This is a genomic window from Arthrobacter sp. A5 (assembly GCF_051131705.1).
Classification (GTDB): domain Bacteria; phylum Actinomycetota; class Actinomycetes; order Actinomycetales; family Micrococcaceae; genus Arthrobacter_M.
This window is the reverse complement of sequence record NZ_CP180316.1, coordinates 2453045-2510715: the sequence shown is the minus strand read 5'-3', so window position 1 is coordinate 2510715 and position 57671 is coordinate 2453045. Positions and strand designations below refer to the sequence as shown.

Below are 57671 nucleotides of genomic sequence, written 5' to 3'. Positions count from 1 at the left end.
AATATCCGGCACGGCCGCAACGACAGCTGCAAAAATCGTGAGGGGAGCGCACATGGAGTCGGGGGAGAATCGGGGGACCGACCGCCGGGCGCTGCGGTTTGCCATCATTTTCCCGCTGGTGCTCGCCATCAGTTTTGGTCTGGCCGGATACACGCTGCGCGGGGAAATCCCGCTCGGGGCGGTCCTGCCGTTCGGCGGTTCTCCGCTGCCCGCCGTCGGATATCTGGCGTTCAGCGCCGGGTGCATCGCACTGGCGGGAATTGCCTTCGGCAGCCAGGCGGCCAGGACGTCCCTGCCGCGTACCGCGCGAAGGGCCCTGCTCGGGACCGCGTTCACCGCGGAACTGTTTTTGACGTCCCTGTTCGGCTCGACCTTGGTGGCGCAGGCCGGCGCCGGCCGCCACCCAGGGCCGCAGCCGGATCCGATCGTGCTCGCGATGGGCAGTGGCGCGGCGTTGGCGCTGGGCGTGGTCATTGCGTTGGTGTACCAACCGGCTGAACAGTGGACGCAGCGCGACGAGGAGGCGCTGCGGGTGGAGCTGGATCCTGCCCTGGCCCGTAACCGGCTGATGTACTGGGTGCATCCGCGAAGCTCGGTGCTGATCATGATTCTGCTGGCTGGCGCCCTGCCGGGAGTGCTGATCGCGCTGGCATTGCCCTGGCTTGGGGCAGTGGTCTTGGCGCTGGCTCTGGCCGCCGTCGTTTTCCTGACGGCACTCGTGGATGCCGATCGTGACGGGGCCACGGTGCTGATAGCCGGGGTGGTTCCGGCCCTGCATTGCCGGGCCGCCGATGTGCAGGCCGCGGCAGCGTTGGATACGCGGGCCCGGGACTATGGCGGCTGGGGCCTGCGCCGGCGCGGCGGCACGGTGTCTTACCTGTCGGCCAGCGGTCCCGCCGTCGTCGTCCGTCTGGAAAGCGGTACCGCCGCCATTATCGGTGCCCCGGACACCGACCGGGCGGAAGCGCTTGCGGCGCTGCTCAACGGGAGTTTCCGCGGCTGGGAACCGGGAGCGGGCCCGGGAGCGCCGCCGTCAGGTAGTCCGGGAAACTTGTAGGCTGGAAGCCGGAACCAGATACAGCCTCGAAAAGGACATGCCATGAGCCCCTCCCGCATCCACATTGCCACCGACCATGCCGGCATGGAGCTGAGCGCGCACCTGATCGAGTATCTGGGTGCCGTCGGATACGAGATGGTGGATCACGGGCCAAAAATTTACGATGCCCAGGACGACTATCCCGCCTTCTGCATCAACGCTGCCCGTGCCGTGGTGACGGACATCGAAGCCGGCGTTGACGCGCTGGGCATTGTGCTGGGCGGCTCCGGTAACGGGGAGCAGATCGCGGCCAACAAGGTCAAGGGTGTCCGGGCCGCGCTGGCCTGGAACCTGGACACGGCGAAACTGGCCCGCGAGCACAATGACGCGAACGTCGTCGCGGTGGGTGGACGCCAGCACAGCGTCGACGAGGCCACGCGGATCATTGAGGCATTCCTGGCGGAGCCATTCAGCCGGGACGAACGCCACGTGCGCCGCATCGCCAAGATCACCGCGTACGAAACAACCGGCGAGGTTGTCCGGTAGGGCATGCCTGAAGGTCACTCCGTCCATCGGCTTGCACGCCAATTCCAGGACGTCTTCGCGGGGCACCGGCTGCGGCTCTCCAGTCCACAGGGGCGCTTCACCGCCGGAGCGGCACGGCTGGACGGTCACGTGCTGGAGCACGCGGCCGCGCACGGCAAGCAGTTGTTTTTGAGCTTCGGGAACGAGCTCGTGCTCCGCGTGCATCTGGGTCTGTATGGTGCGTGGGACTTCGGCGGGGATGAATCGTTCACGGGGGCGTCCAGCATTGGCGCGCCGCGGCGGATCGGGGAGCGGGAGATTCCTGCCGCGGACGCCGGCGCAGGCTCGGTGGGCACCTCCGCCGCCGCGGGACGTGCACGCAGCGTTGGTGCCGCCGCCGCTGCCGCTGCGGCCGTGGGCATGTCCGCCGCCGCGGGACGTGCACGCAGCGTTGGTGCCGCCGCCGCTGCCGCTGCGGCCGTGGGCATGTCCGCCGCCGCGGGACGTGCACGCAGCGTTGGTGCCGCCGCCGCTGTAGCCGTGGGTTCCGCAGCGTATGCGGGTCCGCCGGAGCCCAAAGGCGCCGTGCGCGTCCGGCTCGTCTCGGACCATGGCTGGGCGGACCTGCGCGGACCCACCGCCTGCGAGGTGCTGACGCTGGTGGAAGCCGCGGCCGCCGTCGCGGCGCTGGGGCCGGATCCGCTGCACAATCGTCCCGGCGACGAGCTGGAGTTTGTCCGACGCGCCGGTGCCAGCCGGGCGGCGGTGGGGTTGCTGCTGATGAACCAGCAGGTTCTTGCGGGTGTGGGAAACGTCTACCGTGCCGAGGTGCTCTTCCGGCGGCGCCTCGATCCATGGCTGCCCGGCACTGCGCTGCCGTCGGAGCGGCTTGCCGGCTTGTGGCGGGACATCCTGTCCGTGATGGGCGACGGCGTCCGGGACGGACGGATCATTACCACCGCTTCCGCCGACCGGACATCGCCGACCCTGCCGGTGGCGGTGGGCGACGCGCACTATGTGTACAAGCGCGAGGGGTTGCCCTGCCGGATCTGCCGAACACCGGTAGCAATGACGGAACTAGGGAACCGGAAATTGTACTGGTGCCCGGCCTGCCAGTGCTGACGCAGACGCGGCTCCCGCGGACTTGATTGGGCTAACGCGGACTCCGCTCCCGGTGGCTGGGTCATACGCATATGGTTCTGCGGCTCGCCCTCGTTTCCTGTTGAAGGCAAAAAATCCCCCGGCGCCGCCGGGGGAGGTTAAAACTGGTGTGGAGGGGGCGACGGGAATCGAACCCGCGTCATCAGTTTGGAAAACTGAGGCTTTACCATTAAGCTACGCCCCCAGGAGTGATGCCGAGGGGAAGTAAGGAAGGCGGTATCGCCGCACTGCCCGGCCGCTTTCCTGCCGACGGAGCGTTCCGCCGGGTACAACTACATCATACGGGGGGCGGGTACTGTCAAATGTGCACCGGTTCTGCGCTGCGCCCGCATTGGGGATTGTGCATGAGAGGGATTTTGGCCGTAGACTTGCCGGTGCACTACGGGGCGTAGCGTAGTGGCTAGCGCGCCTGCTTTGGGAGCAGGAGACCGCAGGTTCGAGTCCTGTCGCCCCGACTCAGCATTGTTCCGGAAACACAGGACGGAACTTGCTGCTGATCACCACTCACAAATCGACCATTCAGGAGTACATGCTGTGAAGAGCGCCGTCGAAAACCTCACACCCACTCGGGTCAAGCTCAATGTCGAGGTTCCGCTCGAGGAATTGAAGCCCAGCATTGATGAGGCTTACAAGACGATTGCTACTCAGGTTCAGGTGCCGGGATTCCGTAAGGGCAAAGTCCCCAACCGCCTGATCGACCAGCGCGTGGGCCGCGGCTACGTGTTGGAGACAGCTGTCAATGACGGCCTTAACGGCTGGTACCAGGCCGCCGTTGAAGAAGCCGGCATCCATCCGTTGAGCCGCCCCGAGGTTGAAATCACCGAAGTTCCGGATCCGAGTGCGACCGACGGGGAACTGAAGTTCCACGTCGAGGTCGATGTCCGTCCGGAGATTGAGCTGCCGGACTACAGCGGAATCGAAGTTGAGGTGAAGGCCTCCGAGACCGCAGATGAGGACCTCGAGAAGGCCCTGAACGAACTGCGTGGCCGGTTTGGGTCGCTTAAGCCGCTGGACCGCCCGGCTGCCACCGGGGACTTCCTCTCCATTGACATTGCCGCAAAGATTGACGGCGAAGACGTGGATTCGGCTTCCGGCCTGTCCTACGAGGTGGGCGCCGGAACTATGCTCGAGGGCCTCGATGACGCAGTCGCCGGACTCAGTGTTGACGAAGAGACCGTGTTCGACACCAAACTGGCCGGCGGAGATCATGCCGGCGAGGCGGCCCAGGTCACGGTGACGGTCCGCTCCGTCAAGGAGCGCGAGCTTCCCGAGGCCAACGATGACTTTGCGCAGCTGGCCAGCGAGTTCGACACCATGACCGAGCTGCGCGCCGACCTGGCCAAGCAGGTGGCCGAAGCCAAGACGGTTGATCAGGGCATCGAGGCCCGGGACAAGGTCCTGGACAAGCTCATCGAACTGATCGATGTTCCGGTGCCCGAATCCGTCATTTCCGACCAGATCGAGCAGCACTTTAACGGTGAAGGCGGCCACGGCGGCGAAGACCACGACACCGAGGAGCACCGCGCAGAGGTTAAGTCCAACACGGAGCGTGCGTTCCGCAACGAGATCATCCTGGATACCATCGCGGACAAGGAGGAAATCGGCGTCAGCCAGCCCGAGCTGATCGATTACATCGTTTCCTCGGCCAGCCAGTACGGCATGGAGCCGAACCAGTTCGCGCAGATGCTTGACTCCAGCGGTCAGGTCCCGATGATTGTCGCTGAGGTGCGCCGCCGTAAGGCGCTGGCGGCCGTCCTGGCCCAGGCCACGGTCACTGACACCAACGGCGACGCGGTGGACCTGAGCAGCTTTGTCAGCGCCGGCGACGCCGAGTCGGAGACGGTGGAAGACGCCGAGCTGGAAGCGGTCGACTCCACCGAGGCCGAAGATGTCACTGAGACTCCCGCCGTCGACGATCCGGGCGCGGCCCGCTTCTGACGGGCGCCCTGCCACCAGCGGCGTGATTCCGCCGCTTTGAAGAACGGCTGATCCGGGCCGTCGGCGTGGGAGCCGAATCAAAGCCGAAACTGCATGGCAGCAAAGACGGCCGCCGCTGGTTCCTATGGGGACCGGCGGCGCCGCGCTTTAAGCCGGTGTGCGGCGGCGTCGTGCGCCCTGCCGGCCACGATGCGCCGTCAGCGAACAGTACGGTTTCACGAAACAAAATGTCGGTCGAAACGGCTACTGTCCAAGAAGAGATGTTCAGCAGAGACGTTCAGCGATAACAGTGATGACAGTGCCTCGTTTCCGTAGTTGTGGAACCGGCACGCAATCACGAGCGAGAGGCAATTTCACCATGGCACAGCAAACCACAGCCCCGACGATGGCTACTGCGGACCCCGCCGGCCGCGACGACTACATCTTCAACCGTCTGCTCAAGGAGCGGATCATCTGGCTGGGCTCCGAGGTCCGCGATGACAACGCGAATGTGATCTGCTCCCAGCTGCTGCTGCTCTCGGCGGAGGATCCGGACAAGGACATCTTCCTGTACATCAACTCGCCCGGCGGCTCGGTGACCGCGGGCATGGCGATTTACGACACGATGAAATTCATTCCCAATGATGTGGTCACTGTGGCGACCGGTCTGGCCGCTTCGATGGGCCAGTTCCTCCTCTCCTCGGGCACCAAGGGCAAGCGTTATGCGACTCCGCATGCGCGGATCCTGATGCACCAGCCCTCCGGCGGCATCGGTGGCACCGCGTCGGACATCAAGATCCAGGCGGAGCTGATTCTGCACATGAAGAAGGTCATGTCGGAGCTGACCGCCGAGCAGACCGGTCAGACAGTGGACAAAATCCTCAAGGACAACGACCGCGACAAGTGGTTCACGGCGGAGGAAGCGCTGGAATACGGCTTCTTCGACAAGATCGCAGCTCATGCGGGAAGCGTCTCCGGTGGTGGCGGTACCGCACAGGAATAGCCCAACCGACCGTCCAACGCCGTCCCCACTTACTTCAGGAGCTTAGAGAATCATGACCTACAATTTCGGAGCGTCAGCGGGTGGCTTCGCCGCCAATATGCCCACGGACCGGTACGTGCTGCCGCAGTTTGAAGAGCGCACGCCCTACGGTTTCAAGCGCCAGGATCCGTACACCAAACTGTTTGAGGACCGCATCATCTTCCTCGGCGTGCAGGTCGATGATGCGTCGGCGGACGATGTGATGGCGCAGCTGCTGGTGCTGGAGTCAACCGATCCGGACCGCGACATCACGCTGTACATCAATTCGCCGGGCGGATCGTTCACAGCCATGACCGCCATTTATGACACCATGCAGTTTGTTCGTCCGGAGATCCAGACCGTGTGCCTGGGCCAGGCGGCAAGCGCCGCGGCGGTCCTGCTGGCTGCCGGTGCCCCCGGCAAGCGCCTGGCGCTGCCCAACGCCCGCGTTCTGATCCACCAGCCGGCGCTGTCCGGCGGCGACGGCGGCCAGGCCTCGGACATTGAAATCCAGGCCAACGAGGTTATGCGCATGCGGACCTGGCTCGAAGAGACGCTGGCCCATCACTCCGGCAGGACGCCGGCGCAGGTCAACAACGACATCGAGCGGGATAAGATCCTCACCGCGGCGGAAGCCAAGGAATACGGTCTGATCGACGAGGTGCTGGCACCGCGGAAGATCAAACCGCAGGCCATCACCAAATAGCGGCGGGACATCCCGCGCGCCGGGGCAGCGGACAAAAAGTGCGCAGCCCCGGCGTTTGGCTTCCGGCCATGACGGGCTTTGTGGCTTAGAGTGGAGGCATGGTGGGGAGCTTGATTGACCGCACCGGCTGCAGGTCCGGCGACGGGCCGGAAGCGTATTTGTGCCAGACACGAAAGGGAAACACAGATGGCTCGATTGGGCGAGAGCACTGATCTACTGAAGTGTTCTTTTTGTGGCAAGAGCCAGAAGCAGGTCCGGAAGCTCATCGCCGGCCCGGGCGTCTATATCTGCGATGAATGCATTGAACTCTGCAACGAAATCATCGAAGAGGAACTGGCCGAGGTGGCGGATCTGGGCACTTTTGAACTGCCCAAGCCACGTGAAATCTTTGACTTCCTGCAGGAATACGTAATTGGGCAGGAGCCCGCCAAGCGTTCGCTGGCAGTGGCGGTCTACAACCATTACAAGCGGATCCAAGCCGGTCGTAGTTCCAAGGGCAATGCCCTGGCCGAGGGGGGCGCCCACGAAGACGTCGAACTCTCCAAATCCAATATCCTGCTGATCGGACCGACTGGCTGCGGTAAAACCTATCTCGCGCAGACCTTGGCCCGCCGGCTCAACGTGCCGTTCGCCGTCGCCGATGCCACCGCGCTGACGGAAGCCGGCTACGTCGGCGAGGACGTCGAAAACATCCTGCTCAAGCTCATCCAGGCCGCCGACTACGATGTCAAAAAGGCTGAGCAGGGCATCATCTATATCGATGAGATCGACAAGATTTCACGCAAGAGCGAAAACCCGTCCATCACCCGGGATGTCTCCGGTGAAGGAGTTCAGCAGGCACTGCTGAAAATCCTCGAGGGAACCGTTGCCTCGGTCCCGCCGCAGGGCGGCCGCAAGCACCCGCACCAGGAATTCATCCAGATCGATACCACCAACGTGCTGTTCATCGTGGCTGGGGCCTTCGCGGGGCTGGAGGAAATCATCGGCTCGCGGGCTGGCAAGAAGGGGATCGGCTTCGGCGCCCCGCTGAGTGCGCTTAAGCGCGAGGAAGCCAGCTATGGCGATGTGATGCCGGAAGATTTGCTCAAGTTCGGGCTCATCCCCGAATTCATCGGCCGCCTTCCAGTGATCACCACGGTCTCGCACCTGGACCGGCCGGCCCTGATCCAGATCCTTTCCGAACCCAAGAATGCCCTGGTCAAGCAGTACCAGAAGATGTTTATGCTCGACGGCGTGGAGTTGGTCTTTGAAAACGACGCACTGGATTCCATTGCCGACCAGGCGTTGGAACGCGGAACCGGAGCCCGCGGGCTGCGGGCCATTATGGAAGAAGTGCTGCAGCCGGTGATGTTTGATCTGCCCGGCCGGGACGATATTGCCAGTGTGGTCATCACCGCCGAGGTGGTCAACAAGTCGGCCGAGCCCACGCTGATTCCGCACGATGTGGTGGCCAAGCGCCGCAATAAATCCGCCTGATCCGGTCTCGATTTTTTTGGCCCCGCGCTTCGCATCAGTACAGACGACTTTGGGACAGACGACTTTGGGCATTCCGCGCAGTCGCCTTCGGAAAATGACAGCCGGCCCGCCGCACGGGGAATCGCGGCACGCCGGAATACGTTGTCCTGAAAGGTTGTTCTTAACCGGGTGGGATACAAGCGTTTGCCTGCCCGCCACCATCCGACGAGGAGATAATTGTGACCGAAGCTGCCAGTGCTGCCAACCCCGGAACCGATACAGCTGATTTCTGGTTTGATCCCATGTGTCCGTTCGCTTGGGCCACCTCGCGCTGGATCGGCGAGGTGGAGAAGGTTCGGCGGATCAGCACGCGGTGGCACGTGATGAGCCTTGCCGTCCTCAACGATGGGCGCGACGGGCTTTCGGAGGACTACCGGAATTTCCTGAAGAATGCGTGGGGACCGGTCCGGGTCGTCATCGCCGCCCAAGAGCTCCACGGCGACCAGGTGGTCAAGCCGCTCTACGACGCCATGGGCACGCTGATCCATCACGAAGGCATTGAGGATCTGGATCAGGTCATTTCCAAGTCCCTTGCCGAGGTAGGGTTACCGGCCGACCTCGCCGGTTATGCCTCGAAGGACAGCTACGACGCGCAGCTGCGTGCCAGCCACGAAGCAGGGATCAACCTGGTCGGGCAGGACGTCGGAACGCCGGTTGTTTCCTTCAACGGGACGGCATTCTTCGGCCCCGTCATCACCCGCATACCGCGTGGCGAGGATGCCGGGCGTCTTTGGGATGCCACGGTCACCCTGGCCGGCTTTCCATACTTCTTTGAAATCAAGCGCACCCGGACGGAGAGCCCGCAGTTCGGTTAGGCCCGTTTAGCCCCATAAACCGCATCGACTGCGCAGTAGATGTCCTTCTCGAGCCTGAGAACGACATCTACTGCCTAGTCGATGCGTGGGTTAAGCCTGGGCGGGCTCTTCGGCCGGTGCGAGGACCACGGCGTCGACGGACAGTTCGGCGCCCTCAATCAGCGTGAGTTCGCGGACGTTGCCGGCGGCCTTCAAGTCGCCGATCCCTGCCTGCAGTCGGGCCAGCGCACCGGCCGGCGCGCCGATGGTCGCGCTGAGGACTTCTGTGCGCTGCTTAACCTTGGCCTCGGACTTGGCCTTGCGGATCCCACTGAGGGCCGCACCGACGGTGGCCAGCATAGTGATGTCACCGGCACTCTCGCCCGCAGCGCCGGTTGCGGGCCGGTAGGCTGCCGGCCACGGTGCACGGTGCACAGACCCTTTGCGCCACCAGGACCAGACCTCGTCGGTGGCAAACGGGATGAACGGGGCAAACAGCCGCAGTAGTGCGTCCAAGGTGGTGGCGAGGGCCGCGAGCACGGATGCCTGCTCCACGTCACCGGCAGCGCCGTAGGCACGGTCCTTGATGAGTTCCACATAATTGTCGGTGAAGGACCAGAAGAACGTTTCGGTCAGCTGCAGCGCCCGGGCGTAGTCGTAGGTCTCGAACGCCGCCGTTGCCTGGTCGACGACGTCGGCCAGCTGAGCGAGCAGCGCAGCATCCAACGGATTGGACACTGGATGGTCACCGGCCGCCCAAGTCCTGGTGAGTACCGAGGCCTCGGTGGCACCCAGATTCAGCACAAACTTCGAGGCGTTGAGCAGCTTGATCGCCAGCCGGCGGCCGATCTTCATCTGGCCGATCTCGTAGGCAGTGTCCGCGCCGAGCTTGGCCGAAGCCGCCCAATAACGCACCGCGTCCGAGCCGAAGTCCTTGAGAACATCGGTGGGAACCACCACGTTGCCCTTGGACTTGGACATCTTCTTGCGGTCCGGGTCCAGGATCCAGCCCGAAATGGCGGCGTGCTTCCACGCTGCAACCCCCTGCAGGGCATCGGCCCGGACCACGCTGGAGAACAACCAGGTCCGGATGATATCGTGGCCCTGCGGGCGAAGGTCGAAGGGAAAGACTTTCGCGAAGAGGTCCTCGTCCCGGCTCCAGCCGCCCACAATCTGCGGGGTCAGCGAGGACGTGGCCCAGGTGTCCAACACATCGGCATCCCCGGTGAATCCGCCGGGCTGATCGCGCTGTGCCTCCTCATAACCGGGGGCCGGTTCGGCAGCCGGATCGACGGGCAGCGCCTGGTCCGCGGGCAGGATCGGCTGCTCGTAGTCCGGATTGCCGGCGGTGTCGAGCGGGTACCAGACCGGAATCGGCACACCGAAGAAGCGCTGCCGCGACACCAGCCAGTCGCCGTTGAGCCCCTGCACCCAGTTCTCATAGCGCGAGCGCATGAACGCAGGGTGGAAGGCGACTTCTGTGCCCCGGCCGGTCAGACGTTCACGCCGGTCCGCATCCCGGCCACCATTGCGCAGATACCATTGGCGGCTGGTGACGACTTCCAGTGGTTTGTCGCCCTTTTCATAGAAGTTGACTGTATGCGTGATCGGCTTCGGTTCGCCGTCCAGATCGCCGCTGTCGCGCAGTTGGGCGACCACCGTCTCCTTGGCGCTGAAGGTGGTCTTGCCGGCCAGCGCCTCGTAATGAGCGACGCCGTCGCCCTTAACCCATGCCGGAGTGTCGGCCAGAATGCGCCCGTCACGGCCCACAATCGCCCGCGTGGGGAGCTGCAGCTCGCGCCACCAGGTGACGTCGGTCAGGTCGCCGAACGTGCAGACCATGACCAGGCCGGAGCCCTTGTCGGGCTTGGCCAGCGGATGCGCCTTGACCTCGACCTCGACGCCGTACAGCGGGGAGGTGACAGTGGTGCCGAAGAGTGGCTGGTAGCGCTCGTCATCCGGGTGCGCCACCAGGGCAACGCAGGCCGGAATCAGCTCCGGGCGGGTGGTCTCGATGAAGACCTTTTCGCCGTCGTGCCGGTGGAACGCGACGCGGTGGAAGGCGCCGGGACGCTCGCGGTCCTCCAGCTCGGCCTGCGCCACGGCGGTCCGGAACGTGACGTCCCAGAGCGTGGGGGCCTCGGCCATATACGCGTCGCCGGCGGCCAGGTTGGCCAGGAACGCGCGCTGGCTCACGGCGCGGGAGGCATCATCAATGGTGCGGTAGGTGAGTTCCCAATCGACCGACAGCCCCAAGGTGCTGAACAGGTCCTCGAAGACCTTCTCGTCCTCCACCGCCAGGACCTCGCAGAGTTCAATGAAGTTGCGCCGCGAGATCTGGATGAAGTCGCGCTCATTCTTCGCCGGCTGGGCCGGCGGCGTGAAACCGGCTTCGTAGGGCAGTTTCGGGTCGCAGCGGACTCCGTAATAGTTCTGTACACGCCGTTCGGTCGGTAGCCCGTTGTCATCCCAGCCCATCGGATAGAAGACGTTCTTGCCGCGCATCCGCTGGTAACGTGCCAGTACGTCGGTCTGGGTGTAGGAGAACATATGTCCTACATGCAGGGATCCGGAGGCCGTCGGCGGGGGAGTGTCGATCGAGTAGACCTGCTCCCGGCTGGTGTTCCGGTCAAACTTATAGGTTCCCTCCTCACGCCAGCGCTTGCTCAGGACTGCTTCAAGCCCCTCCAATGCGGGTTTCTCGGGAACATTGGACGAAGTCGTGGCGGGCGTGTCTGTGCCCGGGATGTGGTCTGCCATACCGTAGATTCTTTCATGTTTGTCTTCGGCCAGGGACCACGGACCACGGACTATCCGGGATTCAGGCGGGACGGCTGGTGACGGGCAGAGCTGCAATCAGAGCGTCCGATAGGTGAGGACAGGGGGCGTCTCTCAGAAGGGGGCGATGTCGAGGTCGTCGGTGCGGGTGGTGTAGATTTTGCCGCCGGGTGAGAGCCATTTCAGGGAGCCGTCGGGCTGGCGGGTGTCGGCCCATCCGGTCTTGTGTTTGATCAGGTGGTGGGGGCCGCATTTGGGTCCGGTGTTGGTGCCGCTGGAGACACCGTTTTTGGACCAGTCGAAGATGTGGTCGTTGTCGCAGTTCCGGGACAGGCGCAGGCAGCCGGGGAATTCGCAGGTGGGGTGGCGGAGCCGGTTTTCGCGGCGTATATCGGCCGGGGTCCGGTAGGCTGTTCGGCCCACGGAAAGCCTGGCTCCGGTGTGGGGATGGGTCAGGACGCGGTAGAAGCTCGGTTGTTCGGCGGTAATCCTGCGGGCGGTCTCGGCTGGGATGGGTCCGTAGCCCTCCATATATCCGGGTTCGTCGGATTTACCCATCGCGGTCCAGACCGGGACGGTGATGAATACCTCGGCCTTGATCCTACGGTAGTCAATCTTCTCCCGGCCCAGGTCCGGACCGGTCCCCGGTGGTGGGCTGGTCCCCGGTGGCGGGCTGTTGTGTGATGCCGTGGTGGGGGCGCCGGGGCGTAGGTAGCGGCCCGGGCGCGGGTGTCCGGCGGGGGGCTGGTCCTTGTGGAAATGGGGTGGGGATGCCGGGATCCGGGGACCTGTGGCCGGGATCGGGCCGGGATTCGGGGCCGGCCGCCGGATCAGGTAGCGCGGCAACGCGCCTCTGGACGGAGCGCTCCCGCACGGTTCGGGGAGCTGGACGGTTTCAGCGCCCAGCGTGCTGACCCCGGCGTTGATGAGCAGGTCGGTGAGGACATCGGCGCGCAGCTGGGCCGGGGTGCGTTCCTCGTCGGGGCCCTGCAGGGTGGCCGCGGCCGCGGTGATCCGGTTATGGGCGGAGAACGCGGCCTCGGCCGGGAGCAGGGCATGTAGCCACGCCATCCCGTCCGGTCCCGGGGACAGGTAAATCCGCCGTCCGGCTAGGGCCCTGCGGTGGCGCACGCTCAGGGATTCCGGGTCGAGCCTGCACCGCAGCCGGTGCGCCCGGCCGTTGAGCTGGTCCCGGGTCAGTTCCGGGGCTCGTTCGAGCAGCCGGGTCTCGAAGATGTCCCTGCCCGCGGCGTCAAGTCCCTGGCCCTGGTCGACCAGGACGGCGGCGCAAGGCTGGGAGAGGGCCCCGGTTTCCATCAGGGCCAGGGTTGCCGGGAAGGTGTCGACCAGGGCGCAGGAGGTATCGAGGAGTTTATGCGTTTGGCCCTCGGAGAGTTTGAGTGTGGTCGCCGCTTCCATGATGGCCACGGACTCCGCCAGGTTCAGGTGGGCCTGGGTGGGGCCGGTGTCACCGGTGCGGATCCCGTTCAGCGCCTGGTCCTTGAGCCGGGCCAACAATCTGGCCTCGAGGGCGTCGAGCCAGTTGCGGGTTCTCGCTGCCCCGGTCAGCACCGCCACTCCCTGGTCGAAATCGAGTTGATCAACCGCCACACGGCCCAGCAACGCCGCCAACGATGAGGGATCGGCGCCCACGATCGCCGCCATGGACCACGCACCGGGCAACGCCCCCGCACCGGCGGGGTGACCGTCCCCGCCGAAATGCTCCTGCGCCTCCGGTGTCTCCATACCTAAAGTCAACCAGAGGGGTCCGACAAAATGACCGTCAAAAACGACCCCAAACCCCACCCGTGGAAAAGAAAAAACAGAATCCTTTTTTGCATGGATTTCAACGAAACGGAAAGCGCGGCCTTGAGCGCGGTGCCTGTCCGCATTCGGATCCCGGTTCATCGAGATCTGAATGCAGGATTGGATTCATGGCGCCGGTAATGGAGTGTCCCTATCGATCAATCGGTCCTGCAAATGACCTTCCGCGCTGAGCGCCGTCGCCTTGCCCACCACACCAAAAGCCGTGTGGTGGGTTGCGCGGGCTAGGCTTGGGGGCATGACTGAACCGTCCGAAACAAGCCGGACCGTTCCTCCCACAGCTGCTGCACCGGTGCCGCACCGGCTCGCCGTTGTGACCGGGGCGAGTTCCGGCATCGGCGCCGCGACCGTCCGGAATCTGCGCGCCACCGGCTGGGACGTCGTGGCCGTCGCCCGCCGCACGGAGAAGCTCCAGGCCCTGGCCTGGCGAAACTGGTGCTGTGCCGTTCACCGCAGATGTGACGGACGACGACGACGTGGAGCGGCTGCGGGTGTTTGTCACCGGCCGCGGTGGTCTGGACACGCTGGTTAACATCGCCGGAGGCGCCCGCGGAGCGGACAAGGTGGCCGCCGCCCAACAGGACGACTGGGACTGGATGTACCGGGTCAACGTGCTCGGGACCATGAAGACGATCCGGGCGTTCCTGCCGGTCCTGCGCGCGCACGGCGAAGGCACCGTGCTGAATCTCACCTCCACCGCAGGCCTTGAGGCCTATGAGGGGGCGCCGGATACAACGCGGCCAAGTTCGCCCAGCACGCGCTGACCCAGTCGCTGCGGCTGGAGGAAGTGGAGAACAACCTGCAGGTCATCGAGGTGCTGCCGGGCCTGGTGCGCACCGAGGAATTCGAGCTGAACCGGTTCGCCGGAGACAAGGACGCGGCCCGGAAGACCTACGCCGGTGTGGCGAAGCCGCTGACGGCCGACGATGTCGCCGAGGTGGTGGGCTACTCGCTGAATCTTCCACACCACATCAACCTGGACCAGATCGTGATCCGCCCGTGGCCCAGGCCGCCGCGCATAAGGTCATCCGGCGGTCCTGATCCGCCTGAAGGCCCGCCGGCGGTGGCAACGGGGCATCGTCACCGCCGAACCACTCCAAAAAAACCGGGTAATCACTCACCGCATGAACCAAAACCAGGCGCATCTCACCGACCGTGGTCACCCTATTTTCAGGTCAGTAGTCATCGACGATCGCATAGTCGGCCGGTACCGTCCCGCCGCTGCGCACGGCGAGGTCATGCAATGCCTTCTTGATGGTGTCTGCGTACAGGTGTGCCCCGAAAATTCCGGGATGGATCTGGTCCGGCTGAAGCAGATCCGGTCGCTGGGAAATCGCCTTGTTCCAGTCGGCAATGATGGCGTTCGGACGGTCTTTCACGGCGTCCGCGAGAACCTTATTCGCGTCCGGTACCCACGGGCTGGCCCCGTAAAGATTGACGAGGACGACCATGCGGTCCCGGCCGAGTGAGTCCAATACCTTGGAGACCATTGAGGGATCCGAAACACCGGCGTTCGTGCCGAAGTCAAGAACAACCGCCCGGCGCATGCTACCGTCGGCGATCCGGGCGCCGACCGTAGCGACGCCGTCGGGCCATTGCCGATTAGACACGGCGTCGAAGGACATGCCGGGGAACCGGTCGCGTAGTCCGTCCGCACTTGTCACCACCAGGGAATCCCCGATGGCGATGACCTCCTCACCCGTTGGGTACGCCATCGGGGCGCCGGACGCGAATGGCGGCACCGAGGGTTTGTCCGCCACCGGTGTCGCGGCCGGCGTCGGGGCGGATGTGTTATCCGCCAGCGCGGCATCTCCGGACGGAGACGCTGTTTCCGACGGCGAAGCATGTTCCGTAGTCGGAGCAGCTTCCGAGGCCGAGGCTGCGGGATGGTTGGCGGCCGCCTTCGAATCGGAGACGATCATCTGGTTGCGTTCCAGTGAAGCCTGCACCTGCGATTTTGCCGGGGCAGTGAGAATTCCCGCGATGGCGAGCAGCACCAGCGTGGCACCGAGACCGGCGGCCAGTTTGGCGCCGTCGAACTTCCGGCCTCCGCGCGTCACCGCCGCAACTGCTGCCTCCAATGCAGCCCGGAAGCCCAGCTTGCGAACGGGCTGCTCCACATACCTGAAGGATAGTGCGGAGACCACGAGGGTGAAAGCCAGCGCGATGATCCGGGCAAACCACCATCCCGCAGTGCCAATGGCCTGTGGGATTAGCGCATCAGAAATGAGCAGGGCCGGCCAGTGCCACAGGTAGATGCCGTAGGAGCGCTGGCCCATCCACGTCATCGCCCGATGGTTCATCATGGACTGCAGCGGACCCGTTCCCTCCAGCAAGGTCAGGATCAGCATCGCCGTGCACACGCAGGTCAGGAAGATTCCGCCTCGGTAGGTGAACCGGGAAGCCGCGTCCACGACGAACATGCAGGCGATCAGCAGGGCGAGGGCGCCCAGGCCCACAAAGACGCGGCGCTGCCGCCAGTTTGGACGGCTCAGATTCATCCCGGTTCCGCCGGACCACGCGAAGGCCAAGGCAATGCCGATCATCAAGCCGAAGGCGTGCGTATCGGTGCCGTAGTAGACGCGGGTGGCGTCGGTGCCAGGGACATAGAGGCCAGCCATCAATGCGGCGGATGCAATTGCGCATCCAGCAGCAATGCCGGTGCGTGTTCGGCGTCTGGTGACGCCGCGCATGAGCAGTAGGAATCCGAAGGGCCACAGAATGTAGAACTGTTCCTCCACCGCTAGGGACCAGAAATTGGCGAACAGTTGGGGTGACGTATGGGCGAAGTAGCTGGACCCGGCGGCGATTTCGAGCCAGTTGTTCGAGAACGTCACCGCTCCGAGCGTCTGGCGGCCGATGCCGACGAGCAGGTCCCGGCCAATGAGGAATCCGAGCGCGGTGCTCGCCATGACGACCACCATCAGGGCCGGAAGCAGACGGCGCGCCCGGCGCAGCCAGAACTGCCTCATCGAGATCCGGCCGGTCGTCGAGAACTCACGCAGCAAAAGGCTCGTGATCAGGAAGCCGGAAACGACGAAGAACACATCGACGCCAAGGAACCCGCCCGGCAGCAAACCCGCGTGCAAGTGATAGACCAAGACCGCGAGCACAGCGATGGCGCGCAACCCGTCCAGACCATTGATACGCCCGGTTTCAGACCGAATCTTGTCCCCGATCTGCCCCTGCCTCCGTACCGACTGCTTGAGAACGCCTTTTTCCATGCTCACTCTCCCCCGGATCCTTACTGCCCTGCTGTCGAACCGGATCACTGTGTCGGCTCTCTCATCAAGGCTAAACGGCCTCGGTGACGAAACCGGGTAGAAGCCCCGGGGACGCGTTGAATTGACCTATTGTTACGTGTGGCAGGGGCGGACCACAGGCAGGAACGCCAGAGGGGGCCTGCATAAGCTGTCAACCGGCGTTGAAGCACAGCGGCGGCGAACTCGGGAGACGATACCGTTGCCGCGGGACCGGCGGTTTTGGCATGTGCTTGTTACTGGGTACCCGGTTGCTCCGACCAACGAGAAGCGTCAGGCTGGGAACTCCGGTAACGGGGGAGATCTCCCGCTACCGGTGGGGCGTTTGAAGGGCCAGATCTCCACCTGAGGGTCCCGGAGGAGCGCTGCGAAATATGCCGTTTCCTCTATGCAGCGGGGGTCTGCTGTGGTTAGCCTCAGTCATGGGTGCAGAGGTAAAGTCCGGGACGTTCAGCCGTGAACAGCGCACGCGCTATCGTGAGCGGCTGTTGGAGAATTTGGATACGTTTGACAAGTTTCTGGTCACGGCGCATTTTGCCGATGACCGGTCGATCGGCCTGGAGTTGGAGCTCAACCTCGTGGATGAGCATTTCGCCCCCACGCTGCGCAATGCGGCCGTCCTGGGTGAGATTGCCAATCCGGCGTTTCAGACGGAAATCGGCGCGTACAACATTGAGCTGAACCATCCGGCTCTGCGGATCGCCGGTGGCGGCCTGCGCGCGCTGGAGGACGGGCTGCGCCGCGAGCTCAACGAGGCCGAGAAGCGGGCCGCGCGTGCAGGTGCCGGGATTGTGATGGTCGGGATCCTGCCGACCCTGACCCGGGAGCTTTTGGACGACGAGAACTGGATGAGTCCGGAGAAACGCTACGCAGCGCTTAACAACTCCGTGCTGCAGGCCCGCGGTGAGGACGTGCTGTTGGACATCAGGGGCATTGAAGCCCTGCGGTTCTACGCCCAAAGTGTGGCACCGGAGGCTGCCTGCACCAGCGTCCAGCTGCATCTTCAGGTCTCTCCCCGAGAATTCCCGGCCGCGTGGAACGCCTCTCAGGTCATCGCCGGCCCGCAGGTTGCACTGGCGGCAAATTCCCCCATTTTCATGGAGAAGCTGCTCTGGCAGGAAAGCCGGGTCGAGGTGTTCAAGCAGGCCATCGACACCCGGCCGCCGGAGATGCGCAACCAGGGCGTGCGTCCGAGAGTATGGTTTGGCGAACGCTGGATCACCTCCGTTTTTGATCTCTTTGAGGAAAACGTGCGCTACTTCCCGGCGTTGCTGCCGGAACTGGCGGAGGAGAGCGGGCAGGCCGGGCCCACGGAGAGCGGAGCGCCGTCGCTGCACGAACTGCGGTTGCACAATGGCACTGTCTACCGGTGGAACCGTCCGATCTTCGAGCCGAGGGGAGAGTCTCCGCACCTGCGCGTGGAAAACCGGCTGCTGCCGGCAGGTCCCACGGTGCTGGATACCGTGGCCAACGCCGCCTTCTACTATGGACTTGTCGAAATGCTGCGCGGTTCCGAACGGCCGGTCTGGTCCCGCATGGCGTTCCGGACGGCCCACGACAATTTCGGGGTGTGTGCCCGGGACGGCCTCGAAGCCACGGTTTACTGGCCCGGCGTGGGGGACGTACCGGTGGACGAGCTGCTGATGCGCCGGCTGCTGCCCATGGCGGGCGAGGGACTCCGGCGCCTGGGAGTGGATGCGGCGTGCGTCGAGAGGTACCTGGGCGTGCTGCGCGAGCGGACCGTCAGCGGACAAAACGGCGCGCGTTGGATGCTGGATGCGGTCCGTCGGTTGGAGGCCGCCGGGCTGAGCCGGCGCGAGGCGCTGGCGGCGATGACCGCGACGTACTCCGCGCGGATGCACAGCAATCAGCCCGTGCATGAATGGGAACCGGTCTAGCACGCGCAGCTACAGACCCCGGTACCGGGGCTGACGCACCCGGAAAAGACCAGCGCACCTGCTGAACCCCACGTGAAGCGGGGGCGCTGCTCTTCTTGCAGGTGCGGCAGTACTTTCAAGCGGGCGGCAGTACTTTCAACCGGGCGGCAGGGTTAGCCGCCAGGACGATTCATCCGTCGTTCGCCGCCAGGAGATTCCCCCGTCGGCCAGGCTCAGCCGGGCCAGAACGGCCGCGTGATCGCTGCCCCCGATGGGCGCGGTGGTGTACCAAGCGGGAGGGAGGTCCGGGCTGCTCAGCACATGGTCAATGGTGGCGAAGGGCGGGACAACCGCTCCGAACGGCCACGTCGGCACCAGCGCCTGCCCCGTTCCGGATCCTGCATCCGTGAATCCAGCGGCCAGCAAATCCCGGAAGCCGGCATGGTCAATCGTTGAATTGAAATCCCCGAGCATCACCTGGGGCGTGCCCGGGCGCGCCGCGTCCCTGACGAGCCGGTAGGTGCGGGCCCACTCGTCCGTCTGATGCGGCCGCGGTGAGGTGATATGGACTGCCGAAAAGAGCACCGGAATCGTGGAGCCCCCATTCTCCACCAGCACCGTTGCCTGGCGCAGACTGTTGTCCTCCGGAACGGGTGCGTCCTCGTGGCGCAGTGGAAAGCGGGAATACAGGCCGCTGCCGCCGGGAACGGGACGGACGTCGCTCTGCGGCAGCTCGAGGGAGAGTCCCGCGTTCCGCAGATCGCGTGCCAGATAGCGGTTCAGGTCCACGACCACCAGAACGTCCACTTTGTACCGGCGGACCGAGGCCACAATATCCTCCGGCGAGGCCTTCGCGTCGCGGGCGTTGATGGACATCACGGTCAGGAACGGCCCTGCCGTGCTGACGGGATGCGCGACGAACCGGGGAACCAGCCAACACAGCTGCAGCACCAGGGTGGCGGCAAAAATGCCGGCAAGAACGCGGTGAAACGCAGCCCGGCTCCGCCTGAAAGTCATCCATGCGCCCGCCGCGGCCACGGTGAGCGGCAGCGGTGAATACGGCGTGAACGTGACGAGTTGGACCCACGGGGTGCCGAGATCATCCGGGACCAGCCGCACAAGCGTCAGCAACACCGTCGGCAGCCCGAGCAGAATGGCCACCGCCGTCCACGACGCTGCGCGCCGGCGCCTGGCCGCCTCTGGTAACGCTGCCGTCGTCTGGCGCTTCATTGCGTCAGCATAACGGCACGCGCGAAGGCGAGGGAAGGCGCGCCCTTTCCGCACCAACGCGCCGCCCGGACAACGGGCCGGTAGGAAGTTTTCCCGCCCGGCGCCTAGACTGTGTAGACCAGCATCGATCCGGCCATCACCGGGGAGCTTCCGGAAGAACTTTTCGGCGCGGACCACGGCGCGGGAATCGGTAGAACCGGACGGGTAAGCCCGTCACAGCAGCAATGAGCGGCCGACGCCGGCAGGTACCTTGGTACCGCGGGCTGCGGTAAGTGAGGTGGTACCGCGGTATCTGTCCTGGTGGCGGCGAGCAATCGCAGCGAAGCCGGGACGGGCGCCGTCCTCGCATCCTGAATGCAGTATTGTTCACTTTTCCCACAGGATGATGAGATGACCCACTACCCGAAGGCCAGTTCCGCCTCCGCCGCTCCGGCCGGGGCTGCCACCGCGCACGTTCCCGCCGCCGCCCGCTTCCCCGAGATCGAGGAGCGGATCCTCAAATACTGGGCCGAGGACGGCACCTTTCAGGCCAGCATCGATCGCCGCGACTCCGCCCTCGCCGGTCAGGCAGTTGGCAGCAACGAGTTCGTCTTCTACGACGGCCCTCCCTTCGCGAACGGTCTGCCGCACTACGGTCACCTGCTGACGGGGTACGTGAAAGACCTGGTGGCCCGCTACCAGACGCAGCGCGGTAAGCGGGTGGAACGCCGATTCGGCTGGGACACGCACGGCCTGCCGGCGGAGCTGGAGGCGATGAAGCAGCTTGGCATGACGGACAAGAAGCAGATCGAAACGATGGGCGTCGACAAGTTTAACGATGCCTGCCGCTCCTCGGTGATGAAATACGCCGGCGAATGGCGGGAGTACGTCACCCGCCAGGCGCGCTGGGTGGACTTCGACAATGACTATAAGACGCTCAACGTCGAGTACATGGAATCCGTGCTCTGGGCGTTCAAGCAGTTGCACGAAAAAGGCCTGACCTACAGCGGATACCGGGTGCTGCCCTACTGCTGGAAGGACGAAACCCCGCTGTCCAACCATGAGCTGCGTATGGACGATGACGTCTACAAGATGCGCCAGGACCAGACCGTGACGGTTACCTTCCCGCTCACGACAGGGGAGTCGGAAATCTCCCGGCGCTTGGCTGGTGTTCTGGCGCTCGCCTGGACCACCACCCCCTGGACGCTGCCCACCAACCTTGCCCTCGCCGTCGGCCCCGACATCAGTTATGTGGTCGTGCCGGCGGGCCCGCACGGAACGCTGGCCGAGCTGTGGGCCACGCCGGCAGGATCCACCGGGCAGCCTGGCGGGGACAGCGGACCGGCGGGGAGCGGGACCGGGACGGTGAACGGTGGTGGTGACAGGCCCGGTCAGCGTTTCCTGATCGCCTCGGATCTGCTGGGCTCCTATGCCAAAGACCTTGGCTATGGTGAGGGGGCCGACGCCGCAGCCGCTGCGGCTGAAGCGGTCGCCGAAACGTTCCGGGGCGCGGAGCTGGCGGGTCTTTCCTACCAGCCGCTCTGGGACTATTTCGCGGACACGGAGAAATACGGCACGGAGAATGCGTGGCGCATTCTGCTGGCCGATTACGTCACCACCACGGACGGCACCGGCATTGTGCACCAGGCGCCCGCCTACGGCGAGGACGATCAGAAGGTCTGCGAACAGGCCGGCATTCCCGTGCTGTTGTCCGTGGACGACGGCGCCAGGTTCCTGCCGCTGTTTGCCGGCGGCGATCTGGACGGGATCGTGGGGCTGCAGGTGTTCGAGGCGAACAAGCCGATCACCCGCGTGCTGCGCGCCGACGGACGGCTGCTGCGGCAGGCCAGCTATGAGCACAGCTACCCGCACTGCTGGCGCTGCCGCAACCCGCTGATCTATCGCGCCGTGTCCTCCTGGTACGTCCAAGTCACAGCGTTCCGGGACCGGATGGTGGAGTTGAACCAGGACATCAACTGGATCCCCGGCAACGTCAAGGATGGCCAGTTCGGCAAGTGGCTCGCGAACGCCCGCGACTGGTCCATCAGCCGCAACCGGTACTGGGGCAGCCCCATTCCGGTCTGGCAGTCCGACGACCCGGAGTACCCGCGCACGGAGGTGTACGGATCGCTGGCAGAGCTCAATGCCGCCTTCGGGCGCCTGCCGCTGAACAAGGAGGGCCGGATTGACCTGCACCGCCCGTTCATCGACGAGCTGACGCGCCCCAACCCGGACGATCCTCGGACGCCGGAGGAGGGCCAGTCCACGATGCGGCGCGTGGAGGATGTGCTGGACGTCTGGTTTGATTCGGGCTCGATGCCTTATGGGCAGGTTCATTACCCGTTCGAGAACGCGGACTGGTTCGACACCCACAACCCGGCGGACTTCATCGTGGAGTACATCGGGCAGACCCGCGGCTGGTTCTACATGCTGCATGTGCTCTCCACATCACTCTTTGACCGGCCGGCGTTCCGGAACGTCATCAGCCACGGCATTGTGCTCGGCTCCGACGGGCAGAAGATGTCCAAGAGCCTGCACAACTACCCGGATGTTTCCGAGGTGCTGGACCGCGACGGCTCGGACGCCATGCGCTGGTTCCTGATGTCCAGCCCGATCCTGCGTGGCGGAAACCTGATCGTGACCGAACAGGGCATCCGCGACGGGGTCCGGCAGGTCATTCTGCCGCTGTGGAACGTGTACAGCTTCTTCACGCTGTACACCAACGCGGCCGGTAACGGGGCCGGCTACGAGGCGGCGCTGCGCTACGACGGTTACACCGACACGATGGACCAATACCTGCTGGCCAACACCGGGGATCTGGTGCGCACCGTCACGGCCATGCTGGACGGCTATGACATTTCCGGGGCCTGCGATGCCCTGCGCGGCTACCTTGACATGCTGACTAACTGGTACGTCCGGCGCAGCCGCCAGCGGTTCTTCGACGAAAACCATGACGCGTTCGACGCGCTGTACACGGCGCTCGAAACCGTCTGCCGCGTGGGCGCGTCCCTGCTGCCGCTGGTCACCGAAGAAATCTGGCGCGGTCTCACCGGGGGCCGTTCGGTCCATCTGACGGACTGGCCGGACGCCGCGCTCTTCGGCGCGAATGCTGCACTCGTGGAGCAGATGGATCGGGTCCAGCAGATCTGTTCGACCGGCTCTAGCCTGCGTAAGGCCGCGAAACTGCGGGTCCGCCTGCCGCTGCAGGAACTGACAGTCGTCGCCCCCGCGGCCGAGAAACTTGCCGGGCACGCCGCGGTCATCGCCGATGAACTCAATATCCGATCCGTGCGGCTGCTGGACCGTGCCGGCGCCGCGCCGGAGCAGTTCGGCATTGAGGAAAAGCTGGTGGTCAACGCCCGCGCGGCAGGTCCGCGGCTGGGCAAGGACGTTCAGCGCGCCATCAAGGGCGCCAAATCCGGCGATTGGTCCGTCAGCGCGGACCGCGTCGTCACTGCAGGAGGGCTGAAGCTGGAACAGCAGGAGTACACGCTGGAGACGGTGGTCGCCGAGTCAGCGGACGGGACCTCCGCCGCGGTGGCGATGCTGCCCGGCGGTGGCTTCGTGGTCCTCAATACCGAGGTGACTCCGGAGCTTGAGGCCGAGGGTACGGCCCGGGACCTGGTCCGTGCCATCCAGCAGGCCCGCAAGGATGCCGACCTTAGGGTCAGCGACCGGATCGTCACCACGGTGTCAGGTCCGCAGGACGTCATCGATGCGCTACATGCCAACGCGGGCCTGGTCCGGAGGGAAACGCTGTCCCTGGCGCTGGAACTGGTGCCCGGAGATATCGACACGACAGTCACGGTTGAACGGACGGCGGCACAATGAGCGGAGCTGACAACATGCACGACGAGTTCTCGGTGGAGAGCGTCTACGCCGAACTGCTGGGGCGGGCGCCGGAAAATAAAATGGAGCCCCGACTGGCACCGCTGTTCCGGGCCATGGATGTGCTGGGAGAGCCGAACAAGGCTTTCCCTGTCATCCATATCACCGGCACAAACGGAAAAACCTCAACTGCCCGGATGATCGAATCGGGCCTGCGCGCGCACGGCCTGCGTACCGGCCGGTACACAAGTCCGCACCTGTCCAAGGTGACGGAAAGGATCAGCATTGACGGCGGGCCCGTCCCGGATGGGACGTTTGTGCGGATCTGGGATGAGATCCGGCCGTATCTGGCGATCGTGGATGCCGAGCTGGAGGCGGATTCGCAGCCGCGGCTGACCTACTTCGAATGCTTGACCATCCTGGCCTTTGCGGTCTTTGCCGACGAGCCGGTGCAGGTGGCCGTGCTCGAGGTGGGGCTAGGTGGGATCACCGACGCAACCAACGTTGCGGATGGTCTGGTGGCCGTGGTGACGCCGATCTCGCTGGACCATACCGAGCTGCTGGGGGACACCACGCGCGATATTGCGCTGGAAAAATCCGGCATCATCAAGGAAGGCGCCTTCCTGGTCAGCGCGGCCCAGCCCGTTGACGCCGCCCAGGTGCTGCTGGAAGCGGCGCGCGACAAGAACGCCGAGTTCCGCTTCGAGGGGGTCGAGTTCGGGGTCGAGTCCCGCGCTGTCGCCGTGGGCGGCCAAATGCTGACGGTGCAGGGTCTGGCCGGACGCTATCCGGATCTCGTGCTCCCGCTCCACGGGGCGCACCAGGCGGAAAACGCCGCCGTCGCCGTCGCGGCACTTGAGGCGTTCTTCGGCGGCGGAACCAAGGAACTGGATATCGACGTCGTCCGCGAAGCCTTGGAAACGGTGACCTCGCCCGGTCGGCTGGAAGTGGTGCGCACGGCTCCGACGGTGCTGGTGGACGCCGCCCACAATCCTGCCGGCATTGCCGCCAGCGCCGAGGCGTTGCAGGAAGCCTTCGCGCTCAGCAAGCTGGTCGTCGTGCTGGGCGTACTGCAGGAAAAGGACGCGGAGGGAATCCTGCGCCAGCTGCGCGAATCCTATGGCGACGAGGCGGCGGAAATCTGCCTGACGCAGTCGAAATCGCCGCGGGCTATGCCGGCGGGGGAGCTCGCTGAACTGGCCTCGGATCTGGGCTGGAACGAGGAAAACATCCACGTCGCCGAAGGGCTCGACGACGCGATCGAGTGGGCCGTGGAACGCGCCGAAAGCCACAATGACCTGGCCGGCGGGGTGCTGATCACCGGCTCCATCACGGTGGTTGCCGAGGCCCGTATCCTGCTGGGCAAGGAAGGGATCTAAATGGCTCGTCTGACCAAGGCACAGCGCGCGTGGCGCCCCGGTATGCCGAAGAAGCGGCGCTCCACGAAGGTGATGTTTGCCTCCGTGGTGCTGGCGCTGGAGGCCTTTGTTGCCTTCTTCGCCACGCTTGCCGTTTTCGGGCTCCGAGCCAAGGACATGTCCCAGCCGCTGATCCTGGTGGCCGGCATTGTTCTGAGCATCGTACTGATCTCGGCGTGCGCCTTCGTTTCCCGGAAGTGGGGGCCGACGCTGGGCTGGATTCTGCAGCTGGTGCTCATTGCGGCCGGTTTCCTGGAGCCGATGATGTTTGTCATCGGTGTGCTTTTCGCGCTGGCCTGGTGGTACGCGCTGCGGACCGGAATCCGGATCGACCGGGAAAACGCCCGGAGGGACCGCGAGCAGGCCGAATGGGATCAATCCCACCCCACTAAGCCCGTAAACTGACTACTGAATTCCTCCTGTACAAACGCTGCAAATACGATATTGGAGTCACTGTGAGCATTGAGCGCACCCTGCTACTGGTCAAGCCCGACGGCGTCGCGCGGAACCTGTCCGGCGAAATCCTTGCCCGGGTGGAAGCGAAGGGCTATACGTTGGTCGAGCTGAAGAAGACCGCTGCCACCCGGGAACAGCTGGAACAGCACTACGAGGAGCACGTCGGTAAGCCGTTCTATGAGCCGCTGGTGAAGTTCATGCTGAGCGGACCCGTGGTGGCCGCTATCTTCGAGGGCCACCGCGTCATCGAAGGCTTCCGCTCACTGGCCGGCACCACGGATCCGACCACGGCGGCGCCCGGTACCATCCGCGGTGACTTCGGCCGCGACTGGGGGCTGAAGGTGCAGCAGAATCTGGTGCACGGCTCAGACTCGGTCGAGTCGGCGGAACGCGAAATCGCCATCTGGTTCGCCTGAACCATCCCGGGGCCCTTGTCCGCCAGGACCCGGGCCGATCGCGAGCCTTGTCCGCCAGGACCCGGGTCTACCCTCCCGACTTACCCTCGCGGGGAAGAGGTGGTTAGCCGGCCCCGCCGCCAACGAAGAGATTCACGAAGCGGAAAAAGATGCTTGCGGCGACGCCGAGATAGAGCAGACCAATAATTACCCAGGCCCAGTCGGCAAGGAACCTCGTCACACCGGCAGGCGCCGGAATGACGCCGTGTTGAACGTTGCGGACCGTGGTCCAGACGAAAAGCGGAATCATCATGGCCCAGACCACCATGCAATATGGGCACAGAATGCCAATAGCGTACAATGCCTGCGACCAGAGCCAAGCGATCATAATCATCCCGAGGGTGACACCTGTCTGCAGCCCGATCCAGTACGATCGGTTCATCCGGGCCCCTGCGAACAGCACCATGGCGGTCGTGATGATGATCGCAAAGGCGAAGACGCCTATCAGCGGATTCGGGAAACCGAACAGCTCGGCCTGATGCGTTGCCATCACCTTCCCGCAGGAAATCCATGGGTTCACGTCGCAGCTGGTAACGGCATTGGGGTTCTTGTAGAGTTCCAGCCGGTCCAGCACCAGCGCTCCAGAGGCCAACCACGCGACGACGCCCGTAATCAGCAGCAGCCAAGCGAACGGCTTTCGCCGGGTCAGCAGCGGAAGGCGTGTTTCGACGTCATCGGAATGGCTAGGAGCGGCAATCGGGGGCGCAGTTCGGGACGCCGTAGCGGTGCGCGGGCCGTTCCGCGACCCGGTGCCTGTGGTCAACGTGGTGCCTGCGGCATTTTTTGGCCGGGCCATTTTCACCTGTTTCGTTGGTATGCGGATCTGTCCCGATTGTAACCCGATCACCTTCCTGCTGCCCGGGCATGAAACCAACCGGCGCGCCGACGAACGATGGTGAAGGCACCAGTGCGACCAGGGCGCGGGCCGTTCAACGGCGCTGGAATACGGACAGCCGGGCGTCCCGTATGAGACAATGAACTTGGCTGGCACCCGATCCATATGCGGGTTACGGTCCAATCGCAAGCTTTCAAGCTCGCCGGTGACGCACCGGGAGCGGACGGGGTGAAGATACCCGCCGTGTTCCGATATCCACCGCGCGGCCCCTGCTGGGCAGACCACCAGCGGGAGAGGGAACATGCAATTGGCTTTCGAGTGATGCCGCACCCCAATGATGGTGCGACCTTGAAAGTATCCAGATGACTTCTGTCAACGCCCGCGGGTTTTGACTATTTCGCCCTCCTGGGCGCCGGATGTGGCGACGCCTCAAGGGCTGGAGTAATGCCACAGATGGATAAAGACCAGACGTTCACAGGGACCGACGCGGCGGAGGATGCCGCAGTACCGGCAGACGCCGAGGCAGAACCAGCGGTGAAGCGTGCGGTGCGCAGCCGACGCAAGGTTGTCACGACGGACAACGGCGGGACGAACCCCGTGGAGCCGGGTGCGGCGGTGGCCGAAACCGCCCAGGCCATGCAGAGCTCGGAGAGCGTTGAGGGCTCAGGCCTTGCGGAAACCACGGAGGCTGGCCCCGTGACGGAGGCGTCGGTGCGGAAAGCATCGGTGCGGCGCAGCCGGGCGAGGAAGGTCACCGGCCCGGCAGCGGCCGATAACGGCGCAACGACCCCGGTCGGGATGGCCCCGGCACAGACGGTGCTCCCCGAGGTGACATCAGAGACGGCCGGCAGCGCGGTTGCTGCTCCCGTGGAGCGTTTCTCCCCTGCAGTTCCGACAGCCGAAATTCCTACGGCGGTTCCTGCCAACGGGATTCCCACAGTGGTTCCGTCCGCCGGAATCTCCGCAGGCGGAACTGACGGAACCGGCGAAACCGCCGCGAAGGCGCCGAAGCGTCCGGCCCGCCGCCGTGCTTCCTCGCCGGCAGCCTCCCCTGCCGTCACGGTTGCCACCGGTCCGGCCGAGCCCGCCGCTCATCCTGCTCCCGCCGCTCATCCTGCTCCCGCCGCTCATCCTGCTCCCGCTGCTCATCCTGATCCCGCCGCTGTTGCGGTTTCAGCTGAGCCGGGCGCTGGCGCTGTGGCTGCGGAAGCCGTCGTACCTGAAGAAGTCTCCGTGCCCGCAGCACCAGATGACGCCGCGCCGGCGACTGCGCCTGACGCTCCTGCGACTGGCGGGCCTGCGACGTCCGCGGGCGCGCCTGCGGCGGCACCGACTGCAGCAGACGCAGAGTCCGCGGCCGCACCCGCTGCGGAGCCGACGCAGAGCCCGCTCTTCCTGACGCCGGGCCTGTCGGTGCTGTTCCAGGCCCCGGACCTAAGTGCCGTGGTTGTTCCGGCCTCGACCAAGATCGCCGACGCCGCCGACTCCACCGACGAGGACGAAGATTCTGAGACCAGCGAAAACGGCCGTCGACGGCGCCGCGGCCGAACCCGTCGGGGACGCTCCGAGGACACCACTGATGAAGGCACGGATTCCGCCCGGACCGGTGACGATACCGGTCAGGACAACAGCGACAAGGGAGCCGACGGCGTAACCTCTCGTCGCCGTCGTCGTCGTCGCCGCGGCGATCAGGACCTGGAACTGACCGGCGGCACCGATGAGGACCCGCCCAACACGGTGACCCGCGTCCGTGCCCCGCGGCAGCCGTCCGAGGCTCCGGTCTCGAACAAGGTCACCAGCCTTCGCGGATCCACCCGGCTTGAGGCCAAGAAGCAGCGCCGGCGCGAATCCCGCGACACCGGCCGCCGCCGCCAGGTCATCACCGAGGCCGAATTCCTGGCCCGGCGGGAATCCGTGGACCGCACCATGATCGTCCGCCAACGCGACGAACGGATCCAGATAGGCGTGCTCGAAGACGGCATCCTCGCCGAGCACTTCGTCTCCAAGACGCAGCAGGACTCGCTGATCGGCAATGTTTATCTTGCCAAGGTCCAGAATGTGCTGCCGAGCATGGAAGCCGCCTTCGTGGACATCGGACGCGGACGCAACGCCGTGCTGTATGCAGGTGAGGTCAACTGGGAAGCCTCCCGGTTGGACGGGCAGGCGCGCCGGATCGAAAACGCGCTCAAATCAGGGGACTCCGTGCTGGTCCAAGTGACCAAGGACCCTGTCGGCCACAAGGGCGCGCGGCTGACCAGCCAGATCTCGCTGCCGGGCCGTTACTTGGTCTACGTCCCGGGCGGTTCCATGACGGGTATTTCCCGCAAGCTCCCCGACGTGGAGCGGAACCGGCTCAAACGGATCCTGAAGGACCATCTGCCGGAAAACGCCGGCGTCATTGTCCGTACCGCGGCCGAGGGCGCCAGCGAAGAAGAGCTCACGCACGACATCAACCGGCTGCGCGCGCAGTGGGAAGGGATCGAGGCGCAGGCCACGTCGACCAAAACGCTCGCTCCGGAAATGCTGTACGGCGAACCAGACCTGACCATCAAGGTGGTCCGCGATGTCTTCAACGAGGACTTCAGCAAGCTCATCGTCTCCGGCGAAGAGGCATGGGACACGGTCGAGGCCTATGTGACGTATGTGGCCCCGGATCTGGTGGATCGGCTGGAGAAATGGACCAAGGGCGAGGATATCTTCGCCGCGTTCCGCATCGAGGAGCAGATCGCCAAAGCATTGGAGCGCAAGGTGTTCCTGCCGTCCGGCGGCTCCCTGGTGATTGACCGCACCGAGGCAATGACCGTCGTCGACGTCAACACCGGCAAGTTCACCGGTTCCGGCGGAAACCTCGAAGAAACCGTCACCAAAAACAACCTGGAGGCGGCCGAAGAAGTTGTACGGCAGCTGCGACTGCGGGACATCGGCGGCATCATTGTCATCGACTTCATCGACATGGTGCTCGAATCCAACCGTGACTTGGTGCTCCGCCGGCTGGTCGAGTGCCTGGGCCGGGACCGGACCAAACATCAGGTGGCGGAAGTGACGTCGTTGGGCCTGATCCAGATGACGCGTAAGCGGATGGGTACGGGGCTGCTGGAGGTGTTCGGCGAGCAGTGTGAGGCCTGCGCCGGCCGCGGCGTCGTTACGCATGAGGTTCCGGTGGAACACCGACGCCCGCATACGGCGACGGCGGAACAGCACCTTCCGTCAGCCCGCAATGAGCAGCCGCGGCAGGAACCGGCCCGCTCACCGCGCGAGAAGAAGCGCCGCAGGGGCCAACAGGCCGTTGAAACCGAGATATGGGATGCGCCGGTGAACGAGCCGGTCGACGCAGAGCGACAGGCCAAGGCGACGGCGGCCCGGGCCGCCCTGGCCACGATCGCCGCGGCCACCCATGCCGTGCATCATGAGGGCGCAGAGCATCAAACCGCCGTGCAGCCCGACGGCACAGGCCGGCAGGCGGCTGTACCGCGGCAGGACGACCGGAGCACATTGGGACAGCGCCAGCTGGACCAGAACAGGCAGCCGGGCAAATCGCAGGCAGCGGACGCTGAATCGGCGGGCACCTTCGCCGCGAATGCTCCGTCGGGGGATGCGCTACCCGGGAATGCTCTGCCCGCGAACACGGCGCCCGGGAACGCGCTGGCCGCCGGCGAGGGCAGGCCGGCCGCGTCTGTGCTGAATATCGGCGGGGAAGCAATTGAACTGCCGCACGGCACGAGCCGGCAGCCGGGGTCCCCGGTGGATCCGTCGCAGGCCCTGGCCGGTCTCGCCCAGGTTCTCGATCACCTGTCGGAGGGACCCACCGGGGAGGTCCCGGATCATTCGGGCCTGGACGCAAACGGTCAGCCACTGCGCACGAGTGAACGCCGCGGCCGCCGTAACCGCGGCGCCAGCCGCGCACAGGGATCGGCCAACGCGAACGAGGTCCAGCAGCGTACATCCGGGACCACCCGGCAGGCCAATTCCTCGGATATTGGAGCTCCAGGACATTCCGTGCATGTTCCGGCCAAGCCCGCCCAGGCTCCCCAGTCCGCAGCGAAGACCGCAGCGAAGACCACCGCGCCGATCATTCTCGGCGTTGGAGTGCCGGCCTCCGAACTGTAGGCCTTCCGCTGCATACCTTGCGGCAGACATGCAGGCGTGGTATTGCCTGTGGCCACCATTTCTGGCAGTGCGGCAGAACCGTCACGGGGCTCGCTATATTGCTGTGAGCTATATCGTTGTGATCAGGGCGGGGGACCGCGAAGCCCTCGGCCTGAACATCGCCGGTCGTCGGTTTTTCTCGGTTTTGCAGTCGTCCGGAACCTTCACTAACGGGCGCGGCTTCAAGGCTGGCAGGACGAGGCGGCGGCATCGGCTAGTGTTGGTTTCCGACACGGGGTGCCGCGCCAAAGGGCCGGTTGAGATCCAGACCCGTTGAACCTGCCCGGTCAGCGCCGGCGAAGGGATGTCCGTCCATGCGCAGCAACCAGCAAAACAACCAGCAGGCCAACCAGCAAACCAGCCAGCAGCACCGCAGCCCGGATCCGCGGCCCGCTCTGAACCGGGTGCCGCGCGTGCTCAGCATCGCCGGCTCCGATCCTTCCGGTGGGGCAGGCATCCAGGCGGACCTGAAGAGTATTGCGGCGAATGGCGGCTACGGCATGGCTGCCATCACGGCCTTGACGGCGCAGAACACCCGGGGCGTTAGGTCGGTCCATGTTCCCCCCGTCGGATTTCTCAAGGAACAGTTGGACGCCGTCACCGAGGACATTGAGATCGATGCGGTCAAGATCGGCATGCTCGGGGACGCTGACGTGATCGACACGGTCGCCCGATGGTTGACACGGACCCGGCCCTCCGTCGTCGTTCTTGATCCGGTGATGGTGGCCAGCAGCGGAGACCGTCTGCTGCCGGCCAATGCCGAGCATGCGCTGCGGGAGCTCCTGCGGCAAGCCGATCTGATCACGCCGAACCTCCCGGAGCTTGCCGTGCTGGTCGACGAGCCGCCGGCACGCAGCTGGGACGATGCGCTGGCGCAGGGCAAGCGGCTGGCGGCGGGCAGTGACGTGCGCGTGCTGGTCAAAGGCGGGCACCTGGACTCGCAGGACTGCCCGGATGCCCTGGTGTCCCCGGACGGCTCGGTGCACCAGTTCAGGGCGTCCCGCGTGCCCACCCACAATACGCATGGCACCGGCTGCTCGCTTTCCGCCGGCCTCGCCACGGTGCAGGCGCAGCTGGGGGACTGGCCGGCCTCCCTGCAGCGTGTCAAGGCGTGGCTGCAGGGTGCACTGGAGCACGCGGACGAACTCCAGGTCGGCGGGGGCCACGGCCCGGTCAATCATTTTCAGTCGCTCTGGGCGCACCGGCCACCGGCAGACGGCGAGTTCTCAGGCCAGTTGTGGCAGGAAATCGCCGGCGTGCGCCGCGACATCTTCGGGTTGGATTTCATCAGGGCCTTGGGCGACGGCAGCCTGCACAGGCGGCACTTCGAGTACTATCTGGCCCAGGATGCGCTGTATCTCAACGGGTACTCACGCGTGCTGGCGCGGGCCAGCGCCCTGGCGCCGACCGAGGAAGAACAACTTTTCTGGGCCAACTCGTCCCGGCAGTGCCTGCTGGTGGAGACAGAGCTGCACCGCAACTGGCTGGGCGGCCAACTGGCGGATGCAGCGCCGGGCCCGGTGACCAAGGCTTACCTCGATCATTTGCTCGCGGCCAGTGCCGGCGGCAGCTATGCGGAACTCGTGGCGGCCCTGCTGCCGTGTTATTGGCTGTATGCGGACGTGGGAGCGACGCTGCACGACCAGTTCCGTGCGGACCAACCGGCCGACGACGGCGAGCACCCGTATGCGGCTTGGCTGACCACCTACGCGGATGAAGACTTCGCGGCCGCCACCCGGAGGGCAATCTCCATCACGGACCAAGCTGCACGGAACGGCTCGACGGGGGAGCGGGAGCGGATGCGGCAGGCGTTCGGCGGCTCAGCCCGCCTCGAACTGGCATTCTTCGACGCGCCGAGGCTGTATTCCCAGTAGTGCCATTCCCAGTAGCGCGATCGCCCATACCGCGATTCCCCGCGGCGCGCCGGGCAGCCTGTCGCGGGAACCGGGCGCATTCGGGCTATGCTTACGAAGCACGGTTCCGGTGACGGGGTGATGCGGTTCCACTTGGTGGCGTCCTCACATACAGTCTCCGAGGACCAGTCTCATTTGCGGCCGAGGGTAGATTTAGCGTATTCTTGTTCTTCGGTGCTTACGCCAGTACAGGGCATTTACTCCTTTGAGAGGTCCTCGGCGTCGAGGCACGGTGCGAAAACGCGAAGTGTTCATGAAACTGTTGATACGGCAGGAACAGGGAGCGGTGAGCACAGCTGGTATCCGGTCATGATCTTCCGGGTCCGCACGCAAACTTTGTAATAAACGTCGAGAGAAGTGAGTTCCACAGTGGTGTACGCGATTGTCCGCGCAAGCGGCCGCCAAGAGAAGGTTTCCGTTGGAGACTTCGTAACCCTGAACCGCGTCCCCGGTGGAGCCGGCAGCACATTCGAGCTGCCCGCTTTGCTCCTGGTTGATGGTGATAAAATCACCTCTGCCGCGCAGGACCTGGCTAAGATTAAGGTTACGGCTGAGATTCTGGAGGATCTTCGGGGACCGAAGATCGTTATCCAGAAGTTCAAGAACAAGACCGGCTACAAGAAGCGCCAGGGTCACCGTCAGGAACTGACCAAGGTAAAAATCACCTCGATCGCGTAGTTACGATCCCGCGGTTTAGTCGTCTTTAGTCGAAAAGGTAGGCATTTCAAATGGCACATAAAAAGGGTGCGAGTTCCACTCGCAACGGCCGTGACTCTAACGCCCAGTACCTGGGTGTAAAGCGTTTCGGTGGTCAGGTAGTTTCCGCCGGCGAGATCATCGTCCGCCAGCGTGGAACGCACTTCCACCCAGGCGCCGGGGTCGGTCGCGGTGGCGACGACACGCTGTTCGCGCTGATGGCAGGTGCTGTTGAATTCGGCACCGCCCGCGGCCGCCGGGTCGTGAATATCGTTACCGCTGCCGCTGCGCAGTAGCAGCAAGGACGGTAACACCAAACGCTTTTCGCAGTGGAGCGGGCCGCTTGGCTCGCTCCACTGGCTTTTAACTGCAGCGTTTGCTTTAACCGCAGCATCTGTTTTAACTGCGGCGTTTGTTTTGCATGAATTGCTTTACTGCCCGCGGATAGAATTGCCGCAGGGCAGAACTACTCAAGGAGAATCTATTGGCCAGCTTTGTTGACCGGGTTGTATTGCACGTATCCGGCGGGTCGGGTGGCCATGGCTGCGTCTCGGTCAAACGGGAAAAATTCAAGCCGCTGGGTGGGCCCGACGGCGGCAACGGCGGCAACGGCGGCGACGTCATCCTGCGCGTTTCGGCCAACACGACCACGCTACTGGACTATCACCACGCCCCGCACCGGCACGCCAGCAACGGCGGTCCCGGCATGGGTGACTGGCGCAACGGCAAGACCGGCGAGACCCTGATCCTCGAGGTTCCGACCGGAACCGTCGTCAAGAGCAAGGACGGCGATGTGCTGGCCGATCTGGTGAGTGAGGGCGCCGAATATATCGCTGCCGCCGGCGGCCAGGGCGGACTGGGCAACTCCTCTTTATCCTCACAGAAGCGCAAAGCCCCCGGATTTGCGCTTCTCGGCGTCCCCGGCGACGCCGGAGATGTGGTCCTTGAGCTGAAAAGCATCGCCGATATCGCGCTGGTCGGATTCCCCTCCGCCGGTAAATCGAGCCTCATCGCCGCGATGTCCGCGGCGCGGCCGAAGATCGCCGACTATCCGTTCACCACGCTGATCCCGAACTTGGGCGTTGTCCAGGCCGGGGACGTTCGCTTCACCATCGCAGACGTGCCCGGGCTGATTGAGGGTGCCAGCGAGGGCAAGGGACTGGGACACCACTTCCTGCGCCATGTCGAGCGCTGCGCGGCCCTGGTGCATGTGCTGGATTGCGCGGTGCTCGAATCCGACCGTGATCCGCTCAGCGACCTCGCGATCATCGAGCAGGAGCTGGACCGTTACGCCGTCGACATGAGTTTTGCTGGTTCGGACGGCGAGGTCGTTCCGCTGAACGCACGGCCCAAGCTGGTCGCCCTCAATAAGATCGACACCAAGGACGGCCGCGACATGGCCGAATACGTCCGGGGCGATCTCCAATCCCGCGGCTACAAGGTCTTTGAAATCTCCGCAGTCAGCCACGAGGGCCTGCGTGAATTGGGCTTCGCGATGGCCGAAATTGTCAAAGCCGCCCGCGAGGACGTTAAGGCCGAGGCAGCCCGGGTGGCCGTTCCGGTTCTGCGTCCCCGGGCCGTCAACGACGGCGGATTCACCATCCGCCGCGAGGAAAAGAATCTGGAGCCGCTGTTCCGTATTCTGGGCGCTAAGCCGGTGCGCTGGGTGCTGCAGACTGACTTCAACAATGAGGAAGCAGTCGGCTATTTGGCGGACCGGCTGGCCAAGCTCGGTGTGGAGGACAAACTCTTCAAGGCCGGGGCCACGCCCGGAGTCACGGTCATTATCGGCGAGGGTGACGGCATGGTCTTCGATTGGGAACCCACCATGATGGGCGGGGCCGAGCACCTTGCATCCCCGCGCGGCACCGACATCCGGATGGCGGATTTCGGTGACCGGCCGACCCGTACCCAAAAGCGCGAAGAGCAGCAGGAGCGCAAGGATGCCAGGGCGGCCACGCGGGTGGAGCTGGAGGCCGAGCGTAAGTCCGGTGTCTGGACCGGGACGCCCGGGCCCGGCAAGAAGGCTGCGCCGCTGCGTGAAAGCCAGCTGGTCGAGGATGGTGCACTGGACCACGACGGCGATGACTCCTAAGGCGCAGCTGGAGCCGGGGCGTCCGGCGGCAGCACAGCTGCGGGACCGCTCCGGGCTCGCCACCGCCGGCCGGATCGTCGTTAAGGTCGGCTCGTCGTCCCTTACCACCGTGGCCGGCGGAATTTCTGAGCGCGCTCTGGTGTCGCTGGTGCAGGTGCTGGCCGAACGCCGACTGCAGGGCACCGAGGTGATTCTGGTCTCTTCCGGAGCGATCGCCGCCGGACTGGCTCCGCTCGGGTTGGCCCGACGGCCCAAGGACTTGGCCACCCAACAGGCTGCGGCCAGCGTGGGCCAGGGATTGCTGATGGCCCGGTACAGCCAAGCGTTCGCCGCGCACGGTGTCACGGTCAGCCAGGTCCTGCTGACGGCGGAAGATCTGACCCGCCGGACGCAGCACGTCAACGCCCACCGCGCTTTGGAACGGCTGCTGCACCTGGGCGTCGTGCCGATTGTGAACGAAAACGACACGGTGGCCACGCACGAAATCCGCTTTGGCGACAACGACAGGCTCGCGGCATTGGTTGCGCACCTGGTCAAGGCCGAGGCACTGGTGCTGCTCTCCGACGTCGATGCGCTCTATGACGGGCCGCCGCAGCACGGGGCGCAGCGGATCAGCCACGTTGCCGGACCTGCGGATCTGGCAGGCGTGACGATCGGTACCGCCGGTAAGGCCGGCCTCGGCACCGGCGGGATGGCCACCAAGGTCGAAGCGGCCGCCATCGCCGCTGATACCGGCATCCCCGCGCTGGTGACATCCGCGGCCAACGCGGCCGCGGCGCTGGCCGGCGCCGACGTCGGCACCTGGTTCAGCGTCAATGGCGCGCGCCGCCCGGTGCGTCTGCTCTGGCTGGCTCATCTGGCCGATATCCGCGGCACGCTGACGCTCGATGACGGCGCCGTTAAGGCCGTTCGAGAGCGGCACAAGTCCCTGCTGCCGGCTGGCATAACGGCTGTCAGCGGCAATTTCGAAGCCGGTGACGCCGTCGAACTTGCCGACTTGAACGGAGTGGTTGTGGCGCGCGGACTGGTCAACTATGCGGCCGCCGAACTCCCGCAGATGCTGGGCCACGGCACCAAGGAGCTGGCCCGGGCGCTGGGCCCGGAATATGAACGCGAAGTTGTTCACGTTGATGATCTGGTACTGCTCTGAGACACGCTTGGCCTAAACTTGTGCCATGACTGAGCTGGCTGTGGAACAGAATGTGACCGAAGCGGTGTACGCCATCGCGGACCGGGCCCGGACGGCATCGCGCCGGATGGCGCATGCCAACCGCTCCTGGAAGGACCGGGCACTGCTGGCGATCGCTGCCGCCCTCGGGGAGCACCGCGGCCGGGTGCTCGCGGCCAATGCCCTGGATCTGGCCCGGGGACGGGGTGACGGAACATCCGCTGCCATGCTCGACAGGCTCACTCTGACGGAGGACCGGATGGCAGGGCTTTCCCAGGCGCTGGAAAATCTTGCGTCGCTGCCGGATCCCGTGGGCAACGTGGTCCGAGGTCAAACCCTGCCCAACGGCCTGCGGATGCGCCAGGTGAACGTCCCGTTGGGCGTGGTGGCAGCCATCTACGAGGCACGGCCCAATGTCACCGTCGACATCGCCGGGCTCGCGCTTAAAAGCGGCAACGCCGTCATCCTTCGCGGCGGCAGTGCCGCCGCGAAGACCAACGAAGCACTGCTGGGCATCCTGCGCGACGCGCTGGAAGAGTCCGGGCTTCCCGCCGACGCCGTGCAGAGCGTTGACCGCTACGGCCGGGAAGGTGCGGATGCTCTGATGCGCGCACGCGGCCGTGTGGACGTGCTCATTCCCCGCGGTGGCCGGGATCTGATCCAGTCGGTGCTGAACAACGCGTCCGTACCGGTGATCGAGACGGGCGAGGGGAACGTGCACATCTTCATCGACAAATCGGCGTCCGCCAAGATGTCGGTGGACATTCTGCTCAATGCGAAGACCCAGCGCCCGAGCGTCTGCAACACGGTGGAGACTTTGCTGGTCCACAGCGAAGCCACCGTGCTGCCGGAGGTCCTGACAGCGCTTTCCGCGGCCGGTGTCCGGCTGCACGTGGATGAACGCATCATGGCGGCCCTGCCCGCCGGACTGAAAGCCGTGCGGGCCGACGATGAAGACTGGGGACGGGAGTATATGGACCTCGATCTGGCCGTGGCCATGGTCGACTCCGTGGACCAGGCGGTCAGCCACATCCGTCGCTGGAGCACAGGCCACACCGAAGCCATCCTGACCAACGATCTGGCGAACGCGGAGCGGTTCATCGCAGAGGTGGACTCAGCCGCAGTGATCGTCAACGCCTCCACCCGGTTTACCGACGGCGGCGAAATGGGGTTGGGCGCTGAGGTCGGCATTTCGACGCAGAAACTCCATGCCCGCGGACCCATGGGTTTGACCGAGCTGACCACGACCAAATGGATTGTGCAGGGCGAAGGTCAGGTCCGGAGCTAGTGTCAGGATTGTTTGGGTAATGCCCGACGGCGGCGCCCGGAGCGTCCGGGTGCCGGCGGCGGCCCGTTCGCGTAACATTAGCTTCAGGACACACCACCGACGGTGCGGGTGCATTCCCGGAATGTACCTGCCATTGATACTTAGGGGAGAAATATGTTGACCCAGCTTGCTGGCGTTCTCGCAGCTGCCACCGAACATGAGGAAAAAGCGCCGCTGTTGATGCCGTGGTGGATGTTTGGCGTGTCGATTTTCGTCGTTTTGCTGGTGCTGATGTTTATCACCCTCTCCTTCACCAATATGGGTAACCGGCACACCGCGGTCGATGAGAGCGCCGATCCGCACCGCCAGCACACGAACAAGCACGACCATGGCGAGGGCGAAAAGATTTCCCATTCCTGACATATCGCCATCCGCACAACCGGTGAACGGGTCCGCGCGTCGCTTCCGACTGGGCGTCATGGGCGGGACCTTCGACCCTATTCATCACGGTCACCTCGTCGCTGCGAGTGAGGTCGCCGCCGTGTTTAATCTCGACGAGGTTGTTTTTGTACCCACCGGGCAGCCATGGCAGAAGGACAGACAGCAGGTCAGCACGCCGGAACACCGCTACCTGATGACGGTTATTGCGACGGCATCCAACCCGCGGTTCACGGTGAGCCGGGTCGATATCGACCGGCCCGGTCCCACCTTCACCATCGACACGCTGCGGGACTTGCGCCGGATGCGTCCGGAGGCTGATCTGTTCTTCATTACGGGCGCGGACGCCATGGCACAGATCATGTCCTGGAAGGAAAACGACGAGCTGTGGTCGTTGGCGCACTTTGTTGGTGTGACGCGTCCCGGCCACGTCCTCGACGGCATGGGCCGCTCCGACGTCAGTTTGTTGGAAGTGCCGGCAATGTCAATCTCGTCCACCGATTGCCGCAATCGCGTCCAGGAACAGAACCCGGTTTGGTATCTGGTCCCCGATGGAGTGGTGCAGTACATCGCGAAATACGGGCTATACCTTGAATCAGGACACAACGGTGTGGGTTCCAATCAACAAGTGAGTTCCAGTACTGAATGAGTAGCAAATGAGCAAGGAATCAGACCCGGTGCCCGGTCGCAGGGAAGGCAGACCCGCGCAAGGTCCTTCGGAGCAGCCGAGCGCCGCTGCCGTTGACCAGGGCCCTGTACTGCCGACCCGGCGTGCCCTCCGTTTGGCCCGGCTGGAGGCCGAACGCGGAACCTCTTTCGGCGACACCTCTTCCCGGGGCGCCGGTCCGGCCGTGGAAAGTTCCTTGAGCGTCGAGGAAGCAGTCGCGGCGGCGCACGCATTGGTCGAGGACGCGCGCGAGCAGATTGACAACCTGCCGGCCGCCGCGACGGCCGATCCGCTGGCCGTGGATCCTGACATCATGGCTCAGCAACGTGCCATGGCCGAACGCGCCGAGGTGCTCAACCGGCACACCCAGGCCAGGGAGTGGCTGGCGCAGGACAGCATCCAGAGCAACCCACCAATCAGTGATCCGGCAGCTGCCCACAATCTGGCCATGGTGACCCCGCTGGAGTTTATCCGCGTGCCTGGCATCGACAGGCCCGTCATGCGGCCGCCGACCACCTCCCATATTCCCGTGGTTTCACGACTGATGCCGCTTACGCGCACCGGGCCCGCGTCGTCTCCGGCTGTTCCTGCCGCGGATGTACCGGCACAGTCGCCCACCCGGGATCAGCTGCCGGCTGCTGCATTCGAGCGAACCGAAAGGCCGCCGCTGCCGGCAGGAAGTGCTCACGGTCTGGAGCCGCTGGACGCCGTAACCGCGGGCTTGGGACGGCTTCAGCGCAACAGACTGATCCTTTGGGGCGCAATTTTGATAGCAGCCGTGGCTCTTATCACCGGATTTATATTGATCATTACCGGACTGGCCCGCTAGGCCACACCGCCCAACCAGAAGGAAATCAGTGACCGCAACAGAAAGTTCCGTCGCCATCGTCAGGGCAGCCGCCCGGGCAGCCTCGGACAAGCTCGCCCTGGACATCATTGCCTTGGATGTGAGCGACGTACTGGCCATCACGGACATCTTCTTCATCGCGTCCGCGCCCAGCGAACGGCAGGTGAACGCCATTGTCGACGGCATCGAAGAGGAACTGATCAAGGCGAACCTTCGCCCGGTCCGCCGAGAGGGCCGCTCCGGCGGCCGTTGGGTTCTGCTGGACTATGCCGAAGTGGTGGTCCACGTCCAGCACGAAGAGGACAGGATCTTCTACGCGCTGGAGCGCCTCTGGAAGGACTGCCCCGTCATTGACCTGCAGCTTGAGGCCGAGGACACATCGGCGAAGGCGGATGCCCAGGGTGCTGCGGAGGCCGGACCCGCTGCCGCCGATGGATCAGCGGACCCGGCAGAGTAGCACCCGGACCACAACGTGAAGAGTTCAGGATTGTCACAATCCGCCGGTGAACGCCGGCGGATTGTTTTCTGGCGCCACGGGCGGACCCGGTGGAACGCGCAACGCCGCTTTCAGGGCCAGGCGGACATAGCGCTCGACGACGTTGGCCGCGCGCAGGCGGACAAGGCAGCCGCTCTGCTGGCCGCCGTCGGGCCTTCCCTTATCGTCTCGTCGGATCTTCGGCGTGCCCGGGACACCGCGCAGGCCCTGGCGGATCTTACCGGGCTGGAAGTTGGAACGGATGTACGGCTGCGGGAGACCTATGCCGGAAAGTGGCAAGGCCTGACGTTCGAGGAGATCGCCGAACGCTATCCGGATGAGGTACTGCGCTGGGAGCGGGATGAGGGTGGAGTGCGGGCCGGCGGGGGCGAGACCCGGGTAGAAGTGGCCGAACGCATGAGACGGGCGGTTCTGGCCGCGCTTAAGGGTCTGGAACCGGGAGGGACCATGGTCGTCACCACGCACGGGGGAGCGGCAAGGGTGGCCATCGCCCGGCTGATGGGACTCCCCTACGTAAACTGGGCCTCATTGTCCGGGCTGTCCAACTGCAATTGGTCCGTGCTGGAGGAACCTGACGGCGGCGTGATTGGGGGACCAGACGGCCCCTGGAAGCTGACTGAACACAACGCGGGCACTCTTCCAGAACCGCAGCTCGAACCCGTCGAAAATTAGCAGTCGGTTCCCGGCCCGAATTTAACCCGCCGCCGTGCGGTCAATACGCCGATTTGGTATCTGGGGATTTACTGTTCTAAGATTGACAAGTTGCTCCGGCGAGGTCGTGAAACTCCGAAACGAAGCAATAGAGATTGGGGCTGTGGCGCAGCTGGTAGCGCACCTGCATGGCATGCAGGGGGTCAGGGGTTCGAATCCCCTCAGCTCCACCAAAAAACCGCTGGAACTCAAGGATATTAAGAGTTCCGGCGGTTTTCTTGTCGTCCGGGTTTTAAGTGCAACCGTCTCGTACTATATCAACGAAATATAGTTGTCCTCATGGAGCCGTCCCAGCAGATCTCGGAAGCGCGCGCGACTGAGCCAGTCAAAACTTGCCGAAGTCAGTGGGGTTGCGCAGCCGAACATCTCCGCCTGAGGCTGGGGTACGTGTGCCGCGACCGGAGACTTTGGCAACAATCCTGAAGGCAACGCGACTGCGACCATCTCTCACTATGGACGCTCACGGTGCTGAGATTCGCCAAGCCGCCGTCCGAAACAGACTCTCTAAAGTCAGAGTTTTCGGCTCCTGCGCAACGGGTGCGGACATGCCGGACAGTGATGTTGATTTGCTGGTCCATGCACCCATGGGCGTTACGCTTCTCGACGTTGCCGGATTCCAAGCGGAGGCGGAAGACATCTTGGGTATTCCTGTAGACGTCATTACTGACGGCAGCAGCGGCTACGGGATGGCTCGCATCCTCACAGAGGAAGCGTCGAGGAAGTTGTCATCTGGGAGACTATTCGCACCAGCATTCCGGTATTCGGTCAACTAATCCAGACGGCATTCGGTAATCGGCATCCGTAATATCAGCAGGCGGAGGCCGGCCGCTTCGAATGGTCTCAGCTCCACTGTTAGTTAGGTCGCGTCGGGGTAGCCATCCGTGTCGGCGCCCGGGTCGGCGTGGAAATACCTGCCGTAGCCGGTGGAGTCGGGTCCGCCGCTAACAAGGCATCGGACAGGCCTGTCCGGATAAGTTCCTGCGACGAGTCAGTAGGCATCCGTCAGCCGTACGTTGACGAACCTAAGCTTTCTACGTTTCGTTGACGCCCCACTCCTGCTGACCTGAGCAAGGCATAGCCAATTGCATGGCCTTACCGCCCGTTCTGCGCTTTACTGGGGCTATACCTATTGTGGTCAACGGAATGAGGCGGATCGTATGGATACAACTGCGGTGATCTGGATAATCGTCGTCGTGATCGTCGTCCTGATAATTTTGGGACTCCTGTTTTTCTTGGGTCGCAGGCGAAAGGTCACAGCGGATCGGCAACGCGCCGGAGAGCTCCGCGAGTCGGCGAAGAACGATGAGTTCAGCGCCCGCGAAAGCGAGGCGAAAGCCGCCAGGGCCGACGCGGACGCAAAGGAAGCGGAGCTCAACGCCGAAAAACTGCGGAGGGAAGCAGGCCGGCGTCAGGATCACGCCCAGACCGCGCGAAGCCGTACCGAGGAACAGATCAGGGAGGCGGACAGGGTTGATCCCGACGTCGATTCCCACGGTCGACGGACCGCTCCAGAGGCCCGCAATTCGGCCCCCAAAGAGGCAGTGGAGAGGGAAGGCAATTCCGTGCGCCCGGACGACAGGCAGATGGGGCACCAGCTCCCGCCGGAGACCAAGGGATCCGAGGACCGGCATCAAGACTAAAGGCGACTCCTACGAAAAGACTCCAGACGCCGCTTATCCCGACGCGGACGCCAGGTGCCCGTGCCTCAGCGGCGAGACCTATGGCGCGTGTTGTAAGCGCTACCTGGAAGGAGACGAGCCACCGCCCACAGCCGAGTCACTGATGCGTTCGCGCTATACGGCCTTCGCCGTCGGCGACATTGCGTACCTGCTGCGGAGCTGGCACCCGAGCAGCCGTCCCGAGCAATTTGAGCTCGATTCGAGCCTGCGCTGGTACCGGCTGGACATCCTCTCCACAACGGCCGGTGGCCCGCTGGACACCGAAGGAACGGTGGAATTCCATGCCTATTTCAAGCACGACGGCGGCGCTGGCAGTCAGCGCGAGTTCAGCCATTTCGTCCGGGCCGGCGGGCGCTGGCTATATCTCGACGGCCTAGTCGCCTCCTGATCGGGTCACGGAAAACACATCGAAGTGACTATTGCCTGCTGAAGCCGCTGCCTCCTGAAGCCGCTGCCTGCTGAATTCATTGCATGGTGAAGCGGCGTGCCACGAAATCGTGCACAGCGGGCACGGCGATCAGTCGTGCCAAGGTACAGTTCCGCATAGTCATGATGGCAGGCGGCAGCGGCCGTCCCAGGGCCATGTTGAGATGTGCCTGGCGGACGGCCTGCCGGGCAGCCCGCTGCCGTCGCTGTTCGAACGCCTGCAGTGCGCCGGAGGAAGGTTTACCGTCGAGTGCGGCGGTGATGATCGGGGCGAGTTCTGCGGCATCCAGCCAGCCCAGGTTCATCCCCTGACCTCCAATTGGACTGATCTCATGGGCGGCGTCTCCGATCAAGGCCACCCGTCCGTGGATCAGTCTGCGGGCCAGTCTTGCACGGACGGTGAAGGCGCTGAGCATGCTGTTCGTGCCGGAATCGACAACGGCGCCGGTCCGCGCCCGGATGAGCTGCGCCAGCGAACCAGCATTGGGCCGCACGCACAGGGAGTCGGTATGGACCACCCAGCGCCTTACGTCGCCGGGCAGGGGGAAGGATTCCACGATGCCCCCCGGCTCCAGATGCAGCACCGCCGTTGAGCCGTCACCTGTGTCGTCATGAAAATCGCCCATCAGGTAAGTATCTGGATAGTTGCGGTTAAAGGTTGCGACGCCCAGCTGCGAGCGAAGGCCCGATCGGGCGCCGTCGGCGGCCACTAGCAGACGCGCGCTGAACCCAGTCTCGACCTGCCCGTCCTGCCTGCCCTGCCCGAGCTCCCTGTCCTGCCCGATCTGCCCGCTCTGCCTGTCTTGCCCGATGCCCCTGTCTTGCTCGATGCCCCTGTCAGGTTCCGATCGGCGGACGCGGGCCGAGACGGTGACCTGCCTGCCGTCGTCGTACGCGTGCAGTACCTGCGCCCCACGCACCAAGGCCCCGGGCCCTTGCGCCTGCAGCCGCTCTTCCAAGACCGATTCCGTGACGGACTGCGGTACCGCCAGCACAAACGGATGAGCCGCCCGGCCGCCGGAAAATGACAAACCGGCGAGATCTGCGCCCCGGGTTCGTGCCATCCCGTTGTGGATCTTCACGCCTTGAGCGATCAGGGGTGCCGCGACTCCAATGGATTCCAACGCGGCCAGGGACGGCGGATGGATGCCGATGGCGCGAGAATGATTGCTCCGTTGGGCGCGTTTCTCCAGCACCAGGACGTCCACGCCGGATTGGCGCAGTAAGGTACCCAAAAAGAGGCCCACCGGCCCACCGCCGGAAATGATGACATCATGCATGGCGCGCTGACTCCGGGGAGCTGACTACCCGCCCGTGGGCGACGGCCGTGTACGTCAGCAGGTTGCGGAACGGGCCCTGCGGTTGCACTCGCCACGTCGGCGGTACGGCGGACCGAAGCTCGGACGCGGTGTAACTGCGGCGGATGGAGGTCAGGCCATCGCGGCGGATAAATGAGCGGTGGAAGACGGGCAGTGTGCCGGCGGAAAAAAGGGCGTAAGCCAGCGGGCTGCGCGCAATGTCGCTATGGACGCTGGCCTGCGTGGCCAATAGCTGTGAATCTGCGAGCAGACCGTGTAGCTGCGGCGCGCTGAGGTGGTGGAGGACATGGTTGGAGATAACCAAATCAAACGTTGCCCCCTCCGCCACCAGTTCCGAGCTGAAAGCCCGTCGGAACGTTAGCCGGGGGACAGCGGGCCGGGCGGCGGCAAAGGCATGGGCCCGTTCATCCGGATCGATGGCGGTGATGCGCAGTGGCAGTCCGTCCCGCGCGGCCCACGCGGCGAGCCGGCGTGGAACATCCCCTCCGCCGCAGCCTATGTCCAGCAGCGTAGTTGTCCGGTCGGCGGAGAGCAGCGGACGCAGCTGCTGGATGTAGGTGCCCCGCCAGCCGGCCACGGCGGCGTTGATGAGCGGGAACTGCGCGTAGGTCCGTTCCAGCAGCTGCGGATCACAGTCCGGCTTGTCCATTTCCTCCACTGCCCCCGTGGCCCGGTGGCGCAGGAAATCACCGGCAGCCCGGTGGCGCAGGAAATCCCGTGTCATGGCAGCCCGGGCGTCAAAGTCCGCGGCATCGTGGTCAGACTGTCACCGGTTGCGCGAACGCCGCAGCCTGTGACGCGGCGCCGGCCGCCCTGGGCTGGCCGGGGACTTTCGTAAACAACCCGGTCTCCACCGTCAGCCCGGGGCCGAAGGCCATGGAACAGATCCGTTCCTCCGCGCCATCTGCGGTTTCGTCCGGGACCTGCTCGAGAATGTGTTTGAGTACGAACAGCACCGTAGCGCTGCTCATGTTGCCGTAGTTGCGCAGCGTTTCGCGGGCGGGCTTCAGCTGTTCGGCGCTGAGGCCGAGTTTGGCCTCCACCTTATCCAGAATGCTGCGGCCCCCGGGATGGATGGCCCAGTGCCTGATGTCGCGGTACGGCAGAGCGCTGACGATAGGATCCCGGGCCAGCAGCGGCTCCAGCGCACCGACGATGTGCTCGTCAATGATGTGCGGGACGTAGCTTCCCAGAACCATCTCGAAGCCCTGATCCCCGATGTTCCAGGCCATGGACTCCTCGCCCACCGGGGTCAGCGTCGTCTCAAAATGGTCAAGACTGATTCCGGCGCCGGTCTGCGGCAGTTCCTTGGCGCTGACGACGGCGGCGGCGGCCCCGTCCGCGAAAAGTGAAGAGCCCATGATGGCATCGGGGCTGTTGGAGGTCCGCACGTGCAGGGAACACAGTTCCGCGCTGACCACGAGCACCACGGCCTCGGGATCCGCCTCGCAGAACGACTTGGCCGCCCGCAGCGCCGGGAAGGCGGCGTAGCAGCCCATAAAGCCCAGATGGTAACGCTGGACGCCGGGATTGAGCCCGAGCGCACGGACCACCTTGTAATCGGGGCCCGGGTTGAAAAATCCGGTGCAGGAAACGGTGATCACGTGTGTGACATCCGAGGGGCCGATGCCCGCACAGGCATCGAGTGCCTTCCGGGCCGACTCGACAAAGAGCTTCGTGGCTTGGACGGCAAAAATGTCATTGCGGACCTTGGTGCTGGGGCTGAACATTTCTCCCGAGGCGGCATCGAAGAAGACGGGATTTTCACTTCGCTGCGTCCGGGTCAGTTCCTCCACGGCCGTATAACGGGTATCAATCCCGGAACCGTCAAAGCAGGTTCGTACCAGACGAGTCCCCAGCCGGGTCAGACCCGGTTGCGCGGCGAAGACGTCCCGGGCTTCGGTCTGTATCAGGACCGTCGGCGGGACGGCAGTTTCCAATGCTCTCAGGATGACCGTCATAGTCCATTGTGCAAGGACGGGGTGACAGAAGACAATGGTAAGCCAGCTGTTGTTATGGTTCCACCGGCTCCCGGGCGCCGTAACCACCGTGCCCATCGGCAGTTCGGGCGGGCAACTGGGCCGTTCGAATACGGCCGGAATATTACAAAATAATAGACAAAAGAGGAAACACCATGTCGTATTCCCCCAGCACAGCCATTGTGACCGGTTCGGACTCGGGGATCGGACGGGCCACCGCCGTCGCGCTCGCGGAGGCCGGGCTCAATGTCGGCATCACCTGGCACCAAGACGACGCCGGGGCGCAGCAAACTGCCGCGCAGGTCCGCGCCCTTGGCCGAACAGCCGTCGTGGCGAGGCTGGACACCACGGAGTTGCCGGAATGCGGCGACGTCATTGACAAGATGGCCGAGGAGCTCGGCGGACTCGATGTGTTCGTCAATAACGCCGGCGCCGGAGACGGGCTGAAGTTTCTGGAGCTTGGCTATCAGGACTGGTGCCGCACCGTCGATACGGATCTCACCGGTGCCTTTGTCTGTATCCAGCGAGCGGCCCAGCGGATGGTCCGGGCCGGCCGCGGTGGCAGGCTGATCGCCGTGACCAGCGTCCATGAGACGCAGCCTCGGGTGGGGGCCGCGGCCTATGATGCCGCGAAACACGGACTCGGCGGCCTGATGAAAACGGTGGCGCTGGAACTTGGCGAGTACGGCATCACCGCGAACTGCGTGGCGCCCGGGGAGATTGCCACCCCGATGACGGGACAGACAGACGAAGACCCGCGGGCCACGGAACGTCCCGGCATTCCGCTCGGGCGCCCGGGCGACGCACGGGAGGTTGCCGCGGTGATCGCATTCCTGGCCTCCCCGGCCGCCAGTTATGTCACCGGTGCCTCTTGGGCGGTCGACGGCGGCATGCTCCAGATGAGCCCACAGGGCGGCTCGAACATCATTAGTGACGAGTGGCGAAAAGGCCAGTGAATGAGGCAGTGAATGAAAACCGGGATGCGTACCTTGACTCGGTGCTGATCGGCGGCCGGGAGCCCATATCGATTCGTATTGTCGAGTATGCTCCGGACTGGCCCGCGCACTTTGACAGGCTGGCGGACAGGGTCCGGCAGGCCCTCGGCGAGCGGGCGCTTTCCGTGCAGCATATCGGGTCCACTTCCGTACCCGGACTGGCGGCCAAACCCATCATCGACATGCTGCTGATCGTCGCCGACCTCGCCCCTGAGGAGCAGTACGTTCCGGCGCTGGAGACGTCCGGATTCATCCTCCGGGTCCGCGAGCCGGGACACCGCATGTTCCGTACTCCGCAGCGGGACGCGCACCTGCACGTCTACGCAGCGGGGGGCTCCGAGACGTCCGACTACCTGGACCTCAGGGGCTGGCTCCGGACGAACGAGCCGGACCGGCTTCTGTACGCGGAACGAAAACGGGAGCTTGCCCGGCAGACCTGGACCGACATGAACTACTACGCTGACGCCAAAACCGCGGTAATAGCACAGATCCTCCGCAGGGCCAGGGCCGGATAGTCCGCCATCCGGCATCCGGCTCTGGCCCGGCACCGGAACGCGTGTCATTCTTCGGCGGCGGTGCCTTCGTCCAGATCCGGATTCTGTTCGCGCGCGGGCCCAGGTTCGGCCAGCGCTTTCCGCGCGTGCAGAATGTCACCGACGAACAGATCGTAAATCAGCACGCCGATCACCCCGCCGATCAGCGGGCCGATAATCGGCACCCAGAAGTAGGCGCTGAATGAGCCGTCGACCGTCCCCGGCAAGGCGACATCGCCCCAGCCGGCTACCCAGGCGAACAGCCGCGGGCCGAAATCACGGGCCGGATTGATGGCGTATCCGGCGTTGGCTCCGTAGGACATGCCGATCGCTGCGACCGCGAAACCGATCATCAGCGGGCCCAGATTGGCCTTCACCGCGGTATTACGCAGATCGATGATGGCCACAATGAGGAGAATCAGAAAGGCGGTGCCCACAATCTGATCGGTCAGCGGACCGATCATGTCCCCGTTGTAATAGGGGGCCGGGAAGGTGGCAAAGATAGAGAATGTGGCGTTCCCGCCGGGATCGGTCCTGGCCACCTTTGAGGCCCGGTTGAACGCGTCTATCGCCTGATGGTAAACGAGATAGACCAGGGCCGCGCCGGCAAAAGCCCCGACCACCTGCGCCGCAATATAGGGAAGCACCTTTTTCCAGGCAAAGTTCCGACGGACGGCAAAAGCCAGTGTGACCGCAGGGTTCAGGTGCGCCCCGCTGACACCGCCGGCCACGTAAACGCCCAGTGCCACGGCGAACGCCCAGCCCCAGGTGATCAGCAACCAGTCCCCGGCGGCATTGAAGATAGTGGTAGAGGTCGCCGCACGGCCGCTGCCGGGGAGCGCGGCCACGGCCGTGGCCACGACGCCGTCGCCGAAGGCGATCAGGACAAAGGTGCCCAGGAACTCGGCCAGTACCTCACCCCAGGTTCCGCCGACCCTTTTGAGACCGCTGCCGTTGCGGATCGCATTCCGCAACGGAGTTATTTCGCTCATGATGACCCCTTTGGTCGTCGATGACGGCGACGCCCTAATTGATTAAATGAACACCCTTAAGTTGACTAACCAAACGTCCTTATGCTAGCAGCAGGCATACCGTCTGGCCATGGCTGGGCAGAGCTGGGTCCGGTCCGGGTTGGGGAATGCCGCGGCTAAACTGGTCAGGGTCTGATTCCGACCACGACGCGATCGACAGTCCGAAGGATGGCATGGCAGACGGCACGGCAGGCAGAGCGGATCCCGGCGCGCTGTTCAATTTCAGCGCGCTCCGCCGTTTCCCGGATGTGGAGGCGGAGAACCTCTTCGCCTTCGATGCCAGTGACACACTGATTCTCTCCGAGTCCGCGGCAGCCCTTAACGGGCTCGACGGCGGCGCGCTCGACGGCGGCGCGCTCGACGGCGGCGCCGTTGCGGTCGTGGGCGACAGGTACGGCGCGCTGACCCTCGCGGTGGCGTCGTTTCTGGGTTCCGTGGACCTTCGCGTTCAGCAGGACCTCGTTTCCGGCGCGCGGGCGCTGGACTGCAATGCCGCCGAGCTCGGACTGTCCGGCGGATTTCGCCGGGTCCCGCTGGGGGAGGAGCTCTTCGCCGGCGTCCGGGTGGTGCTCTGGCAGCTCCCGCGGAGTCTGGCCGAGCTTGCCGAAGTGGCGGATCAGATCGCCCGCTACGCGCACCCTGGCGTCGTCGTTTTTGCCGGCGGACGGATCAAGCATATGACCGTGGCGATGAACGCTGTGCTGCAGGAATCGTTCGCCGATGTCCGGGCCGGGCTGGGGCGGCAGAAGTCACGTGTGCTCACCGCCCGCGGGCCGATCCGGCCCGCGGGTGAATCCCTCTACCCGGTGAGGGAATTCAGCCACGAACTGGGGCTGTGGCTGTGCGCCCATGGCGCCACGTTTGCCGGCGCCAGGCTGGATATCGGTACGCGGTACCTGCTGGGCTTCCTGGACGGGATGAAGCCGGACGCCCGGCAGGCGGTGGATCTAGGCTGCGGCTCGGGGGTCGTCGCGGCCGCCCTGGCCGCCGCAAGGCCCGCCCTCACCGTAACGGCCACCGATCAGTCGGCCGCCGCCGTCGCCTCCGCCGCCGCAACGGCACACGCCAACGACCTCGCCGGGCGGATCACCGCTGTGCAGGACGACGCCATGGCGGGTTTCCCCGGCGGCAGTGCCGATCTGATTCTGCTGAATCCGCCCTTTCACTTGGGTGCCACCGTGCACACCGGGGCGGCCCTCAAGCTCTTCGACGCCGCCGCCCGTGTGCTTGCTCCGGGAGGAGAGCTGTGGACGGTGTACAACAACCACCTGGACTACCGGGCGCAGCTTCAGCAGCGAGTGGGCCGGACCTCGGTACAGGGACGGAACGCTAAATTCACCGTGACCGTTTCGGTGCGCGGCCGGACCGGTTAGTCGATCGCTTCGAGGATTTCGCCGAACGGAATCCGCTCATCCAACACGGCCTGGATTTCGTCGTGCTGGAGGAGCTTGACCCTTACCCCGTGCAGCCTATCGGCCGCTGACTGCTGAAGTACCGGTTTCACCGTCGCGACCACTGCGGCCGGTTTGCCCTCAAGGTAATTCAGGTAACTGGCTGGGAGTATATTCATGGCCACAGCATAGACCTGCGGCCGGGGAGCGTGGAAGTGCCAAAATCGGGCCCCGCGACGTGCGCGTCCGGGTCAGCTCTGCAGGCCCAGGCGATCGGCCGATTTGGCCCGCATCTCCATCTTCCGCACCTTCCCCGTCACGGTCATCGGAAATTCGTCGACCACCAGAACATAGCGCGGAATCTTGTGCCGGGAGAGTTTTCCTTCGCAGAAGACTGCGAGCGCGGCGGCGTCCAACACTGGAGCGCCGGGCCGAAGCCGAATCCAGGCGCACAGCTCTTCGCCGTATTTAGGGTCCGGGACGCCCACCATCTGGACATCCGCGATGTCCGGGTGGGTGTACAGGAATTCCTCGATTTCGCGCGGATAGAGGTTTTCACGCCGCGGATCACCATGTCCTTGATCCGACCCGCAATATTGACGTAGCCGTCATCGCGCATTGAGCCAGATCGCCGGTGTGCATCCAGCGGGCCTGATCGATGGCCTCGTCGGTTTTTACCGGGTCATTCCAATAGCCCAGCATGACCGAATGGCCCCGCGTGCAGAACTCGCCAGGTGTTCCGCGCGGGACGGTGAGCCCGGTGAGCGGGTCGACGATCTTGACCTCCAAGTGCGGATGGACCTGGCCGACGGTGGCGGTGCGGCGTTGCAGGTCATCGTCCGGACGTGTCTGCATGGAGACTGGAGACATCTCGGTCATGCCGTAGGCAATCGCGACCTGAGTCATGTTCATCTCGCTGATGCAGCGTTTCATGACCTCCACGGGACAGGGCGAGCCGGCCATGATGCCGGTCCGCAGGGTGGAGAGGTCGTAGCCGGCGAAGTCCGCCAGGTTCTGTTCGGCGATGAACATGGTGGGGACGCCGTAGAGAGCCGTGCACTTCTCATCCTGCACTGCCTGGAGCGTGGCCCTCGGATCGAAGGAGGGAGCCGGAATGATGATCGCCGCGCCGTGCGACGTGGCACCAAGGTTGCCCATCACAATGCCGAAGCAGTGATAGAACGGCACCGGGATGCAGAGCCGGTCCTCGTTGCTGAACCCTATGGTCTCCGTCACGAAGAAGCCGTTATTGAGAATGTTGTGTGATGGCTGAGGGTGGCGCCCTTGCGATAGCCCGTGGTACCGGACGTGTACTGAATATTGATCGGGTCATCGGCGCTGAGGGTTGCCATCCGGACGGCGACGGCGTCGGCGGCCAACGTGCTGCCGCCTGCGAGCAGGTCATCCCAGCCGGGATCGCCGATGTACACCACGTCCGTCAGATCCGAGCACTCGGACCGGACCGCCTCCACCATGGCACGGTAATCAGTGGACTTGTGCCCGGTCATCGACACGAGCAGCTTCAGACCGGACTGGACCAGTGCGAAGCGCAGCTCGTGCTCCCGGTAGGAGGGGTTCACATTGACCAGAATGGCGCCGATCTTGGCACTGGCGTACTGCACCAGCACCCACTGGGCACAATTGAGGGCTTAGATCCCCACCCGGTCGCCCTTGGCTACACCCGCTGACATCAGTCCACGGGCCAGCGCGTCGACGTCGCCATTGAGTTCCTCATAGGTCCAGCGCCGGTCCGCCCCAAGGTCCACCAGCGCTCGCGCCCGGCATTCTCCGCGGCGATCCTGCTGAAGTTGGCACCGATGGTCTCGCCCAGCAGCGGCAGGGCGGACGTACCGGAAACGTATGAAGGGACGGCGGACCGGGCATCGGCAGGCGCGGGAGCAGGGACCCGGGTGGCGTCGTGAACATCATTGGTCATAATGCACACGCTAATGCGGGCAGGCGCGATGGGTAGTCGTGCCCCATGCCGTGGACGAAGTGGACGGCGTGGACGGCGTGGCCGGAATCCGGACCGGTTCGGCGAATTAAGCCAACTGCTGCGGCAGCGGTGCCGGTAGGAAACCCGTCCTCGGAGGCGACTGGTCAGCGGTGGAATTTGCGGTTAAATTCGGCCGAAGAGGTCCCCGCCATGAGGTTTCCGCATATTCGACGGCTGTATTCCGTAAAGGTACGTCTTAATTCGCCCAGCGGTTGTGCTGCCGGCACCGGGTGCGTAGAGTCTTTTTCAAGTTACTGAAAGTAACGTGTCAGCGATCCTCGCAACGGCGTCCGGCCAGCTTCCAGATGCCTGAGGGTGTGGGTGCCCCCATGTGGGCCTGACATTTGCACGCAGAACGCCGATTGCCTGCCTCCGGTCCAACCACGGGGACGGCAACGCCGCGATGGTTTCCCTCCTTCGGGACGGGCCCCATTCCGGCGGGCCCTTCTGGTGATCCTTTTTCGCATAGCATTGGCGTTCGCGCGCTTGTCGGCTAACACCGGCGTCGCGGGCGTCAATGGCAACCAGCCAAGGACAGCAAATGTCACCTCCAAGCCTGCTGCAGGCGCACCCGAAACTCTCCGGGACCGCTCCCAATGCCCTCTCCTACGAGCTCTATCCGCCCCGCACCCCGGCGGCGTTGGCCAACCTTTGGACCACCATCCGGGAGCTGGAAAGCACCAATCCGGACTACGTCTCTGTCACCTACGGTGCCAGCGGCTCCAACCGGAATACCGCGGTGGAGCTGCTCAACCGGCTGCTGACCGAGACGACACTGCGGCCGCTGGCGCATCTGACCTGCGTCGGCAATACCGCGCAGGAGCTGGCGGCCATCGTCACCGACCTGCTGGACCACGGGGTGCGCGGGATTCTTGCCCTGCGCGGAGACCTTCCGAATGGGGCGCAGCCTCAACATCGTCCCGGTTCGCTGACCTACGCCCAGGACCTGGTCGAGCTGATCCGGCGCGTGGAGCAGCGCCGCACCGCCCTGCTCTGCGCCGGAAAGGTCGCCGTAGGCGTCGCCGCCTACCCCAAAAAACATCCCGAGTCCCCAAGCGAAGAACACGACGTTGAGGTGCTTCTGGCCAAGCAGCGTTCCGGTGCGGACTTCGCCATCACCCAGGTTTTCTTCCATCCCTCGGAGTACGAGGAGCTGCTGGCCCGGGCCCGTCGTGCAGGAGTGACCATCCCGCTGATTCCGGGCGTCATGCCGCTCACCAGCGTGCGCCGGCTGCAGCGTTTGGGGACCCTGGCCGGCGTCGAACCATCCCCGGATCTGGTCCGGGCGCTGGCCGCGGCGGACGACGACGGCGAACGCCGCCGGATCGGAGTGCGGGCCACCGTCGATCTCGCCCGCGCCGCCCTCGACGCCGGAGCACCGGGGATCCACCTGTACACCTTCAACGAGCATGGCGCCGCCCTGGACGTGCTTGACAAACTGCAGCTGCTCCGGCCCGAACGGCCCCGCTCTGTCCACCGGCAATCGGCACTGTGAGCCGGCTCACCCCGCCATAGGTCCTGCCTGACCCGAACCGCCCCGCCCCGCCTGAGTTGCCCGACCCGGACCGAATCGGCCCGACTGACCCGCCTGAGTATTTGACTACCATTGAGGACCTGAATCATGACTGACATCACCGACACCATCGCTGCCGACACGACAACTGTTGACACGGCAACTGCCGGCACTACGGTTGCCGACACCGCGCCCGCGACGGCAGCCGACACCAGCGCCGCAATGCCGGTGTTCCCCGACGCGTCCATTCTGGGCTACCCGCGGATCGGCCGCCGCCGGGAACTGAAGAAGGCGGTCGAATCCTTCTGGGCCGGCCGCATCGATGCCGCGGCCCTTGATACGGTGGCCAAGGACCTGCAGCTGGCCACGGCCAAGCGGCTCCAAGGCCTGGGCCTGACCGGGTCCGCGGCCGTCCCCGGCACTTTTTCCTACTACGACCAGGTACTGGATGCCGCCGCGCACATCGGCGCCGTTCCGGCCCGCTTCGGCGCACTGCTCGATCGCGAAGGCCGGCTGGACATCAACGGCTACTTCACCATGGCCCGAGGCACAGCCGCACAGCAGCCGCTCGAAATGACCAAATGGTTTGACACCAACTACCACTACCTGGTGCCGGAAATCGGCCCGGAAACCGTCTTCTCACTGACATCGACCCGCATTGTCGAGGAATTTGCCTTCGCCCTGGCCAACGGTATCCACACCCGGCCGTATCTGGTGGGTCCGGTCACCTTCCTGCTGCTGAGCAAGGCTTCGGATGACGCCCCGGAAGGGTTCTCTCCGCTGAGCCGCCTGGCGGATGTCCTTTCGGTCTACGCCGAGCTGCTCGAGCGTCTGGCGGCGGCGGGTGCCGACTGGATCCAGCTTGACGAGCCGGCCCTGGTGGCGGACCAGAACGTTCCCGTCGCTGAGGTTCAGGCGGCCGTTGCCCGGGCGTACGAGGTACTCAGCGCCGTTGCCGCCCGTCCGGCCATTCTGGTCAGCACCCCCTACGGCGCCGTGGATGAGCTGCTTCCCACGCTGGCCGAGAGCAATATTGATGCCCTGCACGTGGACCTGTTCAAGGGTGCCGTACCGGCGCCGGATCAGCTGGCCCTGCTGGCCGGCAAGACCCTGGTGGCCGGATTGGTGGACGGTCACAACATCTGGCGCAATGACCTGCAGTCCTCGGCGGCCAAGCTGGCCGACCTGCGCAAGAGTGGGCTGACCGTCGCGGTCTCCACCTCAACGTCAACACAGCACGTTCCGCACGATGTGCAGGAGGAGACGCAGCTGCGTGCCGAGCTGCGCAGCTGGCTGGCCTTTGCGGATCAGAAGGCCGCCGAGGTGGTCACTCTGTCCGGCCTGCTCACGGATCCGGCGTCGGTGCAGCCGGCCATCGACGCGGCGTCGGCTGTCATCGCCTCCCGTGCCGCCGCCGTCGGCGTTCACCGCGCTGAGGTTCAGGCGAGGCTGGCCGCGCTGACCGCCGCGGACTTCAGCCGGGACGCCTACGCCGCCCGTGCCGCCGTGCAGGAAACGGAGCTGGCTCTGCCGGCGCTGCCGACCACCACCATCGGCTCGTTCCCGCAGACCAGTGAAATCCGCTCCGCTCGCGCGCGCGCCAACAAGGGCGAGCTGACGCAGCAGCAGTACGAGTCACTGATGAAGGACGAGATCCGGCGTGTGGTGGACCTGCAGGAGGAACTCGGGTTCGACGTGCTGGTGCACGGTGAGCCCGAGCGCAACGACATGGTGCAGTACTTCGCCGAGAACCTCGAGGGATTCGACGTGACGGTACACGGCTGGGTCCAGTCCTACGGCAGCCGCTGCACCCGCCCGTCCATTCTCTGGGGCGACGTCACCCGCAGCCGGCCGATCACGGTCGAATGGGCGCGATATGCGCAGTCCCTGACGGCCAAGCCGATGAAGGGCATGCTGACCGGCCCGGTCACCATCCTGGCGTGGTCCTTTGTCCGCGATGACCAGCCGTTGGGGGAGACCGCCAACCAGGTTGCCCTGGCACTGCGCGACGAAATCGCGGATCTGGAGGCCGCCGGGATCCGGATCATCCAGGTGGATGAGCCGGCGCTGCGCGAACTGCTTCCGCTGCGCAAGGCGGATCAGGCGTCGTACCTGGACTGGTCTGTCCAATCCTTCCGTCTGGCAACCGGTGGGGCGGCAAACGGCACGCAGGTCCACACCCATCTGTGCTACTCCGAATTCGGCGCGATCATCGACGCCATCGACGGACTGGATGCGGACGTGACGTCCATCGAGGCCGCCCGCTCCCGGATGGAGGTCGTGCATGACCTGGAGGACCACAGCTTCGCCCGAGGTGTTGGCCCGGGCGTTTATGACATCCATTCGCCGCGTGTCCCCGGCCAGGCTGAGGTCGTGGAGCTATTGGAGACCGCCGTCCGGCATGTTCCGGCGCGCCAGCTCTGGGTCAACCCGGACTGCGGGCTGAAGACCCGCGGCTACGCCGAGACCGAGGAGTCGCTGCGCAACCTGGTTGAAGCGGCCAGGGAAGTCCGCACCCGGATCGGCTGACGGGTGCGCTGGTCCAGCCGGCCGGCACCCCACTGGTCGAGCCTGGCCGGCACCCCCACTGGTCGGGCCGCGCAAGATCAACCGTCCGTGCCGCCGTCGTCGTCCCGTCAGCCAACGGAACGACGACGGCGGCGTGCGTTTTGCAGGGGAGTTAGCTGCCGCCCGGGAGTAGATTGGTGCCATGACCGAGGACATCTCCGGACAGGTCGCCGCCGCCCGTGCCGTGTTTAATTCCGGCGCCACTCGTTCCCTTGCGTGGCGGACCGAGCGGCTGAGAGCGGTGCGGCGCATGCTCACCGAACGCGGTCAGGAATTCGCCGATGCCCTGCGGCAGGATCTGGGCAAACATCCCAGCGAGGCGTGGCTGACCGAGATCGGCTTCGTCACCGCGGAAATCAGCCACACGCTGAGGAACCTGACACGCTGGCTGGCTCCGGAGCGATCCGCCGTGCCGCTGGCCCTGCAGCCGGCCAGCGCACAGATTATCCGCGAGCCCCTCGGCGTCGTGCTGGTGATCGCGCCGTGGAACTATCCCGTGCAGCTGCTGCTGGCACCAGCGGTTGGCGCGCTCGCAGCGGGTAACACGGTGGTGGTCAAACCCAGCGAGGTGGCCCCGGTGACCTCGGCCGCGATGCAGCGCTGGATTCCGCAGTACCTGGACAGCGCCGTTTTTGTGGTGGAGGGCGGCGCGGCAGAAACCACGGCATTGCTCACGGAACGCTTTGACCACATTTTCTACACCGGTAATGGGGTGGTGGGGCGGCTTGTCATGCTGGCCGCGGCCGAGCACCTGACCCCGGTGACCCTGGAATTGGGCGGGAAATCGCCCGTTTATGTCGACGATTCGGTGGACCTTCCGGCAACGGCGATGCGGCTGGCCTGGGGCAAATATCTCAACGCCGGCCAGACCTGTGTGGCACCGGACTATGTCCTGGGCTCCGCGGCGGTGCTGGTGGAACTCGCGCGGCTGCTGCCGCTGGCCATTTCTGCGCTCTATGGTGCGAATCCGCGCCGCAGCACCGAATACGGCCGCATTGTCAACGACCGGCATTTTCAACGTCTGGTTGGATTGCTGGACACTGCAGATGTGATCACGGGAGGGGAACGGGACGCTGATTCGCGGTACCTGGCACCGACGGTGGTGTGCGCCGGCGCGGCCTCACCTCTGATGCAGGAGGAGATCTTCGGCCCGGTGCTCCCGCTGGTGGAGACATCGGACGC

The 57671-nt window shown here is 64.8% G+C and carries 44 protein-coding genes, 3 tRNA genes and 2 pseudogenes (1 of these 49 cut by a window edge); 37 read left to right on the top strand and 12 right to left on the bottom strand.

Annotation, left to right across the window (positions count from 1 at the left end):
- Positions 1-37 precede the first annotated feature (37 nt).
- The 3 genes from ACLLJI_RS11825 to ACLLJI_RS11815 are packed head-to-tail and all read left to right on the top strand — an operon-like array spanning position 38 to position 2683.
- Entirely contained in the window at positions 38-1057 is a 1020-nt protein-coding gene (locus ACLLJI_RS11825; protein WP_434612475.1) for a hypothetical protein, read from the top strand.
- A gap of 42 nt (positions 1058-1099) precedes the next feature.
- Positions 1100-1582, top strand: coding sequence for a ribose-5-phosphate isomerase (locus tag ACLLJI_RS11820; protein ID WP_283560845.1), 483 nt, complete (start codon positions 1100-1102; stop codon positions 1580-1582).
- A 3-nt stretch (positions 1583-1585) separates the two neighbouring features.
- Positions 1586-2683 carry an Fpg/Nei family DNA glycosylase gene (locus ACLLJI_RS11815; RefSeq protein WP_434612472.1) on the top strand — a complete coding sequence of 366 codons (1098 nt, stop codon included), beginning with the start codon at positions 1586-1588 and terminating at the stop codon, positions 2681-2683.
- 149 nt (positions 2684-2832) lie between these two features.
- On the opposite strand, the gene ACLLJI_RS11810 is transcribed toward ACLLJI_RS11815, so the two are convergent.
- Positions 2833-2906: transfer RNA gene (locus ACLLJI_RS11810), tRNA-Gly, on the bottom strand.
- A 198-nt stretch (positions 2907-3104) separates the two neighbouring features.
- Between ACLLJI_RS11810 and ACLLJI_RS11805 the strand changes: the two genes are divergently transcribed.
- The 6 genes from ACLLJI_RS11805 (at position 3105) to ACLLJI_RS11780 (ending at position 8696) form a co-directional block, all read left to right on the top strand.
- Positions 3105-3177: transfer RNA gene (locus tag ACLLJI_RS11805), tRNA-Pro, on the top strand.
- A 79-nt stretch (positions 3178-3256) separates the two neighbouring features.
- The gene (tig, locus tag ACLLJI_RS11800; protein ID WP_434612470.1) at positions 3257-4660 is read left to right on the top strand and encodes a trigger factor; all 1404 of its coding nucleotides are present in this window, start codon (positions 3257-3259) and stop codon (positions 4658-4660) included.
- A 385-nt stretch (positions 4661-5045) separates the two neighbouring features.
- Positions 5046-5642 (top strand): ATP-dependent Clp protease proteolytic subunit, encoded by a 597-nt coding sequence (locus ACLLJI_RS11795; protein WP_283560923.1) that lies wholly within the window; start codon positions 5046-5048, stop codon positions 5640-5642.
- Between the two features lie 52 nt (positions 5643-5694).
- The gene (locus tag ACLLJI_RS11790; protein ID WP_283560842.1) at positions 5695-6366 is read left to right on the top strand and encodes an ATP-dependent Clp protease proteolytic subunit; all 672 of its coding nucleotides are present in this window, start codon (positions 5695-5697) and stop codon (positions 6364-6366) included.
- 186 nt (positions 6367-6552) lie between these two features.
- Complete coding sequence (gene clpX / locus ACLLJI_RS11785) at positions 6553-7842, top strand: ATP-dependent Clp protease ATP-binding subunit ClpX (protein WP_434612467.1); 1290 nt, start codon at positions 6553-6555, stop codon at positions 7840-7842.
- A gap of 281 nt (positions 7843-8123) precedes the next feature.
- Entirely contained in the window at positions 8124-8696 is a 573-nt protein-coding gene (locus ACLLJI_RS11780) for a mycothiol-dependent nitroreductase Rv2466c family protein (RefSeq protein ID WP_434621495.1), read from the top strand.
- Between the two features lie 90 nt (positions 8697-8786).
- Here ACLLJI_RS11780 and valS read toward each other — a convergent pair whose 3' ends face one another.
- Both valS and ACLLJI_RS11770 read right to left on the bottom strand, forming a co-directional pair.
- Positions 8787-11435, bottom strand: a complete 2649-nt coding sequence (gene valS, locus ACLLJI_RS11775) for a valine--tRNA ligase (RefSeq protein WP_434612465.1) — start codon at positions 11433-11435, stop codon at positions 8787-8789.
- A gap of 132 nt (positions 11436-11567) precedes the next feature.
- Positions 11568-13199, bottom strand: a complete 1632-nt coding sequence (locus ACLLJI_RS11770) for a DUF222 domain-containing protein (protein WP_434612463.1) — start codon at positions 13197-13199, stop codon at positions 11568-11570.
- A gap of 316 nt (positions 13200-13515) precedes the next feature.
- Between ACLLJI_RS11770 and ACLLJI_RS11765 the strand changes: the two are divergent.
- Positions 13516-14318: pseudogene (locus ACLLJI_RS11765) on the top strand (SDR family oxidoreductase).
- A 134-nt stretch (positions 14319-14452) separates the two neighbouring features.
- Here ACLLJI_RS11765 and ACLLJI_RS11760 read toward each other — a convergent pair.
- Positions 14453-16501, bottom strand: a complete 2049-nt coding sequence (locus tag ACLLJI_RS11760; RefSeq protein ID WP_434612461.1) for an acyltransferase family protein — start codon at positions 16499-16501, stop codon at positions 14453-14455.
- Between the two features lie 458 nt (positions 16502-16959).
- Here ACLLJI_RS11760 and ACLLJI_RS11755 point away from each other — a divergent pair, with 458 nt between their 5' ends.
- Complete coding sequence (locus tag ACLLJI_RS11755) at positions 16960-18435, top strand: glutamate--cysteine ligase (protein ID WP_434612459.1); 1476 nt, start codon at positions 16960-16962, stop codon at positions 18433-18435.
- Positions 18436-18570: 135 nt separating this feature from the next.
- On the opposite strand, the gene ACLLJI_RS11750 is transcribed toward ACLLJI_RS11755, so the two are convergent.
- Positions 18571-19644: an endonuclease/exonuclease/phosphatase family protein gene (locus ACLLJI_RS11750; protein WP_434612457.1), complete on the bottom strand. Its 1074-nt coding sequence runs from the start codon at positions 19642-19644 to the stop codon at positions 18571-18573.
- Between the two features lie 390 nt (positions 19645-20034).
- Between ACLLJI_RS11750 and ACLLJI_RS11745 the strand changes: the two genes are divergently transcribed.
- The 4 genes from ACLLJI_RS11745 to ndk are packed head-to-tail and all read left to right on the top strand — an operon-like array spanning position 20035 to position 25741.
- Positions 20035-23454, top strand: coding sequence for an isoleucine--tRNA ligase (locus ACLLJI_RS11745; protein ID WP_434612455.1), 3420 nt, complete (start codon positions 20035-20037; stop codon positions 23452-23454).
- Positions 23455-23468: 14 nt separating this feature from the next.
- Positions 23469-24830, top strand: coding sequence for a bifunctional folylpolyglutamate synthase/dihydrofolate synthase (locus ACLLJI_RS11740; RefSeq protein WP_434621492.1), 1362 nt, complete (start codon positions 23469-23471; stop codon positions 24828-24830).
- On the top strand, positions 24831-25274 hold the full coding sequence (locus ACLLJI_RS11735) for a DUF4233 domain-containing protein (RefSeq protein ID WP_434612453.1): 444 nt from the start codon (positions 24831-24833) through the stop codon (positions 25272-25274).
- Between the two features lie 50 nt (positions 25275-25324).
- Entirely contained in the window at positions 25325-25741 is a 417-nt protein-coding gene (ndk, locus tag ACLLJI_RS11730; protein WP_434612451.1) for a nucleoside-diphosphate kinase, read from the top strand.
- 103 nt (positions 25742-25844) lie between these two features.
- Here the strand turns inward: ndk and ACLLJI_RS11725 are convergent, their stop codons facing one another.
- Positions 25845-26576: a vitamin K epoxide reductase family protein gene (locus tag ACLLJI_RS11725; RefSeq protein ID WP_434612449.1), complete on the bottom strand. Its 732-nt coding sequence runs from the start codon at positions 26574-26576 to the stop codon at positions 25845-25847.
- 483 nt (positions 26577-27059) lie between these two features.
- On the opposite strand from ACLLJI_RS11725, the gene ACLLJI_RS11720 reads away from it, so the two are divergent.
- From ACLLJI_RS11720 to ACLLJI_RS11645, 16 genes are all read left to right on the top strand, one after another.
- Positions 27060-30722, top strand: a complete 3663-nt coding sequence (locus ACLLJI_RS11720) for an Rne/Rng family ribonuclease (RefSeq protein WP_434612447.1) — start codon at positions 27060-27062, stop codon at positions 30720-30722.
- A gap of 353 nt (positions 30723-31075) precedes the next feature.
- Positions 31076-32635, top strand: a complete 1560-nt coding sequence (locus ACLLJI_RS11715) for a bifunctional hydroxymethylpyrimidine kinase/phosphomethylpyrimidine kinase (protein WP_434612445.1) — start codon at positions 31076-31078, stop codon at positions 32633-32635.
- A gap of 408 nt (positions 32636-33043) precedes the next feature.
- The gene (gene rplU, locus ACLLJI_RS11710; RefSeq protein ID WP_434621489.1) at positions 33044-33352 is read left to right on the top strand and encodes a 50S ribosomal protein L21; all 309 of its coding nucleotides are present in this window, start codon (positions 33044-33046) and stop codon (positions 33350-33352) included.
- Positions 33353-33402: 50 nt separating this feature from the next.
- Positions 33403-33666 carry a 50S ribosomal protein L27 gene (rpmA, locus tag ACLLJI_RS11705; RefSeq protein WP_283559258.1) on the top strand — a complete coding sequence of 88 codons (264 nt, stop codon included), beginning with the start codon at positions 33403-33405 and terminating at the stop codon, positions 33664-33666.
- A gap of 188 nt (positions 33667-33854) precedes the next feature.
- A complete protein-coding gene (gene obgE / locus ACLLJI_RS11700; RefSeq protein WP_434612442.1) occupies positions 33855-35465 on the top strand; it encodes a GTPase ObgE in 1611 nt (536 codons plus the stop codon).
- On the top strand, positions 35455-36615 hold the full coding sequence (gene proB, locus ACLLJI_RS11695; RefSeq protein WP_283559381.1) for a glutamate 5-kinase: 1161 nt from the start codon (positions 35455-35457) through the stop codon (positions 36613-36615). The genes obgE and proB overlap by 11 nt, the downstream gene beginning before the upstream one ends.
- A gap of 25 nt (positions 36616-36640) precedes the next feature.
- The gene (locus tag ACLLJI_RS11690) at positions 36641-37921 is read left to right on the top strand and encodes a glutamate-5-semialdehyde dehydrogenase (protein ID WP_434612441.1); all 1281 of its coding nucleotides are present in this window, start codon (positions 36641-36643) and stop codon (positions 37919-37921) included.
- Between the two features lie 153 nt (positions 37922-38074).
- Complete coding sequence (locus tag ACLLJI_RS11685; protein WP_283559261.1) at positions 38075-38320, top strand: hypothetical protein; 246 nt, start codon at positions 38075-38077, stop codon at positions 38318-38320.
- Positions 38321-38378: 58 nt separating this feature from the next.
- Entirely contained in the window at positions 38379-38987 is a 609-nt protein-coding gene (nadD, locus tag ACLLJI_RS11680) for a nicotinate-nucleotide adenylyltransferase (protein WP_434612438.1), read from the top strand.
- 7 nt (positions 38988-38994) lie between these two features.
- The gene (locus ACLLJI_RS11675) at positions 38995-39834 is read left to right on the top strand and encodes a hypothetical protein (RefSeq protein WP_434612436.1); all 840 of its coding nucleotides are present in this window, start codon (positions 38995-38997) and stop codon (positions 39832-39834) included.
- Between the two features lie 28 nt (positions 39835-39862).
- Positions 39863-40309 carry a ribosome silencing factor gene (gene rsfS, locus ACLLJI_RS11670; RefSeq protein ID WP_434612434.1) on the top strand — a complete coding sequence of 149 codons (447 nt, stop codon included), beginning with the start codon at positions 39863-39865 and terminating at the stop codon, positions 40307-40309.
- Between the two features lie 30 nt (positions 40310-40339).
- The gene (locus ACLLJI_RS11665) at positions 40340-41020 is read left to right on the top strand and encodes a histidine phosphatase family protein (RefSeq protein ID WP_434612432.1); all 681 of its coding nucleotides are present in this window, start codon (positions 40340-40342) and stop codon (positions 41018-41020) included.
- Between the two features lie 136 nt (positions 41021-41156).
- Positions 41157-41232: transfer RNA gene (locus ACLLJI_RS11660), tRNA-Ala, on the top strand.
- A gap of 279 nt (positions 41233-41511) precedes the next feature.
- Positions 41512-41832: a nucleotidyltransferase family protein gene (locus tag ACLLJI_RS11655; RefSeq protein WP_434621485.1), complete on the top strand. Its 321-nt coding sequence runs from the start codon at positions 41512-41514 to the stop codon at positions 41830-41832.
- Between the two features lie 384 nt (positions 41833-42216).
- Positions 42217-42699: a hypothetical protein gene (locus ACLLJI_RS11650; RefSeq protein ID WP_434621753.1), complete on the top strand. Its 483-nt coding sequence runs from the start codon at positions 42217-42219 to the stop codon at positions 42697-42699.
- The gene (locus ACLLJI_RS11645) at positions 42689-43126 is read left to right on the top strand and encodes a YchJ family protein (RefSeq protein WP_434621482.1); all 438 of its coding nucleotides are present in this window, start codon (positions 42689-42691) and stop codon (positions 43124-43126) included. The genes ACLLJI_RS11650 and ACLLJI_RS11645 overlap by 11 nt, the downstream gene beginning before the upstream one ends.
- 76 nt (positions 43127-43202) lie before the next feature.
- Here the strand turns inward: ACLLJI_RS11645 and ACLLJI_RS11640 are convergent, their stop codons facing one another.
- From ACLLJI_RS11640 to ACLLJI_RS11630, 3 genes are read right to left on the bottom strand one after another with little or no spacing between them, the layout of a single operon-like run.
- Positions 43203-44444, bottom strand: a complete 1242-nt coding sequence (locus tag ACLLJI_RS11640) for an FAD-dependent oxidoreductase (protein ID WP_434612430.1) — start codon at positions 44442-44444, stop codon at positions 43203-43205.
- Entirely contained in the window at positions 44437-45207 is a 771-nt protein-coding gene (locus ACLLJI_RS11635) for a class I SAM-dependent methyltransferase (RefSeq protein ID WP_434612428.1), read from the bottom strand. The genes ACLLJI_RS11640 and ACLLJI_RS11635 overlap by 8 nt, the downstream gene beginning before the upstream one ends.
- Positions 45208-45241: 34 nt before the next feature.
- Positions 45242-46444, bottom strand: coding sequence for a type III polyketide synthase (locus ACLLJI_RS11630; protein WP_434612426.1), 1203 nt, complete (start codon positions 46442-46444; stop codon positions 45242-45244).
- 173 nt (positions 46445-46617) lie between these two features.
- Between ACLLJI_RS11630 and ACLLJI_RS11625 the strand changes: the two genes are divergently transcribed.
- Both ACLLJI_RS11625 and ACLLJI_RS11620 read left to right on the top strand, forming a co-directional pair.
- Positions 46618-47418 (top strand): SDR family oxidoreductase, encoded by an 801-nt coding sequence (locus ACLLJI_RS11625; RefSeq protein ID WP_434612424.1) that lies wholly within the window; start codon positions 46618-46620, stop codon positions 47416-47418.
- Between the two features lie 8 nt (positions 47419-47426).
- A complete protein-coding gene (locus ACLLJI_RS11620; RefSeq protein WP_434612422.1) occupies positions 47427-47972 on the top strand; it encodes a GrpB family protein in 546 nt (181 codons plus the stop codon).
- 44 nt (positions 47973-48016) lie between these two features.
- Here ACLLJI_RS11620 and ACLLJI_RS11615 read toward each other — a convergent pair whose 3' ends face one another.
- A complete protein-coding gene (locus ACLLJI_RS11615) occupies positions 48017-48982 on the bottom strand; it encodes an MIP/aquaporin family protein (protein ID WP_283559271.1) in 966 nt (321 codons plus the stop codon).
- Between the two features lie 212 nt (positions 48983-49194).
- On the opposite strand from ACLLJI_RS11615, the gene ACLLJI_RS11610 reads away from it, so the two are divergent.
- Positions 49195-50394, top strand: coding sequence for a class I SAM-dependent methyltransferase (locus tag ACLLJI_RS11610; protein ID WP_434612419.1), 1200 nt, complete (start codon positions 49195-49197; stop codon positions 50392-50394).
- On the opposite strand, the gene ACLLJI_RS11605 is transcribed toward ACLLJI_RS11610, so the two are convergent.
- Both ACLLJI_RS11605 and ACLLJI_RS11600 read right to left on the bottom strand, forming a co-directional pair.
- A complete protein-coding gene (locus ACLLJI_RS11605) occupies positions 50391-50591 on the bottom strand; it encodes a hypothetical protein (RefSeq protein ID WP_283559273.1) in 201 nt (66 codons plus the stop codon). The two genes, ACLLJI_RS11610 and ACLLJI_RS11605, sit on opposite strands and share 4 nt — an antisense overlap.
- A gap of 72 nt (positions 50592-50663) precedes the next feature.
- Positions 50664-52348, bottom strand: a pseudogene (locus ACLLJI_RS11600) (AMP-binding protein).
- Positions 52349-52949: 601 nt separating this feature from the next.
- Here ACLLJI_RS11600 and ACLLJI_RS11595 point away from each other — a divergent pair.
- From ACLLJI_RS11595 to ACLLJI_RS11585, 3 genes are all read left to right on the top strand, one after another.
- Positions 52950-53903, top strand: coding sequence for a methylenetetrahydrofolate reductase (locus ACLLJI_RS11595; RefSeq protein WP_434612417.1), 954 nt, complete (start codon positions 52950-52952; stop codon positions 53901-53903).
- 240 nt (positions 53904-54143) lie between these two features.
- Positions 54144-56450 carry a 5-methyltetrahydropteroyltriglutamate--homocysteine S-methyltransferase gene (gene metE / locus ACLLJI_RS11590; protein ID WP_434621479.1) on the top strand — a complete coding sequence of 769 codons (2307 nt, stop codon included), beginning with the start codon at positions 54144-54146 and terminating at the stop codon, positions 56448-56450.
- Between the two features lie 181 nt (positions 56451-56631).
- Positions 56632-57671, top strand: partial view of an aldehyde dehydrogenase family protein gene (locus ACLLJI_RS11585; protein WP_434612415.1) — the 5' portion only. Its footprint extends 421 nt past the window's final position; the window shows 1040 of its 1461 coding nt (coding positions 1-1040); its start codon is at positions 56632-56634; the stop codon falls past the right edge of the window.

What these genes read in the sequence shown, in the direction of transcription:
- ACLLJI_RS11820 (WP_283560845.1), top strand. Translation starts at nt 1,100, where the DNA reads ATGAGCCCCTCCCGCATCCACATTGCCACCGACCATGCCGGCATGGAG.
- ACLLJI_RS11815 (WP_434612472.1), top strand. Translation starts at nt 1,586, where the DNA reads ATGCCTGAAGGTCACTCCGTCCATCGGCTTGCACGCCAATTCCAGGAC.
- ACLLJI_RS11795 (WP_283560923.1), top strand. Translation starts at nt 5,046, where the DNA reads ATGGCTACTGCGGACCCCGCCGGCCGCGACGACTACATCTTCAACCGT.
- ACLLJI_RS11790 (WP_283560842.1), top strand. Translation starts at nt 5,695, where the DNA reads ATGACCTACAATTTCGGAGCGTCAGCGGGTGGCTTCGCCGCCAATATG.
- clpX (WP_434612467.1), top strand. Translation starts at nt 6,553, where the DNA reads ATGGCTCGATTGGGCGAGAGCACTGATCTACTGAAGTGTTCTTTTTGT.
- ACLLJI_RS11780 (WP_434621495.1), top strand. Translation starts at nt 8,124, where the DNA reads ATGTGTCCGTTCGCTTGGGCCACCTCGCGCTGGATCGGCGAGGTGGAG.
- valS (WP_434612465.1), bottom strand. Translation starts at nt 11,435, where the DNA reads ATGGCAGACCACATCCCGGGCACAGACACGCCCGCCACGACTTCGTCC.
- ACLLJI_RS11770 (WP_434612463.1), bottom strand. Translation starts at nt 13,199, where the DNA reads ATGGAGACACCGGAGGCGCAGGAGCATTTCGGCGGGGACGGTCACCCC.
- ACLLJI_RS11760 (WP_434612461.1), bottom strand. Translation starts at nt 16,501, where the DNA reads ATGGAAAAAGGCGTTCTCAAGCAGTCGGTACGGAGGCAGGGGCAGATC.
- ACLLJI_RS11755 (WP_434612459.1), top strand. Translation starts at nt 16,960, where the DNA reads ATGGGTGCAGAGGTAAAGTCCGGGACGTTCAGCCGTGAACAGCGCACG.
- ACLLJI_RS11750 (WP_434612457.1), bottom strand. Translation starts at nt 19,644, where the DNA reads ATGAAGCGCCAGACGACGGCAGCGTTACCAGAGGCGGCCAGGCGCCGG.
- ACLLJI_RS11745 (WP_434612455.1), top strand. Translation starts at nt 20,035, where the DNA reads ATGACCCACTACCCGAAGGCCAGTTCCGCCTCCGCCGCTCCGGCCGGG.
- ACLLJI_RS11740 (WP_434621492.1), top strand. Translation starts at nt 23,469, where the DNA reads ATGCACGACGAGTTCTCGGTGGAGAGCGTCTACGCCGAACTGCTGGGG.
- ACLLJI_RS11735 (WP_434612453.1), top strand. Translation starts at nt 24,831, where the DNA reads ATGGCTCGTCTGACCAAGGCACAGCGCGCGTGGCGCCCCGGTATGCCG.
- ACLLJI_RS11725 (WP_434612449.1), bottom strand. Translation starts at nt 26,576, where the DNA reads ATGGCCCGGCCAAAAAATGCCGCAGGCACCACGTTGACCACAGGCACC.
- ACLLJI_RS11720 (WP_434612447.1), top strand. Translation starts at nt 27,060, where the DNA reads ATGCCACAGATGGATAAAGACCAGACGTTCACAGGGACCGACGCGGCG.
- ACLLJI_RS11715 (WP_434612445.1), top strand. Translation starts at nt 31,076, where the DNA reads ATGCGCAGCAACCAGCAAAACAACCAGCAGGCCAACCAGCAAACCAGC.
- rpmA (WP_283559258.1), top strand. Translation starts at nt 33,403, where the DNA reads ATGGCACATAAAAAGGGTGCGAGTTCCACTCGCAACGGCCGTGACTCT.
- proB (WP_283559381.1), top strand. Translation starts at nt 35,455, where the DNA reads ATGACTCCTAAGGCGCAGCTGGAGCCGGGGCGTCCGGCGGCAGCACAG.
- ACLLJI_RS11690 (WP_434612441.1), top strand. Translation starts at nt 36,641, where the DNA reads ATGACTGAGCTGGCTGTGGAACAGAATGTGACCGAAGCGGTGTACGCC.
- ACLLJI_RS11685 (WP_283559261.1), top strand. Translation starts at nt 38,075, where the DNA reads ATGTTGACCCAGCTTGCTGGCGTTCTCGCAGCTGCCACCGAACATGAG.
- nadD (WP_434612438.1), top strand. Translation starts at nt 38,379, where the DNA reads ATGGGCGGGACCTTCGACCCTATTCATCACGGTCACCTCGTCGCTGCG.
- ACLLJI_RS11675 (WP_434612436.1), top strand. Translation starts at nt 38,995, where the DNA reads ATGAGCAAGGAATCAGACCCGGTGCCCGGTCGCAGGGAAGGCAGACCC.
- ACLLJI_RS11655 (WP_434621485.1), top strand. Translation starts at nt 41,512, where the DNA reads ATGGACGCTCACGGTGCTGAGATTCGCCAAGCCGCCGTCCGAAACAGA.
- ACLLJI_RS11650 (WP_434621753.1), top strand. Translation starts at nt 42,217, where the DNA reads ATGGATACAACTGCGGTGATCTGGATAATCGTCGTCGTGATCGTCGTC.
- ACLLJI_RS11640 (WP_434612430.1), bottom strand. Translation starts at nt 44,444, where the DNA reads ATGCATGATGTCATCATTTCCGGCGGTGGGCCGGTGGGCCTCTTTTTG.
- ACLLJI_RS11635 (WP_434612428.1), bottom strand. Translation starts at nt 45,207, where the DNA reads ATGACACGGGATTTCCTGCGCCACCGGGCTGCCGGTGATTTCCTGCGC.
- ACLLJI_RS11630 (WP_434612426.1), bottom strand. Translation starts at nt 46,444, where the DNA reads ATGACGGTCATCCTGAGAGCATTGGAAACTGCCGTCCCGCCGACGGTC.
- ACLLJI_RS11625 (WP_434612424.1), top strand. Translation starts at nt 46,618, where the DNA reads ATGTCGTATTCCCCCAGCACAGCCATTGTGACCGGTTCGGACTCGGGG.
- ACLLJI_RS11615 (WP_283559271.1), bottom strand. Translation starts at nt 48,982, where the DNA reads ATGAGCGAAATAACTCCGTTGCGGAATGCGATCCGCAACGGCAGCGGT.
- ACLLJI_RS11610 (WP_434612419.1), top strand. Translation starts at nt 49,195, where the DNA reads ATGGCAGACGGCACGGCAGGCAGAGCGGATCCCGGCGCGCTGTTCAAT.
- ACLLJI_RS11605 (WP_283559273.1), bottom strand. Translation starts at nt 50,591, where the DNA reads ATGAATATACTCCCAGCCAGTTACCTGAATTACCTTGAGGGCAAACCG.
- ACLLJI_RS11595 (WP_434612417.1), top strand. Translation starts at nt 52,950, where the DNA reads ATGTCACCTCCAAGCCTGCTGCAGGCGCACCCGAAACTCTCCGGGACC.
- metE (WP_434621479.1), top strand. Translation starts at nt 54,144, where the DNA reads ATGCCGGTGTTCCCCGACGCGTCCATTCTGGGCTACCCGCGGATCGGC.